Raw genomic sequence first — 54,800 nt, forward strand, 5'->3', positions numbered from 1 at the left:
CCCGCAAACACGTCCTTCAGGTCGCCGGTCCGCGCCCGCTCGAGCTCGAGCCCCGAGACATACATCGAGGTCGCCCGGTCGGCGGCGCCAGACACCGGGTCCCTGGCCTCGAAATAGATCGGATCGAGTTCGTAATATCCCTCGAGTTCCTGTGCACCCGCTTGCCCCGCGCCGAGTGCTGCCGCCGCGGTTCCTGCAAGCAGGAGCCGTCGCATGTTGTGATGCGCCATGGCTCTGTCCCCTGATGTCCGGAATGTCTCCTGTCGCTGGGGCGCTGCCTGGCTGAGGCCGGACCGTAGTCGCGGCATGCATAACATGCAATTGCATGTTTTGGCCGACATGGGCAGCGTGGCATTCCGACGACACCTGCCCGCAAGGCGGGCAAGCGACACCTCGGGCCCGAACAGGCACCACGGCCCTTGCCCCGGCGGGAATTTGCCGAGCGGAGCCCGCAACTTGGCAGGGAGACCCTCGCGACATTTCTTGCCGCTTGCCTTCCCGAAAGTGGCCGATAGCCTAGATGTCACGTTCCGGATGGGTTGCCTCGTAGGGCGACACCACGTTTCCTTACGCAACCCAGGGCAGCAGAACCCGTGATCCCCGCATTTTCCTTCTTCGTTTTCGGCATCGCCTATGCGCTGGCCTCCTTCGTGATCGCGGTGTTGCTGCGCGACGGGGTGGTCCGCGACATGCTGTCCACCATGACCTCCGATCCGGACGTCTCGCTCTGGTACGTGGCGGTGATCGCAGTGCTGGTGTCGCTCTGGGCGATGCGGGCCGAGGCCCGGCGCGGCGTCGGCACGGGCAGGGCGGTCGGCAACGTGCTCATGGTCTATGCGGCGATCTTCGCGCTGCACCTCGGCTTCACGCTGTTCAAGACCACGATGCCCCAGATCGTGCCCTATTACGCAGACCCCTACCTTGCGCGCTTCGACGCCTGGCTGCACGGCCATGTCGACGCCTGGGCGGTGATCAACCGCGCCTTCGGCTCCGAGACCATGCTGCGCCTCGCGCCGCTCTACCACGGGCCGTGGCTGGTCGTGGCCTTCCTGTTCCCGGTGGTGCTGGTGGCCTGCGACGACGACCACGCGCGGGTGCGGCGCTATCTCGTTCTGTATTGCGCCAGCTGGATCGTCATCGGCAACGTGCTGGCGCTTGGCGGCATGTCGGTGGGTCCGGTGTTCTATGACCGCATCTACGGCAGCGACCGCTTCGCCTCGCTGACCTCGATGCTGAGCTTCGCCGGCGTCGGCGACACCACCATGGGCGCGCTGCAGGATTACCTGTGGGAGATGTACTCGGCCGGGCAGCGCAGCTTCGGCGCCGGGATCTCGGCCTTTGCCTCGGTGCACGTGTCGGTGGCAACGGTGGTGGCGCTTTACTGCGGCGAACGTTCGCCGCTTCTGGCCTTCCCGGCGGCGCTGTTCTGCGGGTTGATCCTGCTGCTGTCGATCTGGAGCGGCTACCACTACGCGGTGGACGGCTATTTCTCCATCGGGGTCATGGCGCTCTTGTGGATGTACCTGCGCCGCCGCTCCCGCACGTCCGAGCCCGGCACCGCCAACGCCGTGCTGCTGCAGGTCCGCAAGGACTGAGCCCGCGCCCCGGCACGGCCTCGGCACTTGAAAATCGGTGATGGTGACGCTATATTGCGTGGCAATCACCGATAGGAGCCAGGGCATGCACATCGCAAACTTCGCTGAAGGCGGGCAGTTCGAGCCCCGCAAGATCGCCGCCGCGCTCCGCACCTCGGCGGAGGAGGTCGCGATGACCGTGGGGCTCGGCAAGGACGCCCTGCAGCGCCGCACCCGCATCAGTTCCGACAAGACCCAGCGCCGCCTGCGCGAGCTGGTCGAGGTGCTCAACAAGGTCGAGCCGCGCTTCGGCTCCGAGCTCATGGCCTATGCGTGGTACCGGTCCGAGCCGCTGCCCGGTTTCGACGGGCGCACCGCGATGCAGCTGGTGCAGGAGGGCAAGGCGCAGCAGGTGCTCGAATACATCGACGCGGTTGACGCCGGCATCTTCGCCTGATGCCCCTGACAGACGGGCGCTACGCGGGGCCGCTCTATCGCGCCCTGAACCCGGTCTATGCGCGCGAGCCCCTGTCGGGCCGCGGCGCCGAGCTTTACGGCGGCCGGTTCAACGCCAGGGGCACGCCCGCGCTCTATACCGCGCTGGACCCGGCGACGGCGCTGCGCGAGTCGAGCCAGGCGGGCAGCCTGCAACCCACGGTGCTGGTCTCCTACCGCGCCGACCTCGGGCCGGTCTTCGACAGCCGCGACGCGGGCGCGCTCGAGGCACGGGGCATGTCGGCCGGGGCGCTGGCGGATCCGGGCTGGCGGGCGGCGATGCTCGACGGCAGGCCGGTGCCGACGCAGGAGTTCGCGCGCGCGCTGGTCTCCGACGGGTTCGCAGGCCTGCTGGTGCGCAGCTACGCCAAGGGCGCGACCGGGGCCAACCTCAACATCGTGCTCTGGCGGTGGACGGATGAGGGCAGCGCGCTGGCCGTGATCGACGACGAGGACCGGCTGGGGCGCATGTGAGCGCCTCGGCCGCGCGATGGTCCGGACCTTTCGAACGGCCCGGACAGCGCGCCATGCCCGCAGTCAGTCCCAGCCGCGGGGCCGGGTGCGGTCGAGCTCGGGGGAGATCGGGATGAACTCCTTTTCGTCGCCCGGCGGCAGCCGGAACGGGCCGTTGGCCCAGTCCGCGGCCTTCCAGTCCTCCTTGGCCTGCTCGATCCGGTCCTTCGAGGACGACACGAAGTTCCACCAGATGTAGCGCGGCCCGTTCATCGTGGCCCCGCCAAGCGCCATCAGCCGCGCGCCCTGCGGACCGGCCTTGACCGAGATCCGGTCGCCCGGGCGGAACACCATCATCCGGCCTGCCTCGAAGATGTCGCCGGCGACATCGATCGCACCTTCGGTGACGTAGATCCCGCGGTCCTCCTGATCGTCGGGCAGCGGGAAAGCCGCGCCGGGCTGCAGCACCACGTCAAGGTAGAAGGTCTCGGTCGGCATCGCCACGGGGCTCTGCGCGCCATAGGCCGCGCCGAGGATCAGCCGCGCCTCGCAGCCCGCGTCCGAGATCACTGGCAGCACCTCCTTGCCGTGGTGCTCGAAGGCCGGGTCGGTCTCTTCGAGATGCTCGGGCAGGGCGATCCATGTCTGGACGCCGAACAGGCTGTGGCGGGTGCCACGGGTGTTCTCGCTGGTGCGCTCGGAATGGGTCACGCCCCGGCCCGCGGTCATCCAGTTGACCTCGCCGGGGTAGATCATCTGGTGGCTGCCGATGCTGTCGCGGTGCTCGAATTCGCCCTGATACAGGTAGGTGACGGTGCCGAGCCCGATATGCGGGTGCGGGCGCACGTCGATGCCACCCTCGGTGATGAACTCGGCCGGGCCCATCTGGTCGAAGAAGATGAACGGTCCGACCATCTGCCGTTTCGGCGAGGGCAGGGCGCGGCGGACGTCAAAGCCGCCGATGTCTCGGGCGCGGGGGATGATCAGCGTCTCGAGCGCACCGCAGCCGAAGCTCGGGCATTCGGGGTCCTGGGTGGGGTTCCAGCTCATGTCGGGTCTCCTCTGGGGCGGACGGCATTAGCGCCTCTGTCCTGTGTGTCGTCCTGGCACGGGCGATGCCTCGCCCGCACGACCTGCGCGCCGCCGCGCCGTGTCCGGGGATCCTGCGACCCGGTACGTCACCACTGGATGACGTCGGCGGTGTCGTCGCGGTGGCGCATGGCATAGCCGCGCACGAAGGGGCAGAGCGGCACGATGCGCTGGCCCTTGCCCCGGGCGTCCTCGAGCAGCCGCAGCACCAGCGCCCTGGCGATACCCATGCCGCGCATGCTGTCGGGCACGGCGGTGTGGTCGGCGATGATGAGCGTCGGCGAGACCTTGGAGATGGTCAACTCGCCTTCGCCCGCGACGCCTTCCACCGTGGCGACGTAGCGCGCCTTACTGTCGGTTTCGCTGTAGCGGATGATCGGATCGCTCATTGTGATGACTCCTTCAGGGGGGCCGGTTCAGAGATCCGGGCGGAACCGGCCCGGCACCGGGGCGGCCGCGTCCCGAGCGTTGCGGCGAGGGGAGGCCTCCGGCGCCCGGGAAGGGGGGCGCCGGGGCAGGTCATGCGGTGAGCAGCTCGGCAAGGGCGGAGATCTCGCCCTGCCTCACCTCGTGGCCGCCGTCGTGGACCTCGGTCCGGAGCTCGGCGCCATTGTCGGCAAGCCACGTCAGCAGCCCCTCGGTCAGCGGCCACGGGCAGATCGGATCGCGGCGCCCGGCGGTGACCAGCACGCGCCGCCCGCCAAGATCCGCCGGCGCCGGCTGCCACGGGATCAGCGGGTGCAGCAGCCCGACCCGGTCGAAGAGATCGGACCGCGCCATCACCACCGAGGCGAGGATGTTGGCGCCGTTGGAATAGCCGAAGCCGTAGACCGGCACGCCCGGGTGCGCGGCCTTGTGCCCGGCCACGAAGGCCACCATCCGCGCGGTCCGGCCGGCGAGGTCCTCCATGTCGTAGACCCCTTCGCCGGTGCGCCGGAAGTACCGCGCGGCACCGCCCTCCGAGACGTCGCCGCGGGGCGAGACGATGCCCGCGCCGGGATGGATCTGTCGCACGAGGTCGAAGAACTGGTGCTCGTCGCCGCCGGTGCCATGGAAGGCGAAGACCAGCGGAGCACCGGGCTCGGGGGCCCGGGTGCGGGCGTGGTAGCTCAGGGTCCGGGTCATGGCGCTCAGGCTCCGATGGCGGGCAGAAGGTGTTCGATCCGGTCGCGGAACGGCTCGTAGCGGGTCGGCAGCTTCAGCGCCTGCCCGAGCTTCGCCGTGTCCTCGTCCCGGTCGAAGCCGGGTTCGTTGGTGGCGATCTCGAAGAGCACGCCGCCGGGGGTGCGGAAGTAGATCGCCCAGAAGTAATCACGGTCGATCACCGGCGTCACCTGGTAACCGGTGTCGAGCAGCGCGTCGCGCACCCGAAGCTGGGCGGCGCGGTTCTCGACGGCGAAGGCGATGTGGTGCACCGATCCCGCCCCCTGCGCGGCGGTCCTGCCGCCGGCCACGGTCTCGAGGTCGATGGTGTCGGCGGCGTTGCCGCCCTCGATCCGGTAGCGGGTCACGGCGCCGTCGGTCTCGTCCTTCCGGTAGCCCATGAAGCCCAGCAGCTCGGCGGTGGCAGCGCTGTCGCGCAACCGCATCCGGGCGCCGTGGAAGCCGAGGATGCCCGCGTCCGGGGGCACGTCCGTCCCGGTCCAGGCACTGCGCCCGCGCTCGGCGCTTTCCACCAGCGCAAAGCCGTCGCCGTCGGGACCGTCGAAGCTCAGCCGCGTCTCGCCAAGGAAGCTGTCCTCGCTCAGCCCGGTCACGCCCCTGGCGGCCAGCCGGTCCTTCCAGTAGCCGAGCGCGCCATCCGGCACGGCGAACTCGGTCACGCCGACCTCGCCGGTGCCCCGGCGCCCCTGCGGCATCTGGCCGAAGGGAAAGTAGGTCATCACAGACCCGGGCGTGCCGATCTCGTCACCGTAATAAAGGTGGTAGACCTCGGGGGCGTCGAAGTTGACGGTCTTCTTGACCCGCCGCAGTCCGAGCGTGTCGGTGAAGAAGCGGTTGTTCTCGGCCGCATCCGCCGCCATCGAGGTGACGTGGTGCAGCCCTTTGATGTCCTCGATCATCGTCTCTCTCCATCGCGGGATTGTTCCTGTTGCAACCAAGGTAAGGGCGGGGATCATTTTCAGGAATAGAAGCTTTATGCCATTTACTATTGCGCTCTATGATAACAATTTGGCGGCATGCAGACCGCCATTCAGACCATCAAGCCCATTCGGGTGTTCCTGAGCGTCGTCGAGCAGGGCAGCTTCGCCGGCGCCGCCCGCAGCCTGCGCATGACGCCGGCCTCGATCACCCGGATCATCGCCCAGCTCGAGGAAGACCTCGGCCAGCAGCTGCTCCTGCGCACCACCCGGCAGGTCTCGCTCACCGGGGCGGGGGCGATGGTCGCGGCGCGCTACCGCCCCGTGCTCGAGGAGTTCGACCGCGTCACCGAAGAGATCACCCGCACCACCCGCCCCGACCGCGGCAGGCTGGCGATCAACGCGCCCATGTCCTTTGGCATGCGCTTGATGCCCGGGCTGGTGGCGAGCTTCCGGCTGGCCTATCCCAACATCGCGCTCGACGTGCAGCTCACCGACGTGCTGGTCGACATCCTCGACGAGAGCTGCGACCTCGCCATCCGTATCTCGGACCCGCCGGGCGACAAGTCGACGATCTGGCGCCGGATCTGCCATGTGCCCCGGCAGGTGGTAGCGGCGCCCGCGCTTTTCGACCGCATCCCGCGGCCCGAAACGCCGGAAGAGCTGCCGCCCGCGCAGTGCCTCTCCTACGGCCACGGCGGCGCAGCCGAGAGCTGGACCTTCACCCGCGGCAGCCTGCGCCGGACGGTGCGGGCGGGCACCGACGTGGTGTCGAACAACGGCGAATTCCTCCACGCCATGGCGGTGTCGGGCAACGGCATGGTGAACCTGCCGGATTTCCTCGTGCGCGAGGGGCTGGCCTCGGGCGCGCTCGAGGTGGTGTTGCCGGACTGGCAGATCGCGCCGCTCAACCTCATGCTCTACTACCCGCCCTACGAGAAGCTGCCGCCGCTGGTCGAGACCTTCACCGACTTCTTCGAGGCCTATATCCGCGACGTCGAGAGCTTCGATTTCGGCCCCGATCCGGCGCCTGCCTGAGGCACCGGGCGGCGCAGGTGTTACCGCAGCCGGCGGAAGCGCAGCCGCACGATCACCGCCAGCCCCGCCAGCACCCCGCCACCTGGGCCTCGCGCCCATGGTGACGTCGCGCCGGCTGGACGCGCTCGGGGACGAGCTTGGCGCCCGTCTCCTGCACCGCACCACGCGCGCGCTGTCCCATTGGCGGTCATTTATCGGAAAGTCTGCACGCGGCGCCGCCGAAGGGACGCGATACGGGGGATGCGCGACCTGCGAGAACCGGCTTTGTCATGGAGGAAGTGGGAGCGCGGCGACCCCAGGGAGGAGGAGAGGGGCCGCCGCTGAATTGCAGGGCTCAGGGAGGAGGAGAGAGCCCGGCAAATTCCACTGGCACGTTACCGTGCCTCGTGGACCAATCTAGGCGTCGCTGCATCGCAGAACAAGGGGCCGACAGTCAAAGCCGCGCGGCAATTGATGCATAATCGATGCAGGATGCGGGACTGCCCAAAATTCGTGCGAAACGGCCCCGCCGATACCCATTAATAGAGCCGCCAGAATGTGGCCAAACTACATGAGGATTATCTTGCAAGCACTTATTTAGGAATTAGAATATAGAATATGGTTCCCGATTTCGGCCCGCGTGAGGCCAAGCGCGCGCCACATCGCCGGAGAGACCGGGCTGATGAAGGTGTCGACGATGTTGCCGATCACGAACGCGTGCACCGTGGCCGCCGGATGCACCCCCGCCGGTCCGGTGATCTGAAGCACCACCGGCGACCGGCCCGAAGTGGTCGGCGTGGGTCGAGAGGATCAGCTCGATCGGCAGCACCGCGAGCCCCACGAGCTGCACCGGGACAAGCGGCCGCCACAGTTCGGTCACCTCGAGCCCCGTGACAGCAGCAGCACGACCAGGGCCACCCGGTCGGCCGCGTCGAAGACCAGCGCGCCGCCAGCTCGCCAAGGTCGACGGGCTTGACGACGAAGTCGTCCGCCCCGGTGTCGGGCCCTGGGATGCGTTCGTCGATCTCGCCGCGCGGGGTGAGGACGAGAAGCGGTATGTCGTCGCCGGCAAGGCGGAGCTCGCGCAGGCTCTCGAAGCCAATGTGCCCGGGCAGGTTCACGTCGAGAAGGACGAGGTCGAAGTCCTTGTGGCTCAGCAGGGCGGCGGCGCGGTTGCCGTCGGTCTCGATGTCGACGCTTTGGCCGTCGCGTCCCAGCCGGACCGCGATGGTGGCGGCGAAACCCTCGTGATCTTCGACAAGCAGGATGCGCACGGCGCGACACAACCAAAGCGCGACGGCGGGAACGACAGGTCGAAGGGTAAGGGTGTGGGCGGCCTGGGCGGTGCGGTCGGGAGGGCAGAACAAGCGCAGACCACTGTTCATTTCATGGTTTATATACACGCTATATCTATATGTTTTATAATAACTATACGAGCGAAAGTGTGTTCTCGGGGTTGTACCTGCGATACGTGCGCTCGCTCCCCAGGCCTGTGCCGTTGCGAGAGGGGCGGCCAGCCTTGCTCCGCGCTTCTATCCATTTCCGCAAACCAACCTCATGTGATTTGTTAGGAGCGGCATATAAAGATCCGGTATAAAAGGAAAATATTATAACTCCGCGCGCTGCGTCTCGCTACTGTTGTGCATCGCAGAAACATCCTATGCGTGCATAACAAAGGTAAGGAATCCCGCCATTTCAGGGGTCTCGGGCCCGGTTTCGTGGACTTCGGGCGGGTTTTGCGGTAGTGTTTTGGCTGCGCCCCTTGCCCAGACCAACTTGTCGAGACCAACCGGGGGCGTGCCTTTTGGAGACATTGATATGACCGAGGAATTACGCCCCGGCTTCCAGATCAAGGAAGCCGCTCTGAAAGCCCTTGCCGATAACGAGGCCGTGGCCGAAGCCGTTCTCAACACCCTCGCCAAGCTGGACCTCGGGCCGCCCCGGGATCGCGGGGCCCCGTTCGATGACCGCGGCGTCGATCTCGATAGCCATTTCGACCCTGGATACGATGTGAGCGACCGCTACGACGACGGCCTGTTCTGAACGCTTCCGTCCGGCTGAACCTGAGGGCGGGCACGCTCTCCGCGTAGCCGGGCGGGCGCTACAGCGCTGGTCAGACTTGCCAGTCTGATGGAAAATTTTCTCTGAAGCGTTTGATACAGAAGGTGTATTGTGGTTCGAGCGTCTCGCGAAAGGCGACGCGGGCCGGGGCAGGCAGCTCGGCGTTGAATTCGGTGCGGTTGTACCGGGTCTCAGTGTCGATGGCCTGCGGCCTGACGCCCAGCTCATCGCACAGGCGCCGGAAACCGTCGGGGATGAGCGTCTCGTGGAAGAGATAGCTGATCTCCTCCGGGGCGAAGGCTTCTTCCAGATCCAGGATCGTCTGCCGGTAGTCCGAGCGCGCCAGTGTCACCGGATTTTCCAGCAGCTCGGGCCAGTCGCAGATCGGGTCGGTACCGGGCCGCAGCTGCCGCAGGAAGCGGATGTGCGACCAGAGCCGGTCGACCGGATCGCGCAGGATGAACAGCACCCGCGGCCTCATCCGCTGCGAGGCAATGGCTGCGCGCATATAGCGGAACCCCTCGGCGCCGATGCAGGCGTAGGCGGGAGTGATGTCCGCGAGCACCTTCGTGTCGGCCCGGCAGAGCCCGGCGAAATGCTCGAAATAGGCGTTGGGGTCGTAGATCATACGGGCACGGTCGAGGCTGGCTCGGAAGGCCGGGCGGCGGCGCAGGTTCGCAGGCTTGTCGCCGGGCTGCTCGATGTGGAAGGCGAGCCGCGCCATGGCCATCGCGTCGGCATCCATCAGCGCGTTGGTGGCGAAGCGGGCGTCGAAGAAATGCACTTCCTTCAGCGGCGAGACCGTGACGCCCTTGGTCGCCTGAAGCTGCGCAAAGAGCCACGAGGTCGCGGCCTTCATCGCGCCGATGCAGATGAGGAAGGTGCGGCCGTCGAGGTCGGGAATGCGGCGGAAGCCCGGCCTGTCGCGGTCCGGGTGGTCATGCTCGGTCATCGGCCCCTCCTGCGGGCAGCGTAGCACCGCGCCGGCCCCGCACAAGCGGCACGACCAGCGCGTCGGGGATGCCCGAGGCCAGCGCCCGCCCCATGTCGGGCGGGATGCGCATGTCGTCCTTGGAATGCAGCGCGATGGTGGGCGCGCGCAGCGGTCCGAGCCGGTCGCGCATGTCGATCTCGCCAAAAGGACCCTGAAAGCGCGCGGCATTGCCGGGCGAAGTGGCGAGGCGCTGGAACCCGTCGAACCACTCCAGCTCGTAGGGGCCGGCGTCGGGCAGGAAGGTCTGCGACAAGATGTGTCGGCAGGCAGGGGCGTCAGAGCCGCAGGCTGCGCGCCAGCACGAAGGCGTCTTCCGCCAGCATCTTCACGTGTTCCTTCATCGCCCGGGCGGCGGCATCCGCGTCGCCCTTCAGAAGCGCGCGGGCCAGCACCTCGTGCTCCTGCTCCGCCGCCTGCTTGCGCTCGGGCCGGAAGGTGATGAAGCGCCGGTAGGGCGCCAGCCGCTTGTTCAGAAGCTGGATCTGGTCGCGCAGCGCGCGGTTTTCCGAGGCGATGTGGATGGCGGCGTGGAAGGCATCGTTGCGCTCGATATAGGCCTCGGCATCGCCGCTGCGCCCGGCCACGCGGCAGGCGTCGTGGGTGGCCATGATGCGCTCGCGGTCGGCGTCGCCCATGCGCTCGCAGGCGAGGCGCGCCGCCACCGCCTCCATCTCGCCCACCAGTTCGAAGAGGTCGAAGATCTCGCTCACCGTGGGGCGCGCGACGATGGCGCCGAGCCGGGGTTCGAGCGTGACGAGGCCGCTGGCGCCGAGCAGGCGCAGCGCCTCGCGCACCGGGGTCCGCGAGACCCGGAAGCGTTTGCCGAGCACCTGCTCGTCGAGCCGCTGGCCCGGCGCGAGCTCGCCCTGGACGATCTCGTCCTCGAGCGCGGCGGCGATCTCTTCGGCCCGGGTCGCGGGCCGCGAGGGTTCGGACCGGAGGACGGCGGGCGCCTCCACGGTGATCCCGTGCGACTCTTCTTCGCGGATCTGGTCTGCCAAACTGCCTCCGTCGCGACCTGTGTGACTGTTTCGCGGGCGCAGGGCCCGCAAATCAGATTAATTATTGTGCAACATTTGAAGATTTTCGCCAAATGAAGCAATTTCGTGTATACACGCCGCGTGCAGCGTGTCGACCTGCTCTTCAGTAACCTAAGATCGCCGTGCCGCATAGCGTTTCGCGAAGGCCCGGCCGCAGACAAGGAATTCCCATGGATCTGGAGCTTCGCGACAAGCGCGTTCTCATCACCGGAGCATCGCAGGGCATCGGCGAGGGCATTGCCGAAGTCTTTGCCGAAGAGGGCGCGATCCTGCACCTTACCGCCCGCAGCGCCGACAAGCTGGAGGCCATCGCGGAGCGGCTGCGCAAGGCCCATGGCGCCGAGGTCTCGGTCTACCCGATGGATCTGACCGGGGGCGAGGCGCCGATCGCGCTGGCCGAGCAGGTGGGCGACATCGACATCCTGATCAACAACGCGGGCGTCATCCCGGGCGGCAACCTGTGGTCCACGGACGATGCCGCATGGCGCGAGAACTGGGACCTGAAGGTCTTCGGCTACATCAACATGTGCCGGGTGTTCTACGAGCGGATGAAGACGGCCGGAGGCGGCGTCATCATCAACGACATCGGCAACGCGGGCGAGAACTTCGACCCCGACTACATCGCGGGCACCACCGGTAACGCCAGCCTCATGGCCTTTACCAAGGCGCTCGGGGGCAGGGCGCTTGACGACAACATCCGCGTGGTGGGCGTGAACCCCGGCCCCGTCGACACCAGCCGCATCTACAAGCTGCTCAAGCGCCGCGCCGTCGACTGGTACGGCGACGAGAGCCGCTGGGAGGAGCTGCTCGGCACCTATCCGCTGAAGCGCCCTGCCAAGGTGCGCGAGATCGCCGACCTGATGGCCTTCCTCGCCTCGGAGCGGTCGGGCTACACCACCGGCGCGATCTTCACAGTCGACGGCGGCATCACCTCGCGGGCCTCGATCATCTGATGCCCGACACCGTCGACACCTTCCGCCCCACGCTGGACCCGATCCCTGCACAGGCGTTTCCGCTGCACTACGGCGGGCACTGGCACGGCGGGATATCGGGCGCGCGCCGCGCGGTGCGCCGCCCGGCCACTGGCGTCGAGGCCTGGAGTGTCGCCGAAGCCTCTGCCGCCGATGTCGACGCCGCCTGCGCCGCCGCGGCCCGTGCCTTCCCCGACTGGGCCGCGCTCGACAGTGACGAGCGCGGCCACCTTCTTCGGGCGCTGGCGGGGATCCTGCGGGCCCGCATGGGGCAGCTTGCGGCGCTCGAGGCGGCGGTCACCGGCCGTCCGATCCGCGAGATGCGCGCCCAGATGGGCCGCATCCCCGAGTGGTTCGAATATTTCGCCGGCATCGCGCTGGGGCTCGAGGGCGGATCGAACCGGGTCAAGGGCGGGTTCCTGACCTACACCCGGTACCGGCCCTACGGCGTCTGCGCGCTGCTGACGCCGTGGAACCACCCGATCCTGATCCTCGTCAAGAAGCTGGCCGCGGCGCTTGCCGCCGGCAACACGGTGGTGGTGAAGCCCTCGGAACTCGCCCCGATCACGCCGCTTCTGCTGGCGGAATGGGCGGTCGAGGCGGGCATTCCCAACGGTGTCATCAACGTGGTGACCGGCGGCGCCGAGGCCGGGGCCGCGCTGGTCGCCAACGAACACGTCTCCCACATCGACCTGACCGGAGGCACCGCGACCGGCAAGATCGTCGCCAGGGCCGCGGCCGAACGCATGGTGCCCTGCACGCTGGAGCTGGGCGGCAAGACGCCGGTGGTGGTCTTCGACAGCGCAGAGCTCGACGAGGCGGTGGCGGGGGCGCTCTTCGCGGGCTTCGTGGCGGCGGGGCAGACCTGCGTCTCGGGCAGCCGCTTCCTCGTGCAGCGCGGGGTCTACGACGCCTTCGTCGCGAAGCTCTCCGAACGGGTGGACGCGCTGCGTCAGGGCGACCCGGCGCTGGTCGAGACCGACATCGGCCCGGTGATCTCGGCCGCCTCGCGCGACCGCTGCATGGGCGTCATCGAACGCGCCAGAGAGACCGAGGCGCGGCTGGTGGCGGGGGGCGTCCTGCCCGAGCTGCCCGCACACGTCGCGGGCGGTTTCTTCGTTCCGCCCACGGTCTTTGCCAACGTGTCGCCCGAAAATGCGCTGTTCCGGGACGAGATCTTCGGCCCCGTGGTGTCGGTCACGCCCTTCGACACCGAGGACGAGGCGGTGCAACTCGCCAATGACGGGCCCTACGCGCTTGGGGCCTCGGTCTGGACCCGCGACATCCTGCTGGCGCATCGCGTGGTGGACCGGCTCAAGGCGGGCGTGGTCTGGATCAACGACCACCACAAGAACGACCCGCGCTCGATCTGGGGCGGTTCGGGCGAAAGCGGCTACGGCCACGAGAACGGCTGGGACGCGCTGAAGGGCTACCTGATCAAGGGCTCGGTCACCGTGCGCACCACCGAGGGCTTTGGCGACTGGTTCGCCGGAGGCAACCGTTATGGCTGAGGCGCTCTCTGCCGAGGTCCGGGACCTGTCGCTGGTCTACAGGGGCCGGGGCCGGGACGTGATCGCGCTGTCCGAGGTGAGCCTCGGCATCGCGCAGGGCGAGTTCGTGTCGCTGATCGGCCCCTCGGGCTGCGGCAAGTCCACGCTGCTTCGGGTGCTGGGCGACCTGCTGACGCCGACGCAGGGAACGGTGTCGATCAAGGGCCGGACGCCGCGGGCCGAGCGGCTCGACCGGCGCATCGGCTTCGTCTTCCAGGAGGCGGCACTGCTCGAATGGCGCTCGGTGCTCGACAACATCGCGCTGCCTCTGGAGCTGCGCGGCGCCTCCCGCAGGGACCGCGAGGCGCGGGCCCGCGCGCTCATCGAGCTTGTCGGCCTGACCGGCTTCGAGGCCGCCTGGCCGCGCCAGCTGTCGGGCGGCATGCGCCAGCGCGCCGCCATCGCCCGGGCGCTATCGACGGAGCCCGACCTGCTGCTGCTCGACGAGCCCTTCGGCGCGCTCGACCAGATCACCCGCGACCGTCTCAACATGGAACTCGCGCGCATCCACGAGGTGACCGGCGTCTCGGTGGTGCTGGTGACCCACTCGATCCGCGAGGCGGTGCTGCTGTCGGACCGCATCGTCGTCATGACCCCGCGCCCCGGCCGCATCGAGCGTATCCTCGACGACCCGCTTCCACGCCCGCGCAGCCTCGGGACCCGGCTTCTGCCCGCGTACGAGGACCTCGTCCGCGCCGGCAGCCGCGAGCTCGAGAAGGGCTACGCCAATGTCTGACAGCACGCTTGCCGCCCCGGTCCCCCGGCGCACCGCCCCGCTTTCGCACAGGCTGCTCGACGTCGCCGAGCGCAGCTGGCCCGCGGTGCTGATCCTCGTGGCGCTGATCGCGGGCTGGGAATGGGCCTGCGCCGCGCTTGGCATCAAGCCCTACATCCTGCCCGCGCCCTCGGCCATCCTGACGGCGGCGCTGAACGACGTGCCGGGCCTTGCGCGCAACTCGGGCATCACCGCGTGGGAGGCGACCGCGGGCTTCGTCATCGGCTCGGCGCTCGGCGCGCTGCTGGGCACGGCCTTCGCCTATTCGCGCTTCCTCGCGCGCGGCTTCCTGCCCTTCATCATCGCGGCCAACACCATCCCCGTGGTGGCCATCGCGCCGATCATCATCATCTGGTTCGGCCACGGCATCGGCTCGAAGATCGCGGTTACCGCCTTCCTGTCGTTCTTCCCGCTGGCGCTGAACATGATGAAGGGGCTGCAGAGCTACGACCGCACCGTGGCCGACGTCTTCCACATCGCCGCCGCCTCGCCCTTGCAGACCTTCTTCAAGATGCGGCTGCCCTCGGCGCTGCCCTACGTCTTCGTGGGACTGAAGCTCAACGTCACCTTCTCGGTCATCGGCGCCATCGTGGCCGAGTTCGTGCAGGCGGACCGGGGCCTGGGCTTCGTCATCATGACCACCTACCGCACCATGGCCATGCCAAAACTCTGGGCGGCGATGCTGCTCTCGGCGCTCATGGGCATCCTGTTCTTCCTCGTCGTGGCGATGCTCGAGCGGATCTTCGTCCCCTGGCACGCCTCGATGTCCACCGATCCCTGAAGACCGGGGACAACCCCGGCGCCCCCACCCAACAGAGAGATCCCACGATGAAAAAGACACTGATCTGCGGGCTTGCCCTCGCCACCGCGCCGCTCGCGGCCGAGGCCGACTCCATGCGGCTCGAATGGGTCATGCAGGGCCAGTTCGCCGGCCCCATCATGGCGCTGGAAAACGGCTGGTACGACGAGGCCGGTATCGAGATGGAGCTGCGCCCCGCCGGCCCCGACATCAAGCCCGCCGTCATGGTCGCGACCGGGGTCGACACCTACGGCATCGGCCACCCCAACCAGATCATCGCCGCCCGCGCCAACGGCGTGCCGCTGGTAATGGTCAGCCAGTGGGGCCAGAAGGCCGCCAGCACCTACATCGCCCGCAAGGACGCGGGGATCGGGACGCTCGCGGACATGCCCGGCCACTCGGTCGGGCTGTGGTTCGGCGGCGACGAACATGAGTTCCTCGCCATGCTCAACAACGCGGGCGTGGCGCAATCCGACGTCGACGTGGTGAGCCAGGGCTACGACATCGTCTCGTGGCTCAACGGCGATTACGAGGTGATGCAGGTCACCCGCTACAACGAGCTGCAGCTGGTCTACGACAACGGCTACGCGCCCGAGGATCTCGTGTTCTTCGAGCCCGGCGACTACGACTCCGCGCTGATCTCGGGCGGGCTCTTCACCACCGAGGAGCAGATCGCCGAGCACCCGGAGGCGGTGCAGGCCGCCGTCGACGCCTCGCTGCGCGGCTGGCAGGCGGCCTTCGCCGATCCCGCCGCCGCGGCCGAGGTGATGGTCAAGTACAACTCCGAGCTTGATGCCGCCTTCCAGACCCGCCAGATCGAGGCGATGAAGGACATCGCCTGCGCCGGGCCCACGCTTGAGGGCAAGTTCGGCACCACCGACGCCGCCGACTACGAGACCGCGCAGGCCATCCTGCTGGGCGCCAAGCTGATCGACAGCGAGATCGACCTGACGGCGGCCTTCACCAACCGGTTCGTCGACGCCGCCCCCGCGGAGTTCCGCGACATCGCCTGCGAGTAAGCGACAGACCGGGCCGGACCTTTGCGGCCCGGCCCAATCACGGAGAAGAGCATGAGAGAGATCCGCATCCGCCTTCTGTGGCACAAGCAGGCCCAGTTCGCGGGCTATCTGCTGGCCGAAGAGCTTGGCCTCGGCAACGACGCCGGGGTGCAGATCGTCTGCGAGGGGCTGGATTTCTCGTGCAAGCACGTGAACGCGGTGCTGGAGGGCCGCACCGAGATGTGCGTGGCGAGCCCCGCGCATCTGGTGGAATCCTCTGACCCCGCTGCGCTGCGCTGGCTGCTCGCGATCCAGCAGAAAAGCCCGCTGGTCTATCCCGCCCGCCGCTCGGACGGGATCGCGACGCTCGCCGATCTGGCGGGGAAACGCGCCGGGGTCTGGCCGGGGCACGAGGATCTCGAGCTGCGCTGGATGCTGTCGCGCGCGGGCCTGCCCGAGGATGCGGTGACCCGGGTCGAGATGCCCGACACCGTGGCGCCCTTCCTCACCGGCGAGACCGCGACCGGCCAGATGACCTGCTACCACGAGCTGCACATGGTCGAGCACGCCATCCCGCCCGAGGATCTGGTGATCTTCGACGGCAAGGACACCGGCTGCGGCATCCTCAAGGACGGGCTCATCGCCTCGGCCGCGCTGGTTGAGGAGGAACCGGGTGTGGTGCAGGCGGTGGTGAACGCGGTGCTCGAGGGCTGGACCATGGCCTTTGACGACCCCGCCCGCGCCGTGGCCGCCTGCCTCGCCGTGCGGCCCGACCGGAGCGCGCCCGAGGAAGAGGCGCAGCTTGCCGCCATCCGTGCGCTGTCGCTCACCGGCGCCACGCTGACCGAAGGGCTGGGCTTCCCGGACCCCGCCCACATGGAGAGCGCCGTGACCGCGATGCGCGAGCTGGGCGAGACGGTGCCCGCCACCGAGGGGCTGCGCGATGCGCGCTTCTGGCAGGCGGCGCCCGAGGCGTTCCGTCGCACCGGCTGGGAGGCGTGATGTGACCACGCTGCCGCAGAGCGCAGAGGTCATCGTGGTGGGCGGCGGAATCGTCGGCCTCTCGGTGGCGCTTGCGCTGGCAGAGGCGGGGGCGAAGCCGCTGCTGCTCGAGGCGAAGAGCTTCGGCGGCGCGGTCACCGGCGGCAGCCTCGCCGCCATCGGCACGCACATGCACGGGCTCGCGGAATATGGCGTGATGGCCCACGCCTGCGATCTCTGGCGCGCCTTCGCGGAGCGCACCGGCAACCCGTTCGAGCACACTGCGCAGGGGCAGGTGGGCTTCATCCTCGACGCCGAAGGCATGGAGAGCGGCGAGGGCTGGGTGGCCGAGGAACGCGCGCTCGGCGCGCCCTGCCGGATGCTGACCCCCGCCGGGCTTGCCGAGGTCGAGCCCCGGCTCACCGGTCCCGTGCTGGGCGCGACCTTCGCGCCCGACACCGCGACGGTGAACCCCTTCCTCGCTGCCCGCACCGTTCTGGCCGAGGCCCGCGCCGCCGGTGCCGTGGCGCTGGACCATGCCCCCGTCGCCGGGCTGCTGGTCGAGGCCGGGCGCATCGCCGGGGTGTGCATGGCGGACGGCGCCGAGATCCGCGCGGGGCAAGTGGTGCTGGCCTCGGGGCCGTGGTCGCAGGAGATCAGTGTGAGCGCGGGCGTTTGCCTGCCGCTGGTGCCGCGTCAGGCGCAATGCCTCGCCGCGCTGCGCCAGCCCCCGGGCACCATCCGCCGCATCGTCAGCGCCGTGGAAAGCCGCGGCGGGGTGGCGAGCGGCTACACGCAGATCCAGCAGGCGGGGTCGGGGCAGATCCTCTTCAACACCGTCGTCGATTTCATCGAGACCCCGCCCGAGGCCAAGGACACGGTCCGCGAGGTGCCGAGCGGTTTCGTTCTCACCTCGATCGACACACTCGCCACGCTGTTCCCGTCGCTCGCCGAGATCCCGCTGCTGCGCTCGTGGGTGCGGTTCGAGGCGGTCTCGCCCGACGCCCGCTTCCTTGCCGGTGCGGTGGGCCCCGAGGGGCTCTGGGTCTGCGCCGGCGACAACGGCTCGGGCTATTGCCGGTCGCTGATGCTGGGCCGGTTCCTCGCAGGCGAGATCATCGGCGCCGCGCTGCTGCCCGGTGCGTTGCAGGCCGACGCCCGCGCGCTCTATGCGCCGCAGCGCTTCACGCAGGTGGCCGCATGAGCGAAGTCGAGATCCTGCTCGACGGCGCACCCGTCACCTGCGCCGAGGGGCTGCCCCTGACCGAGGTGCTGATGGCCCGCGCGCCGTTCTGGCGGCAGAGCCCCAGGCAGGGCGCCCCGAGGGGCATGTTCTGCGGCATGGGGCTCTGTTTCGAATGTGTGGTCGTGGTCGATGGCGCATGGTCCCGCGCCTGCCTCGAGCGCACCCGTGCGGGCATGTCTGTCCGCACGGACCAACCGGAGGACCGGCCATGAGCGCCGCGCACCTCTCCTGCGACGTGGCGGTGGTGGGCGCGGGCCCCGCCGGGCTTGCCGCCGCGCGCGCCGCGGCCGAAGCCGGGGCGCGGGTGGTCTGCCTCGACGCCTTCGCGACGCCCGGCGGGCAATACGCGATGCAGCCGACGCAGGCGGAGAGCCCCTTTGCGGCGACCGCTCCGGTGGCGCTGGGGCGCGCGGCGGCGCGGGCCGCGGGAGAGGCGGGCGCGCAGATCCTCTGCGGCGCAGAGGTGTTCTGGGGCGCCTGCGTTCCGGGGGGCTTTTGCCTGTCGGTGAATCACGCGGGCCGGGCGCTCGCCGTCGAAGCCAAGGCGCTGGTGGTGGCCGCAGGCGCCATGGAACGTCCGCTGCCCTTCCCGGGCTGGACGCTGCCCGGCGTCATCGGCGCGGGCGCGGCGCAGCGGCTCCTGAAGACCGGCACCGGTGCGCTGCCGCTTCCGGGCAAGACCGTGCTGGCGGGGAGCGGGCCGTTCCTGCTGGCCGTGGCGCAGAGCTTTGCCAAGGCGGGGCAGCGGCTTGATCATTTCGTCGAGATGCAGCGCCCGTTGCCTGCAGATGTCGCCAAGGTCTTCGCCCGACACCCGGGCAAGCTGGCCGAGGCGGCGCGGCTGGGCCTCGATCTGCGCCGCAGCGGGGCGGCGCGGCACGTGGGCCACATGGTCACGCGCGCGCTGGGGACCGACCGGCTCGAGGCGGTGGAGATCGCGCCGCTGTCTGCCTCGGGCCAACCCGTCATGGGCCGCGCGCGGGAGATCGACGGCGTGGGCACGCTCGCCATCGGCTACGGCTTCCAGCCGGTCATCGACCTTACCACCGCGCTTGACGCCGCGCATGACTTCCACGCGGCGCTCGGCGGCTGGCACTGCCGCGCCGATGCGGATGGCCGGACCACGGTGGCGGGCCTCTGGGCCGCGGGCGAGACGCTGGGCATCGGCGGCGCCGTCCCGGCGCAGCTCTCGGGGCGGATCGCGGGGGCCGGTGCCGCCCGGACGCTCGGTTTTTCCGCTCCGGACGTCACCGGCGCCACGCAGGCGCTCGGCAACGCCCGCGCCTTTGCTTCAGCTCTCGCGCAGCTCTACCCGCCGCCGCAGGGCCTGCCCGTCGCCCTGCCGGAGGACGAGCTTATCTGCCGCTGCGAGGACGTCACTGCCGGAGACATCGCGACCGCCATCGCCGAGGGCGCGCACGAGAGCTTTGCCGTGAAGACCTGGACCCGCGCCGGCATGGGCCCCTGCCAGGGCCGGATCTGTGGCGCGGGCATCGCCGCCGCGCTTGCGCAGGCGGGCGTGCCGGCGGACAAGGCATCCTACAACCGCGCCCACCTGCCGCTGCGCCCGGTGCCGCTGCCGCTCGTGCGTGCCGCCATGCAGGCCCAGACCGAGATGGAGACCCGCCCATGAATTCTACCGTCGACACCCCGCTCTACAGCACCGGCCGTCACGTCGCCCTGCGCCTGAAACCGGGCGAGGAGGTGCTGGGCACGCTGCAGCAATTCGTCGTCGACCACGGCATCGCGGCCTGCGCCATCGTCTCGTCGGTGGGCTCGCTCACCCACGCGGCGATCCGCTACGCCAACCAGAACGACACCACCCGGCTCGAGGGCCATTTCGAGATCTGCTCGCTGATCGGCACGCTGGAATGCGCCGCCCCGGGCGAGGCGCTGAACGGGGCCGAGGCCTCGGCCTCCGGGGGCGCGCATGTGCACCTGTCGATCTCGGACGGCGCGGGGCGGATGATCGGCGGCCACATGATGCGCGGCTGCCGGGTCTACACCACGCTCGAGATCGTGCTGCTGGTGCTCGACGGGCTGAGCTTCACGCGCGAGCCCTGCGACGCCTCGGGCTATGCCGAGCTCGTCATCCGCAACGCAGCGGAAGACACCGGAAAATCAAACGGATAAGACCAAAAGCAACCGAAATAACAGGGACTAAGGACAGATGAAACTCGATACCAAGTCGCTCGTTCTGATGGCCGTGGCCATCGTCATCAACGTGGTGGTCGGCCAGATCGCCGTGTGGATCAAGCTGCCGCTCTACGTCGACGCGGTGGGCACCATACTGGTGGGCATCCTCGCGGGTCCCTTCGCGGGCGCGCTGACCGGCGTGCTCACCAACCTGATCTGGGGCCTGATCTCGGACCCGGTGGCCGCGGCCTTCTTCCCGGTGTCGCTGGTGATCGGCGCGCTGGCGGGGATCCTCGCACGCATGGGCTGGTTCAAGTCCGTCGGCATGACCATTGCCGCCAGCGCCGTGATCGGCGTGATCTCGACCATCGTGGCAGTGCCGATCATCGTTTACATGTTCGGCGGCGTGACCGGCGCGGGCACCGACTTTGCCACCGCCTACCTGCTCGCCGTGGGACAGGAGCTGGTGCAGTCGGTCGCCATCGCGAACCTCGTGCAGAACCTCGCGGACAAGATCCTCACCTGTCTGATCGCATGGCTGATCGTGAAGCGGCTGCCGATGCGCTTCACCTCGGGCTTTGCCTTCTACGGCTACTCCAAGGCCTGAACCATGGCCGTCGCGCGACCCAACGGGACGGACCACGCCCTGCTCTACGTCCCGGGCCGGAGCTTTCTGCACCGGCTCAACCCCCTGACCAAGCTCACGCTCGTGCTGTGGTGCGCGGTGGCGGCCTTTGCGCTGCCGCCACAGGGCACGATCCCGCTGGCGCTGCTGGCCATCGCGGTCGGCATCTTCGCAGGGGCGGGCAAGGTCTTTGCGCGACGGCTGATCTTCACGCTGACGCCGCTGTCACTGGCGCTCTTCGTGGTCCACGGGATGCTCGTGGACCACGAAGGCGCGCGCGCGGCGTTCCTCGGGCTCGACCTAAGCCACGACGGGCTCGCCTACATGGTACGCATCCTCGGGCGGATCGCGGCGCTGCTCTCGGGCTCGCTGCTGTTCGTCTGCACGACCCATCCGGCGCGCCTGCTCAAGGCGCTGGATTCCCACAACTTCCCGCCCGGCATGGCCTATGTCATTTAAGCCCGCTGCTGCTGCTCGAGCCCTTCACCCAGCGCGCGCGGGCGATCCGCGAGGCGCAGATGGCGCGCGGGCTCGACCTTCAGGGCAGCTTCCTGACGCGCGCCAGGGCCTTTCCCGCGCTCCTCATGCCGCTGGTGACGCTGGCGCTCGCGGACATCGACCACCGGGCGCAGGTGCTGGACGGGCGCGGCTTCCGCGCCATGCCGCACCGCACCGTGCTGGATGCCCCCGCGGACAGCGGCGCGCAACGGGCGGCGCGCTGGATCATCCTTCTTTCCATCCCCGTGCTCATCGCCGGAGGCATCCTGTGGCACTGATCGACGTCGACCACCTGAGTTTCGCCTATGACGCCACACCGGTGCTGCAGGACGTGTCCATGTCGGTGGAGGCGGGCGAGAAACTCGCGATCCTCGGCGGCAACGGCTCGGGCAAGAGCACCTTGGCACAGTGGATTGCGGGCTGGCTGCCGCGCGGCACCTTCGCGGCCTCCGAGGGCGGCGTGGCCGTCGAGGGCCGGCCGTGGGCCGAGCTTGACGCCGCCACCCGCGCGGGCACCGTACAGTTCGTCGGGCAGGTCCCGATGCAGCAGCTCTCGGGCTTTGCCTTCACGGTCCTTGACGAGATCGCCTTCGGCCCCGGCAACCTGCAGCTTCCCGAGCCCGAGATCCGCGCCCGGGTCGACGCGGCGGTCGGGATCTGCAACCTCGGCCACCTGCTCGAGCGTGATCCGTTCTCGCTGTCCGGCGGCGAGCAGCAACGGCTCTCGATCGCCGCGGCGCTGGCGATGCAGCCGCGCGCGCTGGTGCTGGACGAGCCCACCGGCAATTTCGACCCGGAATCCCGCGACGCGCTGCTCGCGCAGATGGAGAAGCTGCCCGCCGAGCTGGCGATCGTCTGGTGCGACGTGACGCTGGGCGCGGCCATGGCCGTGGCCTCGCGCTTCGTGCTGCTCGACGAGGGCCGGATCGCCTATGACGGCGATGCCTCCGGGCTTCTGGCGCATCCGCGCACCGCGCAGATCTTCGGCCTGCCCGCAGTGGCCGAGGCGGCGCTGCTGTGGCGTGCGGCAGGGGTCTGGCCCGAGGGCGTGCCGATCAGCGCCGACCCCGCCCGCGTCGCCGCCGTGCTGCGCCCGATGCTGGAGGTGGTGGCATGAGCCCGATCCTGACCCTCGACGGGGTGCGCTTCGGCTACGACCCGGACAAGCCCGTGCTGCGGGACATCTCGTTCTCGGTGAGCCCGGGCGAGGTCGTGGCCGTGGTGGGCCGCAACGGGGCGGGCAAGTCGACGCTGCTGCGACTGCTGAACGGGCTGCTGCGCCCCGATGCCGGCACGGTGGGCATCGCGGGCAGGGACGCGGGCAAGCTCAAGGTGAGCGAGATCGCCGCCCATATCGGCACGGTCTTCCAGGCCCCCGAACAGCAGATATTCAACGCCACGGTCAGGAACGAGATTGCCTTCGGGCCCGCGCAGCAGGGGCTCACGCCCGAGGAACAGGCGCTACGTCTTGACGAGGCGGTCGCGCGCACCGGGCTTGGCGAGGTGCTGGAAACCCATCCGCTCGACCTCGACGCCGCGATGCGGCGGTTCGTGGCGGTGGCCTCGGTGATCGCCTGCCGCCCCGATCTCATGCTCTTCGACGAGGCGCAGCGCGGGCTCGATGCGACGCGGCGGCTGCTGTTGGGCGGGATCATCGCCGAGGAAAAGGCGGCGGGCCGCGCCATCGTGCTGGTCTGCCACGACATGGAGTTCGTCGCGGCCCATGCGGACCGGGTTCTGGGGCTCGCCGAGGGGCGGCTGGCGGTGGATGCGACGGTGCAGGAGTTCTTCGCCGATGCCGCCGCCACGCGTGCCGTCTCGGTCGAGCAGCCGGGCATCGTGGAACTGGCGCAGGCGCTTGGCCAGCCGGTGGCGCTGAGCGCGCCCGAGCTGGTCGCGGCGCTGGAGCCAAGACTGAAAGGAGGGGCCTGAATGCGGCTCATCATCGACACCGACACGGCGGGCGACGACGCCTTCTCGATCCTGCTGGCGCTGAAGGCGCCGCATGTTACGCTTGAGGGCATCACCATCTGCAACGGCAACGTGCCCTTCGACCAGCAGGTCGAGAACGCGCTTTACACGCTCGAGGTGGCAGGCGCCGGGGGCACCGTGCCCGTGTGGAAGGGCTGCCCGCTGCCGATGCTGCGCAAGCCTGTCGATGCCACGGAATTCTTCGGCGCCGACGGCATGAGCGACGCGGGCTTCCCGCAGGCGCAGCAGCGCCCTGAGGACGGCCACGCGGTCGATTTCCTCATCGACACGATCATGTCGAACCCCGGCGAGATCGAGATCCTCGCGCAGGCGCCGCTGACCAACATCGCCACGGCCTACGTGAAAGAGCCGCGGATCGCGCAAAACCTCAAACATCTCTGGGTGATGGGCGGGCTCGACAATTCCATCGGCAACACCACGCCCGCTTCCGAGTTCAACTTCTACGTCGATCCCGAGGCCGCCAAGATCGTGGTCAACGCGGGCTTTCGGCTGACGCTCTCGACCTGGACGCTGACGATGAGCTCGGGCCTCCTGCCCGACGACAAGCTGCGGGTGATCGAGGCCATGGACACGCCGCTCTCTCGCTTCTTCATGACCATCAGCCAAGCGCCCTTCAAGCGCACCGAGATGCGCTACGGGCGGCCGCTCTCGACCCACCCGGACAGCCTGACCTGCGCCTGCGCCATCGACCACGCCATCATGCTGGAAACCGCAGATTGCCTTGTCGATGTCGAGACGCAGGGCGAGCTGACCCGGGCCTATTCCTCGATCTGCACGCCGCTGACCCCGGACGAGGCGGAAATCGACTTTCTCTGGCCTTCGGCCCCGGCGAACGCCCGGGTGATCCGCAAGGCCGACACCAACCGCTTTGCCGAGATGCTTATCGCGGCGCTGGCGGACTGACAGGACGACCGAGATGACCAAGGATTCAGGCGCCGAGATCCGGAACCGCTATTTCGACACGCTCTTTGCCGACGAAAAGCTGATCTGGATGGGGCAGAACACCAACCATATCCCCGCCCACCCGGCGGTGACGCAGGCGATGACCGCCTCGATCGCCAAGGGCGAGTACAACGCCTATGCTCCGCCGCTGGGCTTCGAGTCGCTGCGGGCGGCCATCGTCGAGGATCTCGGCGTGCCGGGCCGGGCGCTGGTGACCGAGGGCGGCGTCAACGCGCTTGCCACGCTGGTGCGCACCAAGGTCCGCGCGGGCGACACCTTCGTGACCTCGGATCCGACGTGGAAATGGCCGGGCCTCTTCGCGACGCAGCAGGGTGCCGAAGTCATCGAGCTGCCGATCTTCGGCCCCGGGACCGGCTACAAGCTGACGCCCGAGGTGCTGGCGGCGTCGGTCGACGACCGGTGCGCGCTGATCTACCTCGTGGATCCCAACAACCCGCTCGGCACCACCTACGATGCCGACGAGCTGGCGCAGTTCATCGAGATCGCCAAGTCGGTGGGCGCGCTGCTGGTGCATGACTGCACCTACCGCGACTTCGCCCCCGACCACGTGCCCGCCATGCGCATCGACCCGGTGAACGCGGTCTGCTCGGTGAGCTTCTCCAAGTGGCTGGGGCTCGCGGGGATGCGGGTCGGCGCGCTGGTGGGTGCGCCCGAGCTCATCGACGAATGTGCCGCCTACTCGAGCTCGATCCTCGGTGCGGGGGTCGTGGCGCAGCGGGGCGCCGAGGCGGGGCTGCGCGTGAAGCCCGAGTGGATGCAGACCGTGCGCGCCATCAACACCGCCAACCAGCAGATGATCCGCGAGGCGGTGGCGGCCACCGAGGGCCTCGAGCTGCTGGTCTGGCCGAGCTTCGCCAACTTCCTCTGCATCGGCACCGAAGCCGCGGGCGTCACGCCCGAGCAGCTGGTCGAGGCCTACCGGCAGGAGGGCGTGATGATCCGGCAGGGCAAGTACCACACCGCGCGGTTCGGCGGAGGCTTCATCAAGGTCTCGACCACCGTGCCCGAGGACTGGGCCCGCCGTTTCTGCACGCTGCTGCCCGCGATGATGACGAAGGCGCGCGGCCTCACCGACGTGCCCGCGCTGTTCTGAAGCTGTTCGAGAGGAAGACCCATATGCACATCACCACCAGGGACGGCGTGAAGCTCTATGTCGAGGAAGCCGGGCAGGGCACGCCCATCCTCTTCATCCACGAATTCGGCGGCAACTACGACGCGTGGGAGCCGCAGATGCGCCGCTTCTCCCGCCGCCATCGCTGCATCACCTACGCGGCGCGGGGTTACAAGCCTTCGGACATTCCCACCGATCTCGAGCAGTATTCCCAGCGCATCGCCGTCGAGGACGCGCTGGCGGTGCTCGACGCACTGGGGATCGAGAAGGCGCATATCGTGGGCCTCTCGATGGGCGGTTTCGCCACCGCGCATTTCGGCCTGATCGCCCCCGAGCGCGCCCTGTCGCTGACCATCGCGGGCGCGGGCTATGGCGCCGAGAAGCAGTACGAGGAGTATTTCCGCGGTGTCTCGCTCTCGGTTGCCGAGAATTTCGAGACCAGAGGCGCCAAGGAGTTTTCCAAGATCTACGGCCTCGGCGCCAGCCGGGTGCAGTTTCAGAACAAGGACCCGCGCGGCTGGGCCGAGTTCTCGGAGCGGCTGTCGAACCACGACGATCTCGGCGCGGCGCTGACCATGCGCGGCGTGCAGGCGCGGCGGCCGTCGCTCTACGATCTCGAGGCCGAATTCGCGCGGATGGAGGTGCCGACGCTGGTGATGACCGGCGACGAGGACGACCACTGCATCCAGACCTCGGTCTATCTCAAGAAGACCATCCCCGCCTGCGGGCTGGCGATCTTCCCCAAGACCGGCCACACGCTGAACCTTGAGGAGCCCGAGCTCTTCAACCAGCTGCTGGCCGAGTTCCTCGCACAGGTCGAGGCCGGGGCCTGGACGAAGCGCGACCCGCGCGCCGACCCCGGCCAGGTGATGCGCACCACATGAGCGTGGAGATCGACGGCGACCGGCTCTGGTCGCGGCTCATGGAGATGGCCCGGATCGGCGGCTTCGGGGAGGGCGGCGTCAACCGGCAGGCGCTCTCGGACGAGGAGCACGCGGCCTGGGCGCAGATGATCGCATGGGGCGCCGAGATCGGGCTGGAACCCTCGACCGACGCGGCCGCCAACCTGTTCCTGACGCTTCCCGGGCAGGACCGCAGCCTGCCGCCGCTGATGGCGGGCTCGCATCTCGACAGCCAGCCCACCGGCGGGCGCTTTGACGGCGTCTTCGGCGTGCTGGCCGCGCTCGAGGCGGTGACCGCGATGGTCCGCGCCGGGCACCGGCCCGCCCGCGACGTCATCGTGGTGGCTTGGATGAACGAGGAAGGCTCGCGCTTCGCGCCCGGCATGATGGGCTCCGAGGTCTTCGCGGGCGTGCGCGGCATCGGCGCAGTGCGCGCGGCGCAGGACGCGGACGGCATCCGCTGCGGCGACGAGATCGACCGCATCCACGCCGCCTTCCCCGCGGTGCCCGAGCGCCCGCCCTTCGTGCCGCTTGCCTATGTCGAGCCGCACATCGAGCAGGGCCCGGTGCTCGAAGCGGTGGGCGTGCCCATCGGCGTGGTCAGCGGCATCCAGGGCAAGATCACCACCGAGGTCACGCTGACCGGGCAGGCGGGCCATGCCGGCACCGAGCCGATGACGGCGCGGCGCGACGCGGTGATGGCCTTTGCGCGTGTCGCCTCGGCCCTGCAGGCAAGCGTCGGCCTCGCGGACCCGGATATCCGCTTCACCATCGGCCGGGTCGAGGTGACGCCCAACGCGCCCTCGGTGATCGCCAGCGAGGTCCGCTTCCGCACCGACCTGCGCCACCCGCTGAACGACGTGCTCGACGGGGCCTCGGAGGTGCTGCGCCAGATCGTCGAGCGCGAGGCGGCGCCCTGCGAGGGCCACGTGCGCGAGCTGGTGAACGCGCCCTCCAACCGCTTCGACCCGGTGCTTCAGGCGCGCATCGCCGAGGCCGCCGTGGCGGGCGGGCACGGCTATCGCCGCATGGCCTCGGCAGCGGGGCACGACGCCCGCCATGTCGCGCGGCTCTGCCCGTCTGCGATGATCTTCATTCCCTGCAAGGGCGGCATCAGCCACGACCCCTCGGAAAGCGCCACCCGCGAGCATGTCATCGCCGGCGCCGAGGTGCTGCTGGGCGTGCTGCTGGCGTCGGAAGGCGGGATGTGACGGTTTCCGGGGAGGCGTGAGCGGTTGGTCGGGTGTCCGGGTGTGGGTCTGGGGCCGTGCTTGCGGCGCGGAGGCTCCCGCCCAGGCTCGCGGGCTTTTTCTGACGGGCGCGGGCAAGGGCTGTCGCGGTGGCGGGGTGCCCCACGCTCTATTGCTCCGGCGACAGGGGCTGGGGCTGGGGCTGGGGCTGGGAACCCAAAGCCCGCTCCCTGCCACGGACCAGCGCCAAATTCCTCCGACCTGCCGCAGTTCACATCCGCCCCCGCGGCCTCAGCGCATTTCAGCGCAGCGCTGCCCGCACCCCTTGCGGGACAGCGGTCTCCTCCCTAGCTTTGACCCAGCACTGACAGGAGAGACGTTCGACATGGACCAGACCCTCGCCGCCTTCACTCAGACGGTTTCGCTGCGAGAGTTTTCCCATGCCTGCATCCATTTCCCTGTCCTCCCTGTCGTGGTCCCCGGCTGACGGCAGCCCCCTCCTTTCCGATCTCGACCTGACCTTCGGGCCCGAGCGCACCGGCCTCGTTGGTCGCAACGGCACCGGCAAAAGCACGCTGCTGCGCCTGATCGCGGGTGCGCTGCGCCCGACCTCCGGCCAGGTCCGGATCACCGGCTCCGTCGCGATGATGCGGCAGGAGGCGATGGTCCTCCCAGACGAAACCATCGCCGACCTCATGGGCGCGCGCCACGCGCTGGCGCTCCTCGACCGGGCCGAGCTTGGCCGCGCTTCCGCCGAGGAGCTGGCCCACGCCGACTGGACCCTGCCCACCCGGATCGAGGCCGCGCTGGCGCGCTGCGACCTGCCGGTGCCGCCGCAGACCCCGCTCGCGACGCTGTCGGGCGGGCAGCGCAGCCGGGCGGCGCTGGCGGCGCTGCTGCTCGACGGGCCTGACATCCTGCTGCTGGACGAGCCCACCAACAACCTCGACCGCGCCGGGCGCCGGGCGGTGATCGAGCTGCTGCGCGGCTGGACCGGCGGCGCGATCGTCGCGAGCCACGACCGCGAGCTGCTCGAGGAGATGGACGCGATCGTCGAGCTCACCACGCTCGGTGCGGCGCGCTATGGCGGCAATTACAGTGCCTTTCGCGCGCGCAAGGCGCTGGAGCTCGACGCCGCGGCGCATGATCTCGCCCATGCCGAGAAGGCCCGCAGCGAGGCCGCGCAGCGCGCCCGGCAGGCCGCCGAGCGCAAGGCCCGCAAGGACGGCGCCGGGCACCGGTCGCGGGCGAAGGGCGGCCAGCCCAAGATCCTGCTCGACGCCGCCAAGGCCCGGGCCGAGGCCTCGGGCGGGGCGGGCGTCAGGCTGCGCGAGACCCGGCGCGAGGCCGCCGAGGAGGCGCTGAGCCGCGCCCGCGACAAGGTCGAGCAGCTGACCCCGGTGCATATGGAGATCGCGCCGACGGGGCTGCCCGCGGGCCGTACCGTGGTGAGCCTGCAGCGGGTGAGCGGCGGCCACGATCCGGAGGCGCCGGTGATCCGGGACCTGAGCCTCACGCTCACCGGCCCGGAACGCGTGGTGATCGCGGGGCCCAACGGCAGCGGCAAGACCACGCTGCTGCGGCTGATCACCGGCGCGCTCAGGCCCGGAAGCGGAGAGGTTCAGGTCGCCGTGCCATGGGCCTTTCTCGACCAGTATGTCGGGCTGCTGGGCACGGAGGACACGCTGCTCGAGAGCTTCCGCAAGCTGAACCCCGATGCCACGCCGCAGCTGGCCCATGCCGCGCTGGCGCGCTTCGGCTTCCGCGCGGCGGATGCACTGCGCCGCGCCGGAGAGCTGAGCGGCGGCGAGCGCCTGCGCGCGGGGCTCGCCTGCGTGCTGGGCGGCACGCCTCCGCCGCAGCTGCTGATCCTCGACGAGCCGACCAACCACCTCGACCTCGACGGCATCGAGGCGCTGGAAGCGGCGCTGGCGGGCTACGACGGGGCGGTGCTCGTGGTCAGTCACGACCGGGCGTTCCTGTCGTCGCTCGGCCCGACGCGGATTGTGCGGCTGGCGGGGTGAGGACCTCAGGGTCGCGAGCCGGTCCGGTCGATTGACATCGCTTGGCGTCAGGCCCGAGGGCGACGGGCCCGCCCCAAATGATCGTGCCCACGGCCTGTGCCAGAGCGTCAGCCCCCGGCGCCTGCAACCGGCGTGGCAGGCCGGGGCTGCATCAGATCGTCGGGGCGCAACGCCTTTCGGCGCGTCAGGCGGGGCGGCCCTGCATCAGGCGCAGGGGTTCATAGACCATGACCGTCTCGCCGCGCTGGTTGCGCACGGTGTTACGGGTCTTCACGAGGCCGCGGTCGCCCTTGCTCTCCTGCCGGACCTCGAGCACCTCGATCTCGACCGTGATCGTGTCGCCCTCGACCACCGGGCCCTTGATGCTCATGGTGGTGCCGAGGAAGGCCAGCCCGGTCTCCTGCGCGGTGGCGTTGAGCGTGAGCCCCTCGGCCAGCGCGAAGACCAGCGCGCCGGGCGAGGGGTTGCCCTTGATGGCGGCCTCGGCGCGGCGGTACTCGGCGTTGGTGAAGAGCACCTCGATCATCCCGGCAAGATTGACGAAGGCCGAGATGTCCGACGCCGTCACGGTGCGGCCATAGGTCCGGTAGCGGTCGCCGACCGTGAGGTCCTGCCAGTAGAAGCCTCGTCCGAGAAGCACAGGTTCGTTGTTCATGCCGGGATCCCCGCTCTTTGAAGTATCAGTCGTGACCGCTTGAGGTGCGGCATGTCGATCATCGCGCCGTCGGGGGCGGCGACGCCCGCCGCCGGATCGGCCGGATCGGCCGCGACGGTGCGGCGTGCGGTGCTGACCTCCTCGTCGAAGGGCTGGAAGCCGCGGTTGCTCACCGGCATCTGCGCCGGATGGATCGCGAGCTTGCCGGTGAAGCCGTCGCGCACCGCCGCGCGGGACTCGGCCGCGAGCCCGTCGAGATCGCGGATCTCCCTGACCGCGTCAACCGGCTGCACCTCCGCCGCCACCGCGCCGAAGAGCGTGGGGTTGCGGGCCATGGTCTGCACCGGGAAGCGGACGTTGTCGGCCTCGGTCACGGTGCGGGTGATGGCGCGTCGGATGACCTCGCCCTCGCGGAACTCTTCGAGCCGGCATCCGGCCATGTCAGACGTCCTCCGTCTGCTGGCGCGTCCCGCGCCCGAGGACACCGCGGTCCTCGAGCTCGCGGATCGCGTCGGCGCCGTAGCCCAGCTCGGTCAGCAGCGCCGGGCCGTCCTCGCCCAGCTCGGGCGCGCGGCGGTCGGGCCCGGAGGGCGAGGTGCGGAAGCGCACCGGCTGCGGCACCGAGCGCACCCGGCTCTCGAGATCGTCGGTCGGCTCGAAGAAGCCCACCGCCTGCAGGTGCGGGTCGTTCAGCAGGTCGTCGAGCCCGCTGACCCGCGAATGCGGCACGTCGAGCCGCTCGAAGGTGGCGATCCAGTCCCCGGTCGAGCGCTTCGGCATCTCCTGCCCGAGCACCTCGTACATCTCGCCCACGTGGCGCGAGCGGTCGGTGGCGTCGCCGAACCACGGCTGCGCAACCACGTCGGCGCGACCGAGTTCCTCGAACGTCTTGCGCCAGTGGCGCTCGGTATAGGGCAGCACGGCGATCCAGCCGTCGCTGGTCGGGAAGGGCCGGCGGTGACGGTTCAGCAGCCGCTGGTAACCCGCGGGCGCCGCCTCGTCGAAGCTGGCGGCGGCCATGTGCTCGGTCATCACGAACGAGGTCATGACCTCGAACATCGGCACTTCGATCTCGCAGCCCGTGCCGGTCCGCTCGCGCCCGACGAGGGCGGCCGAGATGGCGTTGGCGGCGTAGAGCGCCGCGATCTTGTCGGCGATCACGCCGGGCACGTAGGACGGATCGTTGCCGGTGTAGGTCGGCAGCCTGGCGATGCCCGAGGCGGCCTGGATCACGTCGTCATAGGCGGGCCGCGCCGCATAGGGGCCATCGCTGCCGAAGCCGATGGCCGAGCAGTAAACCAGCTTGGGGTTGCGCGCCCGGAGCGCCGCGGGGCCGAAGCCCAGACGCTCGACCGCCTGAAGGCGCATGTTGTGCAGGAAGACATCGGCGCCGTCTACGAGCTTCAGCAGGATGGCGCGGCCTTCCTCGGTCTTCAGATCCAGCGCGATGCTCTTCTTGTTCCGGTTGTTGTTGGCGAACATCGAGCTTGCGCCCGCCTTCGAGCGCGGATCGACGTAGCGCGCCAGATCCCCGTTCGGTGCCTCGACCTTGACGACCTCTGCACCAAAATCGCCCAGCATCTGCCCGGCCATGGGCCCGAGCACGATCGTCGTCAGCTCGACGACCCGGACACCCTTCAAAAGATCAAGCACGCGCCTCTCCTTTCGTTGCGGGGCGGCCGGACAGGCGGCCGCCCCAGGTCTCGGTTCAGATGCCGCTCTCGCGGAGCGCCTGGACCTCGGCGCGGAAGTCGGAGAGGATCTCGCTCCCCTTCTTGCCGCGCTTGTCGAGGGCGGCGGCCCAGTCATCGGCGACGCTGGCGAAATCCGCGGTGAGCGTCGCGGTCTCTTCGTCATTCAGCGTGATGACGGTGGCGCCCTCCTCGGCCAGCTTGGCGGTCAGCTCGACCTCGGCCGCGTCGAAGGCCTTGCAGGCGCTCGCGGTCACTTCGTGGCCGATGCGGGTCATGGCTTCCTGGATGTCGGCGGGCAGGCTGTCCCACTTGCGCTGCGAGATCGCGTAGGTGATCCCCACCGAGCCGAAGTTGGCGTTGGCGGTCGCCGAGCCCACGATCTGGTCGAGCCCGTAGGAGAAGGTCGAGGTGAAGGGCAGCAGCGCGCCGTCCACGGTGCCCTTGGTCATCGCGTCGAAGATCTCGGGCGGGGTCATCCGCACCGGGGTCGCGCCCGCGGATTGCAGCGACAGCTCCATCGCGCCGGGATTCGAGCGCATTTTCATGCCCTTGAACCCCTCGAGCGAGGTCACGTCCGCGCGCTTCGAGAAGATCGCCTGATAGGGCGAGAGCGCCACGTTGTAGAGCACGCGCACGCCGTTGGGCTGGAACTCGAGCTGGTCGAGCTTGCCGCCCGGCTGGATCAACTTCTCGAAGGCCAGCGAGCCCTCGCAGGACGACGAGATCTCGCCGGGCAGCTCGACCACGCCGCCGAGCGGCATCTTCTCGGAGACGTAGGACGGCACGATGTAGCCGATGTCGGCGATGCCGGCCTGGGTGATCGACAGGATGTCCTTGGCCTTGGCGAGCTGTTGGGCCGGGTAATGCTCGATGGCGATGCGGTCGCCGAGCTCTTCCTTGAGGCGCGCGGTGAACACGTCGGTGGTGTTCCTGGTGATGATGTGATCGGCCGGCAGGCTGTCGGCGATCTTGATCGTCACTTCCTGAGCGGCGACGGGTGCCGCGGCGACTGCGGCGCAGACCGCCAGGATGCTGATGGTGGGTTTCATGGTCGTTCTCCTCCGATGGACCAAAGACTTGTCAGGGGGTGCGGGTGCTCAGCACTCGACGCGGGCGCCTTCGCCGTAGGGCGGGCCGTAGCAGATCAGGACGCGCACCGGCGTGTCGCCGATGGCGGTGAAGGTGTGGGGCATGTCGGCGGGGAAGAAGACGCTCTCCTCCGGCCCGATCTCCTGAGTGAGGCCGCCGACCTCGACCCGGGCGCGGCCCTCGAGCATCCAGCAGAACTGGTCGATGCCGGGGTGGAAGTGGGCGCTGGCGCCCTCGCCGGGCTCGATGCGGCCGATCAGCACTTCCATCTGGGTGGCGCCGGTCTCGGGCGACACCAGCCGGCGGTTCACCGTCCCGCTGTGGCCGCGCGGCTGGTAGGCTGCGGCCCTGGTCTCAGTCATGAAGTACATCTTGGGGTCGATGTCGGTCTTTGCGGTCGACATGGTGGCTCCTCCCTTGGACGATTGCGTCTGGATTACTGCGTCGTGCCGGGCAGCCACAGCACCAGCTGCGGGAACGCGACGAGCAACGCGAGAACGATGATGTGCGAGACGACATGCGGTGCGACGCCCCGGAAGATCTCGGAGAGCGGCCGCTCGGCGTAGCGAGAGACCACGAAGATGTTCATGCCCAGCGGCGGGGTGATCATGCCGACCTCGGCCGCGACCACGACCAGCACGCCGAACCACACCGGGTCGAAGCCGAGGCTGGTGATCGCGGGCACCATCACCGGAACGGTGAGGATGAGGATCGCCATCTGGTCCATGAAGCAGCCCATGATCAGGTAGAAGACGATGATCCCCGCCATCACCACGTAGGGCGACACGTCGAGCCCGGTGATCCAGTTGACGAAGCCCGGGGTGATCTGGCCCAGCGTCAGCACGTAGCCGAAGATGTGCGCGCCGATGATGATCATGAAGATCATGCAGGTGGCGCGGACCGCCCGCGCCAGCGCGCCCCAGGTCGTCTTCCAGCTGAGCGTGCGGAACGCCGCGGCGATGACGAAGGCTCCGAAGGCGCCGAGACCGGCCGCTTCGGTGGGCGTCGCGATGCCCAAGTAGATCGAGCCCGTGACACAGAGCAGCAGCAGCAGCATCGGCCCGATGTCCCGCAGGGCGCGGATCTTGTCGCGCATCGGCCAGGGCCGTGCCGCCGGCGCGATGGACGGGTCGCGGGCCATCAGCACGTAGATCGTCACGATGATCGCCAGCGTCACGATGATCCCGGGGATGACCCCTCCGATCAGCAGAGAGGCGATGTTGACCTCGACGATGATGCCGTAGAGCACCAGCGCGATCGACGGCGGGATGAGCATGGCGAGCGTGCCCGAGACGGCCACGACACCGGACGCGAACTTCACCTCGTAACCCGCTCTTCGCATTGCAGGAATGGAGGTAGACGACAGCGCAGCCGCGGCCGCGGTGGACGAGCCCGAGATGGCCCCGAACCCGGCGCCCGCGAGCGCCGTGGCGACGGCGAGCCCGCCCGGCAGGCGGCCCACCCAGATGGTGATCGCCTTGAACATCCGGTCGGCGATGCCGCTGACGATGACGAACTCGGCCATCAGGATGAAGAGCGGCACGGCGATCAGCTCGAAGCCGTTGGTGGTCGACAGCGGCGTGGTCGAGAGCACCGAGAGCGCGCTCTCGAACCCGACGATGGTCATCAGCCCGACAAGGCCGGTGAAGGCCAGCGCGAAGCCCACGGGAACGCCGAGCAGAAGCAGGACAAGCAGTCCGATCACGACAAGAAGCGACGTCATTGCGCGGCCTCCCCGGACGCACGGCCAAAGGCGTTGTTGAGGGAAATCACGATGCGCGCGGCACAGACCAGCACCATCGCGGCGGAGCCGATGGGCACGAGCGCGTAGCTCGCCCATGCCGGCCACGGCACGATGCTCGCGATCACCTCGTCGTTGGCAAAGCTCTTGGCGGCGCGCTCCCAGGCGACCCAGGTCAGCAGGCCGAAGACCCAGAGCCCGATGGCGCTCGACACCACGTCGGTGAGTTCGCGCAGGCGGTGCGGCAGGTTGAGCGTCAGCAGGTCGACCGAGAGGTGCTCGGCGCGCCAGTAGGTCGGGCCGAAGCCGAAGAAGAAGACCGCGGGCGTGAGGTAAAGCACGACGAGGTCATGGGCAAAGAAGATCGGCGTCCCGGCGCCGTAGCGCAGCGCCACGTCGGCGACGATGAGCAGGGTCATGAAGGCCAGCGCAAAGACCGCGACCGCGGTGAAGGCGTGGTCGACGACCGCCATGTATTTCCGGATCATCGGCCGTCTCCGCTTTCGTGGATCTGGCTCTTGATGGCCGCGACGACCCGCGCGAGCGCCGCGCCGATCTCGTCGTAGCGGCCCTGCATTCGGTAGTTCGGCCCCGCCACGGACAGCCCGTATTTCTGGTCGGCGATGTCGAGCAGCACGCCCGCGCCTGAAACCTCGGGGGTGAATTCGGTGGCGTTCAGGAACCAGCCGCGCTCGCGCCCGGCGACGATGTTGTCGAAGAGCGCGTCGGGATCGGTGATCGAGGTCTCCGCGGCCTCGGAATAGTCGAGCCCCGCCAGCTCGCGCCGCAGCGCCGCGTCGTCGAGCGACGAGAGGATCGCCTTGCCCGAGGAGATCGCGTAGATCGGCCGGGTCTCGCCCGCCCTCGCCGAGTAGCGCACGCCTTTGCGGGACTCGAGCGCCTCGAGATAGATTGCGTGATCGCCCTCGCGGGCGGCGAGCAGGATGGTCTCTCCGGTCTCTTGGCGCAACGCTTCCATGTGCTCGCGCACGAGGCCGAGCACCGGGTCTCCGTCGAGGATCGACAGGGTCAGGTCGTGCATGCGGCGCGTGGGGTAGAACCCGCCCCGTTTCCGGACCTCGAACAGGAACCCGCGCTCGCGCAGGGTCGAGACGAGGTTGCTGGTGCTCGAGAGCGGCAGCTCCAGCGTCTCCGACAGTTGGGTGAGCGTGGCCGGCCTCTGAGACGCGGCAAAATACTCAAAAAACCGCAGGACGTTATCCGCCTGACGTACGGCCATAGATTTCCTCCCTCCATCGCGGACCCTCTCCCTGGAGCCGCGAATCTTCTTCACATGTGTGAAGCTATCTTCTTATACAGGAAGTATTGGGGCAGTGGTTGAGCGTCAAGGAAAAAGCCTGAAGGAGCGTTCTGGCGAGGTCGAACGTCAGGACGCGTATCTATTAATATAGTATATTCAGTACCTTGATTACCATTCCTCAGGCATATCATCAGATGGAAAGGCGCCTCCCGGTGCCCGCCGAGCCCTCCCGCGGAAGGACAACGACAGGCACCCCGACGAGGCCGGGTCATGTGAAACGACGATGCGGGAAGAAGAGCCTGCGGGCGGTTTCGCGGGGCACTTGTGCCGTGAGCCGCCGGTCAGCGCGGCGCATTACGGCCGCGCCATGATCCGGGGCCGAAGGGGCCCCGGACCGCGCCAGGTCACTGGCGCCGGATCAGCGCGTCCAGAAGCACGATGCCCTGACCCTCGGGCCGCACCAGGAGCGGGTTGATCTCGGCCTCCGCGACCCGGTCCGACGTAGCCAGCGCGGAGATTGCGGCAACGCCCTGCGCCAGCGCCTCGAGATCGCCGCGGAGCGCGCCGCGGAACCCGTCGAGCAGCATGAAGCCCTTGACCTCGCGGATCATCTCGCGCGCGGTCTCCACGTCGAGCGGCGCGGGCCGCACCGAGGTGTCGCGGTAGATCTCGGTCATCACGCCGCCCATGCCCAGCGTCAGCATCGGCCCCGCGAGCGGGTCGCGGGTGAGCCCTACCAGCGCCTCGCCGAGCCCCGTCGCCATCTCCTGCAGCAGGATGGCCTCGAGACGGTAGCCGGGGGCGTGGGCCTCGGCCGAGGCGCGCATCGCGGCAATCGCCTCTTCCAGCGCCGCGCGGTCCGCCAGCCCAAGGCGGATGGCGCCGGCCTCGGTTTTGTGGGGCAGGTCCGAGGACACCGGCTTGGCCACGAGCGGGAACCTCAGGTCGAGCGTCTCGGGCAGCGCGTCCTCGGGCGGCAGCACGATCTGGCGCGGGCGCGGGGTGCCGAGGCTCTCGAAGACGGCGCCGGCGCGGTCCTCGTTGAGAGTGTTTTCCGGGCCTTGATCCAGCAGCGTGGCGGTTACGGCTTGCAGCGTCACGTCGGGCGGCGCGGTTACTTTCACCGGGCGCATGAGCATGGCGATGGTCTCGGCGCAGGCCTCGACGTTCCGGAAGGCCGGAACGCCGCCCGCCGCCAGCAGGTCGAGGCTCTCTGGCGCATGCGGCAGGGGAAACGCCAGGACCGGCGCCGCGTCGCGGGGCGCCTCGGCCACCGCGTCGATGATCGGCGTGACCGCGAGCTCGGGGTTGAACTGCGCCGAGGAGCCGATGGTGACGAGCAGGGCGCCGGTCTCGGGGTCCGCGATCAGCCGCGAGACGACCTCCTTCATGGTGTCGTATTTCGTACCTGCGAGGGTCACGTCCACGAGCTTGCCATGGCCCAGCGGGATGTTCTGCGCGGTCAGGGCCTCGCGGGTGGGCGCGCTGCAGCCGGCGATCTCGACGCCGCGGGCGCTGATCTGGTCGACCAGCATGGCGCCGCCGCCGCCGGTGGTGGTCAGCACCGTCAGCCTGCGGGGCCGGTGCGCGGGCAGCCGCATCTTCGACAGCAGGCGCGGCGCGTCCATCAGCGTGTCGAGGCTCTCGGCCTGCCGGATGCCGATGCTCTCGAGCGAGAACCCGAGCCCGCCGAGCACCTGCACCGCCTCGTTCGCCGCGAGGAAACCTGCCTCGTTGCAGGCGAGCTTGGCAAGCGCGGTCTCGTGCGGGTCGGGCAGCCCGTCCATGCCATTCACCGCGGCGCGCATCAGCAGCAGCTGGGCGCTTTCGAGCCGCAGCTCCATCTCGGCGAACTTCCACTGCAGGCCCTGGAATTCGCAGAGCGCCCGGCCAAACTGCTTGAGGGTCAACGCATGCTCGCGCGCGAGGTTGAAGGCGTGGCGGCCGACGGCCACCGCGCGGGCCGAGTTGCCAAGCCGCTCGACGTTGAAGCCCGAGATCTGTTTCTTGAACCCGCCCGGTCCGAGCAGCACGTTCTCCTTGGGCACCTGGACATTGTCGAAATAGAGTTGCGACCATCCCCTTCTTGCTCAGCGCCGAGCTGATTGCGCCCGCCAGCAACAGCGCCATCACCCCCATCGAGATCAGCTTGCCGAGCAGGTCGGTGATGGGCCGCAGGATCCGCGGCACGATCATCGCCAGCGAGTCCGCGACGATATGGTCGTGATGCGCCTGCACCCGGCCGAGCGGCAGGAAGGTCACCGCCACCATGTAGTAGTAGGAGACGGTTTCGATGGTCCCGGTCAGGCCTCGGCCGAGCACCAGCCGGCTCACGATCTCGGCGGAGACATGCAGCGCCATCAGCGCCGCCGCCGCCATGGCGATCCACGCCACCGCCTCCGCGATGAAGCCAACGAGCCTGCTGAGCCGCATACCGTTCCCCCTCCCGTGCGCCGTGTCGCCATGCTGCGACGCGCCCGCCATGGTTTCTCCCGAACCGATGGCGGCAACGCTTGCTTCCGGAGTAGACGCGCCGGGGCTGGCAGCGCCAACTGCCCTCTGATCTTGCAGGGATAACCTTTGATCAGGCTCGGCGTGTTGTCCTGCGGGGCCAGGCTCGCCCCGACCGGTGGGAGTGGCGGGCATGGAGGAGGCAGGTTTGACGACGCTGGTGTTCATCCCGGGGATGCTCTCGGACGAGAGGATCTGGAGGCCCGTCGCCGACCGGCTGCCCGGGGACCGGCGGATCGTGGATCTGGACGGCCTCGACAGCATCCCGGCCATGGCAGAACGCGCTCTGGCCGCCAGCGCGGGCCCGCTGGTGCTGCTCGGTCATTCCATGGGCGCGCGCGTTGCACAGGTGGCGGCCCTGCAGGCGCCGGAACGCGTCGGCGGCCTCGTCCTTGCCAATTGCGGCGCCTTGCCGGCGGAACCCGAAGAGCGCCGACGCCGCCTCGCCGACCTTGTCCTTGCACGGAAGGACATGCGCAGCTTCGCCGCGCACTGGGTGCCACCGCTGGTCGCAGACGGCGGTTGTGCGGAGATCGTCGGGATGGTCGCCGCCATACCCGCCGAGCGCCTCGACCGCGAGGTGCGCGCAATGCTCTCCCGCCCCGACACCTTCGCACGGCTGCACCGCATCGTCTGCCCGACGCTTCTGCTGGCGGGCGAGGCCGACACGGCGACGCCTCTCGTGGCAGTGCAGAAGATGGCCAGGGAGATGCCGTCGGCCGGGCTTCGATCTCTGCGCGGCGGGGGGCACTTCCTGCCCTTGGAACGGGCCGAGACCGTGGCGGAGCTCATCGGGGTCTGGCTCGAGACCCTGGACGCACCCCACACTTTAACAGATTGATATCTAGTGGCTTTCACCGCGACCCCTTGGCGGCAGCCCCTGACGCCAGCGTGCCCGCGCGGTGCGGATGAACAGGCTTTCCCCGTGGGCGAAACCCGGCCGATACCCAAGGAAAGCGCTCGCCCCGCCGCGCACCCGAACAGAGCCCTTTCCACCGTCCCGCGCGGCGAACCAGCTTGGCCGCAATTCAGCAGGCGACCCAGCCGCCGCCTGCTCAGTCGCTGTCGACCGGGATGACGGTGGTGTGCTTGACCCGGCGCAGCACAAAGAGGGTGGAGGCACTGGAGACGCAGTCGAGCTCATGCACCCGCCCCATCAGCACCTGTTCGAGATCGGCGATGTCGCGGACCACGAGGTGCAGCAGGTAGTCCCAGTCGCCCGAGATCGAGTAGACCTCGACGATGGCGGGCTCCGCCTCCATGGCCTTCTGGAACAGCGCCCGGGCCCGCGCGTCCTGCGATTTCATCCGCACCTGGCAGAAGGCATCCATGCCGCGGCCAACCTTGGCGGGGTCGACGAGACGCACGGGCGGGCTCAGGACTCCGGCCTCTTCCATGGCCCGGATGCGGCGCCAGCAGGTGGCGGTCGAGCTGTTGGCGCGCTCGGCCAGCTCGCCCACGCTGATCGAGGCATCCCGTTGCAGTGCAGACGCGATCTTCGCTTCCAACGGACCAATCTTGAAATCCTGTTTCACCTTTCTCCTCCAGCTGATCTCCGGAAGCCAACTATCCAGAAAATCTGCAGGGAATGGGAATCAAAATTCACCGCGCGGAGGTATCCTATCAGAATGATGAATTGTCTACATTCCTGTAGGTAGCTCTGGGGGGAGATCATGACGGACCAGACACCCATTCTCCGGGATTACGAACTGCTCGACCGCTATACGCGCACGCAAGGCCGGGTCTTTCTGACCGGCACGCAGGCGATCGTCCGCATCGCGCTGGACCAGGCGCGCCGCGACCGCAGGGCAGGGCTCAACACCCGCGGCTTCATCTCCGGCTACCGCGGCTCGCCGGTGGGCGGCATCGATCTCGAAGTGACGAAGAACCGCAAGCTGGTGACCGAGGCCGGCGTCGATTTCGTGCCCGCCGTGAACGAGGAACTGGGCGCCACGCAGATCATCGGCACCCAGCAGGTCGAGACCGACCCGGACCGCACCGTCGATGGGGTCTTCGGGCTCTGGTACGGCAAGGGGCCGGGTGTCGACCGGGCGGGGGATGCGCTCAAGCACGGCAACGCCTACGGCTCGTCCCCGCACGGCGGCGTGCTGGTGGTGGCCGGTGACGACCACGGCTGCGTGTCCTCGTCGATGTCGCACCAGTCGGACGTGGCGTTCATGAGCTTCTTCATGCCGACCATCAACCCGGCCAATGTCGCGGAATTCCTGACCTTCGCCGAGTGGGGCTATGCGTTGTCGCGGTTCTCGGGCATGTGGGTGGGCTTCAAGGCGATCTCCGAGACCGTCGAGTCCGGCATGTCCTTCGAGCTTCCCGAGGACCGCGCGTTCGTCCTCCCCGAATTCGAGGCCCCGGAGGGCGGGCTGCACTACCGCTGGCCCGATCTGCCCGGGCCGCAGATCGAGGCACGGCTCGAGCACAAGAAAGCCGCGGTGCTGGCCTTTGCCTGCGCCAACCCCATCGACCGGACCGAGTGGGGCTACCGGAACGCCCGCTTCGGCATCGTGACCACCGGCAAGTCGCATCTCGACGTGCTCGAGGCGCTGCGTCTTCTGGGCATCGACAAGGCCCGTGCCTCCGAGATCGGCATCGATCTCTACAAGGTCGGCATGGTCTGGCCGCTCGAACATGAGGGCGCGCTCGCCTTTGCGCAGGGCAAGCAGGAGCTGCTCGTCGTCGAGGAGAAGCGCGGCATCATCGAAAGCCAGCTCAAGGAATATTTCTACGACTACCCGGGCCGCAAGCCCGAGCGCATGGTCGGCAAGCGCGACGAGAACGGCGACCGGCTGATCCCCTGGACGCAGGAGCTTGGCGCTGTGATGCTGGCCCGGCACATCGCCGACCGGCTCGAGCGCAACTTCCCCGAACTCGACCTCGTGGCACGGGCCGCAAACGTGGTGCCTGCGTCAGCGCCGATCAACGTGCCCGGCGCGACGCGGACGCCCTACTTCTGCTCGGGCTGCCCCCACAACACCTCGACCAAGGTGCCCGAGGGCAGCCAGGCGCTTGCCGGGATCGGCTGCCACTTCATGGCAAGCTGGATGAACCGCAACACCACCTCGCTGATCCAGATGGGCGGCGAGGGCGTGAACTGGGTGTCGCGCTCGAAGTACAACGGCAAAAGGCACGTGTTCCAGAACCTCGGCGACGGCACCTATTACCACTCGGGCTCGCTCGCGCTGCGTCAGGCGATCGCCGCGGGCACCAACATCACCTACAAGATCCTGTTCAACGATGCGGTGGCGATGACCGGCGGGCAGGACGTGGACGGCCCCATCTCGGTGCCCGCGATTGCGCAGTCGGTGGCGGCCGAGGGCGCGAAGAAGGTGGTGATCGTCTCGGACAAGCCCGAGGCCTTCCGGAAATCGGACCTCCCGGCCGGCGTCGAGATCGAGCACCGCCGCGAGCTCGACCGGGTGCAGCGCGAGCTGCGCGAGATCCCCGGCACCACGGTGCTCATCTACCAGCAGACCTGCGCCACCGAGAAGCGCCGCCTGCGCAAGCGCGGCAAGATGGAGGACCCGAAGAAGTTCGCGGTCATCAACCCGCTGGTCTGCGAGGGGTGCGGCGATTGCTCGGTCGAATCCAATTGCCTCAGCGTCGAGCCGCTGGAGACGGAATTCGGCCGCAAGCGCAAGATCAACCTCAACACCTGCAACAAGGACTTCACCTGCGTGAATGGCTTCTGCCCGAGCTTCGTGACCGTCGAGGGCGCGACGCTGAAGAAGGGCGCGACCGGGGCCGACGCGGCGCAGCTCGGGGCGCTGGCCGCGAAGCTGCCCGAGCCGGTGGTGCCGGACCTCTCGACGCCGTGGGACATCCTCGTGACCGGCGTCGGGGGCACCGGCGTGGTCACCGTGGGCCAGCTCATCGTCATGGCCGCGAACCTCGAGCAGAAGGGCGCCTCGGTGCTGGACTTCATGGGCTTCGCGCAGAAGTTTGGCCCGGTGCTCAGCTACATTCGCATGGCCCGCACCGAAGCCGAGGTGAACCAGGTGAAGATCGAGCCGAGCTCGGCACATGCGCTGATCGGCTGCGACCTGGTGGTCAGCTCCTCGCCCAAGGCCTCGATGACCTACCGCAAGGGCGAGACCCGCGCGGTCATCAACACCGCCGTGATGCCGACCGGCGATCTGGTGCAGAACCGGGATGCGGATCTCAATTCCGGCGCGCGGCTCGAGGCGATCCGCGGCACCGTCGATGCGGCGAGCCTGCAGACGCTGGACGCCAACGCGCTCTCCGAGGCGCTGCTGGGGGACAGTGTCTTTGCCAACGTGATGATCCTCGGTGCCGCCTGGCAGGCGGGGCTGGTGCCGCTGGGGCTCGAGAGCCTGATGCGGGCCATCGAGCTCAACGGCGTGAAGCCCGAACTCAACAAGGCGGCCTTCACCTGGGGCCGGGTCGTCGTCGTCGTCGTCGACTGCGCCGCGGTCGAGCGGATCGCCGCGATGCCGGTGACGCAGGTGCAGACCCTCGACGAGCAGATCGCCCGCCGCGCCGCCTTCCTGACCGATTACCAGAACACGGGCTGGGCCAAGCGCTACACCGACGCGGTCGACAAGATCCGCGCGGCCGAGACGGCGGCCACTGGTGCTCCGGGCGCGCTGACCGATGCGGCCATGAAGGGGCTCTTCAAGGTCATGTCCTACAAGGACGAATACGAGGTCGCACGGCTGCACACCCAGACCGGCTTCTACGAGAGCCTCGGCGCCCGCTTCGACGGCGCGTTCACGGTCAAGCACCACATGGCGCCGCCGTTCTTCCCGGCCAGGCTCGATGCGCGCGGCCGCCCCTGCAAGCGCGAATTCGGCGGCTGGATGCAGGGCGGGCTGAAGACGCTGGCGAAGCTGAAATCGCTGCGCGGCACCCCACTCGACCCGTTCGGCCACACCGCCGAGCGCCGGATGGAGCGCGGGATGATCACCGACTACCGGGCCCTGCTCGACCGGCTCGCCGCGGGCCTGACCGCCGAGAACCGCGACGAGGCGGCCCGGATCGCCGGAATGGTGATGGACGTGCGGGGCTACGGTCCGGTGAAAGAACAGGCCGCCGCTAAGGTGCGCGCCGAGACGGAGGCCGCGCTGCAGGCCTCCGCCTTCTAGGCCGGGTGCGGGTTCCTTTGCCCGCACCGGCGGGGCGCCCCTCGCGAGGTGGGCGCCGTCATCGCGACCTGCCGGTCAGTCCCTGATGGCGTCTGCCGGCCGGTCGAGGCAGGCGTGCAGCGTCGCGAACATGTCCTCGCCGAGATGGTCCCGCAGCCGGGCGCGCCGGGCTTCGAAGCGCGGCATGATCCGGGCGAGGATCGTTCAGCGTCGAGCATGGCACCGGCCGCTCCAAGGCCGTGACGCTGACCAAGCGCAAGCAGTCGTCGCAATTCGCGCTGATGCAGACGGTCAAGGCGGCAATGGATCCGCAGAACACGCTCGGGACCGGCGTTTTCCTCGTGGAGAGGTGATGCCGGCCCAAGCGCGGCTGCGGCGGGGCTCCGACAAGGCACACATCTCTCTGAGTACATGTATTTCGTGTGACATATCGCGAGACGTCGCGTAGACTGACCCTGCCCGACAACGGGCAGGGTTGGCTTTGAGGGCGCGCGATGAACGAGGCGGCAGGACAGTTTTCGACGGGCGTGGAAGCGGCATTGGCCGAAGCCCCGCGCGCGCCTGCCTTCATCGTGACGCTCTACGGCGACGTGGTCGAACCACGCGGCGGGATGCTCTGGATGGGCAGCCTGATCGAGTGCTGCGCTGTTCATGGCCTCAACGAGAGCCTCGTGCGCACGGCAGTGTCGCGGCTGGTCGGGGCAGGGCGCCTCGAAGGGGTGCGGATCGGTCGCAAGAGCTACTACCGCCTGTCGGATGCAGCGCGGGGCGAGTTCCGCGAGGCCGCGCGCCTGTTGTTTTCACCACCTGCGGCGCCCGAGGACTGGCTGCTCTGCCTCTCCGAGACCCTGCGCGAGACGGAGCCTCCCGCCCCCTGGGCGCGCCTCTCACCGAACGTGGCCATGGCGCCGAACAACGACGACGTGGCGCCGCTGGACGGCGTTCTGATGCGGGCGAAGCACCTCGAGGGGCACGGCGACCTGCATGCCCTCGCGCATGAGACATGGCGCCTCGACGAGGTCGCGCTTGCCTATGAGCGCTTTCTCGAACGGCATTCCGGGCTGCTGGACCGGCTCGAAGGTGATGCGCCGCTCAGCCCCTCGGTTGCGCTCGCGCTGCGGCTGCGGCTGGTGCACGACTACCGCCACGCGGCGCTCAGCGATCCGCGGCTGCCGCGCGCCGCCTGTCCGCAGGACTGGCCGGCGGAGCGTGCCCGGCAGCTTTTCGTCAGTGCCTATGTCGGCCTCTCCGCCCCGGCCGAGGCCTTCGTGGGCACGCAATTTCTCAGTCCTGACGGGGCTTTGGCGGCCCGTAACGAGGAAACCGAACGGCGGCTGTTCCAGCTCAAGCGCGAGGCGGCGACATAGGAGAAGAGGGGGGAGGCCCGCGATACATCACACCAGTTTTCATTTTCCATGTTAACACGTGCTGTTTCTCGTGCTAGTTCATTGACCGAACGATCGGTCATTACCGGTCGGCATTGATTCTCGAGGGAGGAGGATACGGATGTCCGAGGCATTTATCTGCGACGCGGTACGCACCCCCGTGGGCCGTTACGGCGGGGCGCTGTCCGGCGTCCGCGCAGACGACCTCGCCGCGGTGCCGCTTGCGGCGCTGATGGCGCGGAACCCGTCGGTCGACTGGGCGGGCGTGGACGACATCATCCTCGGATGCGCCAACCAGGCCGGTGAGGACAACCGCAATGTCGCGCGCATGGCCGGGCTGCTGGCGGGCCTGCCGATCGAGGTGCCCGGCACCACGGTCAACCGGCTCTGCGGCTCGGGTATGGATGCCATCGGCCTCGCCGCGCGCACCATCCGCGCCGGCGACGGCGACCTGCTGCTGGCAGGCGGCGTCGAGAGCATGAGCCGCGCGCCCTTCGTGGTGGCCAAGGCGACCTCGGCCTTCTCGCGCAATGCCGAGATGTACGACACCACCATCGGCTGGCGCTTCACGAACCCCAAGCTCGACAAGGCATTTGGGACCCATTCGATGCCCGAGACCGCCGACAACGTGGCCGAAGACTACGGCGTCAGCCGTGCCGACCAGGATGCCTTCGCCGTGCGCTCTCAGGACCGCTGGGAAGCGGCCCACAAGGCCGGCGTCTTCGCCGAGGAGATCGTTCCGGTGACGATCCCGCAGCGCAAGGGCGACCCGCTGGTGGTGGACACCGACGAGCACCCGCGCCCCGGCACGACGGTCGACAAGCTGGCCAAGCTACGTGGCGTGAATGGCCCGGACCTCAGCGTCACCGCCGGCAATGCCTCGGGCGTGAATGACGGCGCGGCGGGGGTCATCGTCGCCTCCGAGGCGGCGGCGGCCAAGAATGGCCTGACGCCGCAGGCGCGCATCGTCGCCATGGCGGCGGCGGGTGTCGCGCCCCGCGTGATGGGCATCGGCCCGGTTCCCGCGACCCGCAAGGTGCTTGCCCGCGCCGGTCTGACGCTCGACCAGATGGACGTGATCGAGCTCAACGAGGCCTTCGCGGCGCAGGGCCTCGCGGTGCTGCGCGAGCTGGGCCTGCCCGATGACGCCCCGCATGTGAACGCCAATGGCGGCGCCATCGCCATGGGCCACCCGCTTGGCATGTCCGGGGCGCGGCTCGCCCTGACCGCGACCCGGCAACTGCACCGCACCGGCGGCCGCTACGCCCTCTGCACCATGTGCGTGGGTGTGGGGCAGGGGATCGCGATGATCCTCGAACGTATCTGACCCCCCTAGGAGGAGGCACGACCATGTATGCACAGATGGTGAAATCGGAAGGCATGAAGTCGCTCGAGGAGATGAGCCCCGAGGAGCGCGCCTTTCAGGAGCGGGTCGACCGCGGCGACAAGATCGAACCCAAGGAATGGATGCCCGAGGGCTACCGCAAGACGCTGATCCGCCAGATCGGCCAGCATGCGCACTCTGAAATCGTCGGCCAGCTGCCCGAGGGCAACTGGATCACCCGCGCACCCACGCTCGAGCGCAAGGCGATCCTGCTGGCCAAGGTGCAGGATGAGGCCGGGCACGGGCTCTACCTCTATTCGGCCGCAGAGACGCTGGGCGTCAGCCGCGACGAGCTGATGGAAAAGCTGCACTCGGGCGCGATGAAATACAGCTCGATCTTCAACTATCCGACGCTGACCTGGGCCGACATGGGCGCGGTGGGCTGGCTGGTCGACGGCGCCGCGATCATGAACCAGGTGCCGCTGCAGCGGACCTCCTACGGCCCCTACAGCCGCGCGATGATCCGGATCTGCAAGGAAGAGAGCTTCCACCAGCGGCAGGGCTACGCGATCATGATGAAGATGGCGCAGGGCACGCCCGAGCAGAAGGAAATGGCGCAGGATGCGCTGAACCGCTTCTGGTACCCCTCGCTGATGATGTTTGGACCGTCCGACAAGGACTCGGTGCACTCCGCCCAGTCGATGGCGTGGAAGATCAAGATGAACACCAACGACGAACTGCGCCAGAAATTCGTCGACGAGACGGTGCCGCAGGCCGAGTACCTCGGCCTCACCGTGCCCGACGAGACGCTCACATGGAACGAGGCCCGCGGCCATTACGATTTCGCCGAGCCCGACTGGTCCGAGTTCTTCGAGGTGATTAAGGGCAACGGCCCCTGCAACGAAGAGCGCCTCGGCGCGCGGCGCGAGGCCTGGGACAAGGGCGCGTGGTTCCGCGACGGGCTGACTGCCTATGCCGAGAAGGCCGCCGCACGACGCGCGGCGTCGAACGTGGCCGCCGAGTAAGCGCGCCGATTGAGGAGGATGTGACATGACCAAGAAAGAATGGCCGCTCTGGGAGATCTTCATCCGGGGCCAGCACGGGCTGAACCACCGCCACGTCGGCAGCCTGCACGCCCCCGATGCCGAGATGGCGATCCGGAACGCCCGCGACGTCTACACCCGCCGCAAGGAAGGCGTGTCGATCTGGGTGGTGCCTTCGGCGGCGATCACCGCCTCGGCGCCGTCCGAGAAGGGCCCGCTCTTCGATCCGGCCGAGAGCAAGGTCTACCGCCACCCGACCTTCTTCGACATCCCCGACGAAGTGGGGCACATGTGATGCCCTCGCTTCCCGATGCCGCAACGCCGGATGTGGTCGCGCTCGCCGAGCGTGCCGCCGCCGCACAGGGGCACGATCCGCACATCTCGGACGTGGCGCTGAAACCCGCCTTCTTCGACTGGCTCTGCCGGATGGGGGACAATTCGCTGGTCCTCGGGCACCGCATCTCGGAATGGTGCGGCCATGGCCCGGTGCTGGAAGAGGACATCGCGCTGGCCAACACCGCGCTCGACCTGATCGGCCACACCCAGATGTGGCTCGGCCTTGCCGCCGAGGTCGAGGGGGCAGGGCGCGACGCCGACAAGCTGGCCTTCCTGCGCGATGCGATGAAGTTCCGCAACCTCAAGCTGCTCGAGCTGCCGAACGGCGACATGGCGGTCACGCTCATGCGCGAGTTCCTCTTCGATGCCTTCCACTTCGAGCTGCTGACCGCGCTGACCGGATCGTCGAGCCCGCGGGTCGCCGAGATCGCCGCCAAGGCGCTCAAGGAGGTGTCCTACCACCTCGAGCGGTCTTCGGACCTCGTGGTCCGGCTGGGCGACGGCACCGAGGAAAGCCACGCCCGGATGCAGGCGGCGCTGAACAAGCTCTGGCCTTACACCGGCGAGATGTTCACCGCCGATGCGGTGGATGACGCCGTGGCCGAGGCCGGCATCGCGCCCTCGCTCGCGGACCTTCTGCCGCTCTGGCAGCGCACCGTGGCCGAGGTGCTGGACGAGGCGACGCTGGGGCAGCCCGAACAGCGCTTCGACGCGCAATCCGGCGGCAAGCAGGGGCGGCACACCGAACACCTCGGCTACATCCTCGCCGAGATGCAGTTCCTGCAGCGCGCCTACCCGGGCGCAAGCTGGTAAGGCCGATGACCGCGGTTCTGCCATCCACCGAGCAGGTCTGGGACTGGCTGGGCGAGGTGCCCGACCCCGAGATCCCGGTGGTCTCGGTCACCGAGCTCGGCATCGTCCGCGAAGTCCGCTGGGAGGGCGAGACGCTGGTGGTGGCGGTGACGCCGACCTATTCCGGCTGCCCGGCCACCTCGGTCATCGACCTGATGATCGAGACCCAGCTGCGCGAGAAGGGCATCACCGACCTGCGGCTGGAACGCCGCCTGTCGCCGCCCTGGACCACCGACTGGGTGACCGACGCGGCGCGCGACAAGCTGCGCGCCTACGGCATCGCCCCGCCGGTCGACGGCACCGCCTCGGACGGCCTGATGGCGGGCCGCGCGGCGCGTCTGTCGGGCCGGTCGAACCTGGTGATCGCCTGCCCGCGCTGCGGATCGTCCCACACCGAGCGGGTCAGCCAGTTCGGCTCGACCCCCTGCAAGGCCAGCTATCGCTGCCGAGACTGCCTCGAGCCCTTCGACTACTTCAAGTGCCACTGAGCCATTCCGGTGCCCCGGGCGGGGCATCGCCTGCGCATTTCCCTGTCCAGACAGGAGGAGGTCTGACATGCCCCGTTTCCATCCCCTCGAAGTGACCGACGTCCGCCGCGAGACCCGCGACGCGGTGGTCGTCACGCTCAAGCCGCGCGACGAGGACGCAGAGAATTTCGGCTTCACGCAAGGCCAGTACCTGACCTTCCGCCGCGCGTTCGACGGCGAGGAACTGCGCCGGTCCTATTCGATCTGCGCGGGCGTCGACGAGGGCTGCCTCAAGGTGGGCATCAAGCGCGTCGACGGCGGCGCCTTCTCGACCTGGGCCAACGAAGAGCTCAAGGCCGGCGACACGCTCGACGCGATGGTGCCGCAGGGGCGGTTCTTCACGGTGCTCGATGCGTCCAGCGCCAAGAACTACCTCGGTTTCGCGGGCGGGTCGGGCATCACCCCGGTGCTGTCGATCATCAAGACCGTGCTGGCGCATGAGCCCAACGCCACCTTCACGCTGGTCTACGCCAACCGCCAGGTCGGCTCGATCATGTTCCGAGAGGAACTCGAGGACCTGAAGAACACCTACCTCGGCCGTTTCTCGGTGATCCACATCCTCGAGAGCGAGGGGCAGGAGATCGACCTCTTCACCGGGCGCATCGACGCCGAGAAGATGGAGATGCTGTTCCGCCTCTGGATCGACGCCGAGGGCGTGGACACCGCCTTCATCTGCGGCCCCGAACCGATGATGCTGACCATCGCGGAGAGCCTGCGGCAGGCGGGGCTTGCGGACGACCAGATCAAGTTCGAGCTCTTCGCCTCGTCGCAGCCGGGCCGGGCCAAGACGCGCGCCGTCTCGCAGCAGGCCACCACCGCGGGCAACACCTGCGAGGTCTCGGTCACGCTCGACGGCGCGACGCGGACCTTCCAGATGCCGAAGGATGGCACCGCCGTGCTGGACGCCGCCATCGGGAACAACATGGACGCGCCTTACTCGTGCAAGGCGGGCGTCTGCTCGACCTGCCGCGCCAAGGTGCTCGAGGGCGAGGTCGAGATGGAGATCAACCACGCGCTCGAGGACTACGAGGTGCGCGCCGGCTACGTGCTGTCGTGCCAGTGCATTCCGCTCTCCGACAAGGTGGTGCTCAGCTATGACGAATGACACCGACACCATGCCCATCGCCGAGTATCTCGCGCAGGGCGGCAAGCTGACCTCTCCCGAGAACGTGCCGCCGCGCTACCGCGGCGAGCTCTTGCGGCTGATGTCCTCCTTCGTGGACAGCGAGCTTGCGGGCTCGGCGGGCTTTGCCGGCGCGATCAACTGGGCGCCGGGCATCAAGGCGCGCATCGCCGCCAGCCGGATCACGCTGGAGAAGGCCGACCATGCCGAGCGTGTGCTCGACCTCATGGAGGGCTTCGGGACCGACAAGGCGCTCTATGAACGCGCCCATGACTGGGCCGCGCGCGAGGACCGGGACAGCACCCTCGAGGCGAAGCGCCACGGCGGCGACATGCGGCTCTCGGTCTTCCACTACCCGCTGGCCGGCTGGACCGACGCGGTGGTGATGAACGTGCTCATGGGGCTTGCGACGCAGCACGCGGTGGGGGAGCTGGCGCGCAGTTCGTACCAGCCGCTGGCCGAGGTGCTGCGCGACATCCTCCCGCGCGAGAAGCGCCACATGGAGCTGGGCCTCGAGGGGCTCGAGCGGATCGGCGCGACGGACGAGGCAAAGGCCTCGGTCGCCTACTGGATGCCGCGCGTGGCCGAGACCTTCGGCCCGGCGGTCTCGGAGCGCTTCGAGAAGCAACGGGCGATGGGCCTGCGCCACACCGACAACGAGACGCTGCGCAGCGCGTGGCGCGCCGAGGCGGAGAGCGTGCTTTCCCCCCTCGGGCTCTGCTGAACAGGAAGGACGAGCAAATGCTGGATACGGGACGCACGGCCCGCCGCCTCGAGAGCTACGTGCAGGGCGCCTGGCGCGCCGGGCAGGGCGAGGGCAAGCCGCTCGCCAACGCCGCCACCGGGGAGGTGCACGCCTACATCGGATCGGACGGGCTCGATTTCGCCGGGGCGCTGGACTGGGGCCGCGAGGTCGGCGGCAGGGCGCTGCGCGGCCACACCATCCACGAGCGCGCGCTGATGCTGAAGTCCATCGGCATGAAGCTGATGGAGATGAAGGACGAGTTCTACGCCGAGAGCCTCGCCACCGGCGCCACCGCCCGGGACGCCTGGCCGGACATCGACGGCGGCATCGGGACGATGCTCACCTTCGCGTCGAAGGCCCGGCGCGAGCTGCCCAACGCCAGGGTGGTCCCCGAGGGTGCGGTCGAGGGGCTGTCGCGCGACGGCAGCTTTGTCGGACAGCACATCCTCGTGCCGATGCGGGGCGTGGCGATCCACATCAACGCCTTCAACTTCCCGGTCTGGGGGATGCTGGAAAAGATCGCGCCCGCGCTGATCGCCGGCATGCCCTGCCTCGTGAAGCCCGCTTCGGCCACCGCCTACCTGAGCGAGCTGGTGGTGCGGCGCATCCTCGAGATGGGCATCCTGCCGGACGGTGCGCTGCAGATCGTCTGCGGCGGCGTCGGGGATCTGCTGGACCACGTGACCGGGCAGGACATCGTCACCTTCACCGGCTCGGCCTCGACCGGGCGCAAGCTGAAGGCGCATCCGGCGATCATCGAGAACTCGGTGCGCTTCACCATGGAGGCCGACAGCCTCAACGCCGCGATCCTGGGCCCCGACGCGGTGCCGGGCACGCCTGAGTTCGATCTCTTCGTCAAGGAAGTGCACCGCGAGATGACCGCCAAGGCGGGGCAGAAATGCACCGCGATCCGCCGAGTAATCGTGCCTAAAGGGCAGGAACAGGCGGTGATCGAAGCGCTGTCCGACCGGCTTGGCAAGACACCGCTGGGGCTGCCGGACGACGCCGACGCACGCATGAGCGCGCTGGCCTCGCTGGGCGACCGGGACGGCGTGCGCGAGAAGATCGCCGAGATCGCCCGCGAGGCAGAGATCGTCTTCGGCGATCCGGCAAGGGTTGAGCTGGTCTCGGGCGATGCCGAGACGGGCGCCTTCCTCAACCCGGTGCTGCTGCACTGTGCCGATCCGATGACCGCCACTGCCCCGCATGACATCGAGGCCTTCGGTCCGGTGGCGACGGTGATGGCATATGACGGCCTCGACGAGGCGGTCACGCTCGCGATGAAGGGCAAGGGCTCGCTGGTGTCGTCGGTCTTCACCAACGATCCCGCCGTCGCGGCCGAGCTGGTGATCGGCGTCGCGCCCTTCCACGGGCGGGTGATGCTGGGCAACCGCGACAGCGCCAAGACCTCGACAGGCCACGGCGCGCCGCTGGCACCGCTGGTGCACGGCGGGCCGGGCCGCGCGGGCGGTGGCGAGGAAATGGGCGGCATGCGCGGGGTGAAGCACTTCATGATGCGCACCGCCGTCCAGGGCACGCCGCGGCTGCTCTCGGCGGTTACCGGCGAGTGGGTCGCGGGCGCACCGGCCGCGCAGGGCACGCACCCGTTCCGCAAGTCTCTGGCCGAGCTCGCCATCGGCGACCAGCTGGTCACCGAGCGCCGGGTCATCACCGAGGAAGACGTCGAGCACTTCGCCCATTTCACCGGCGACACCTTCTATGCCCACATGGACAGCGACGCGGCCAAGGCCAACCCGTTCTTCGACGACCGCGTGGCGCATGGCTACCTCATCGCTTCCTTTGCGGCGGGGCTCTTCGTGCAGCCCGATCCGGGCCCGGTGCTGGCCAACTACGGCGTCGACAACCTGCGCTTCCTGACGCCCGTCTACTTCGGCGACAGCCTGCAGGTTCAGCTGACCTGCAAGCAGATCAACCCACGCGAGGGCACGGTCTACGGCGAGGTGCGCTGGGATTGCCGCGTCACCAACCAGAACGACGAGGTGGTGGCCGAGTACGACGTGCTGACCATGGTGGCCAAGAGCTGGCCGCTGCCGAAGGAGGCCTGAGCATGGCGATCTGGTCCTGGGACGGCGTGGTGCCGGTGGTGGCCCCCTCGGCCTTCGTCCACCCCGAGGCGGTGCTGATCGGGGACGTGATCGTGGGGGCCGGCTGCTATGTCGGCCCCGGCGCGGTGCTGCGCGGCGATTTCGGGCGGATCACGCTGGAGCCGGGCTCGAACGTGCAGGAGACCTGCGTCGCCCATGCCTTTCCCGGCAAGGACGTGGTGGTCGAGGAGCGCGGCCACGTCGGGCACGGCGCGGTGCTCCACGGCTGCCACATCGGGCGCAACGCGCTGATCGGCATGAATGCCGTGGTGATGGACGAGGCGCGCATCGGCGAGAACAGCATCGTCGGCGCCATGGCCTTCGTGCGGGCGGGGATGGAGATCCCGGCCAATGTCATGGCGGTGGGCTCGCCCGCCAAGGTCCTGCGCGAACTGAGCGAACAGGAGATCGACTGGAAATCGCGCGGCACGGATGTCTACCGGCAGCTCGCGGTGGACGCCAGGACCAAGCTTGCGCCGGCACAGCCGCTGGCGGAGGTGGAGGACGGGCGCCGCCGTGTGACGGCGCCCGAGTACGACCCGCTGGTGGTCGAGCGCGCGGCGCTCAGCGGACGGCCTTGACCCCTTCGAGGATCAGGGTCGTCGCCACGCGGGCATAGTCCTCGCGGCTGATCTTGCCGCCGTCGCGGAACCACATGTAGACCCAGTTCATCATGCCGAAGAGCGACATGGTGACCGGCATCAGCAGCGGCCTTTCCGGCGTGTCGAGCTGCGGGTGGATCTCGTTCAGCACCCCGGAGAAGTGCTTGACGATGCGCCGCTCGATCTTGGTGATCGCGGCCTTCTGCTCGTCCGACAGTGCCGGGCCCGCGTTGAGCTGGACCTTGTGCTGGTCGTCGGCGCCGCGGTAGGCGTCGAGCACCGTCATCACCAGTGCCTCGAGCCGCTCGCGCGGGGGCAGGGCGGGATCGTCCGCCTCTTCGATGGCGGCGTCGAGCTCGTCGAGATGGGTCTCGATGATCGCGAAGATCAGCGCGTCCTTCGACGGGTAGTAATGGTACAGCAGCGACTTGGAGACCCCGGCCTCGGAGGCGATCTGGGACATGGAGGCCTTCTCCATGCCCTGCGTCGCAAAGACGTTGGCGGCGGTCAGAAGCAGCTGGTGCTGCTTCTCCTCGAAGTCGCTGGCGCGCGTTCTGGCCATATGCGCGAATGCTCCTCTTGGTCCGGCGGACGGAATGGCGGCGGGCCAGTCCTTATCCGCCGGACGGGGTTTTTGCCAGCCTGCCTGCGGGCTACTTGGGGCGGTTGTCGACGACGCGCTTGGCTTTGCCTTCGGAACGGGCAACGCCTTCCGGATCGTGGACCTCGATCCTGGTCGAGACACCGACCACCGACTTGATGTGATGCGACAGCTCCTTCGCCGAGGCGGCGCGGGCGTCCGCATCGCAGCGGGCGGGGGTGCATTCCACGTGAACGGTCATCACGTCCATCCGGTCCTTGCGGCCGAGCTCGATCTGGAAATGCGGCGCGAGGCCCTCGCATTTCAGAATCTGCTCCTCGATCTGGGTCGGGAAGACGTTGACGCCGCGCAGGATGATCATGTCGTCGCTGCGGCCGGTGATCTTCTCGATCCGGCGCATCGAGCGCGCGGTGCCGGGCAGGATGCGGGTGAGGTCGCGGGTGCGGTAGCGCACCATCGGCAGGCCTTCCTTGGTGAGCGTGGTGAACACCAGTTCGCCCATCTCGCCGTCCGGCAGCACA

58 protein-coding genes and 2 pseudogenes (2 of these 60 only partly in view) are annotated in these 54,800 nt (G+C 68.9%); 38 read left to right on the forward strand and 22 right to left on the reverse strand.

Translation table 11 applies throughout. The annotated features are described in order from the left end of the window. Nucleotides 1-230, reverse strand: partial view of a TonB-dependent receptor plug domain-containing protein gene (locus BLQ77_RS13900; protein WP_089960133.1) — the 5' portion only. The gene continues 1,711 nt to the left of window position 1, outside the view; the window shows 230 of its 1,941 coding nt (coding positions 1-230); the start codon lies at nucleotides 228-230; its stop codon lies beyond the left edge, outside the window. Between the two features lie 363 nt (nucleotides 231-593). Here BLQ77_RS13900 and BLQ77_RS13905 point away from each other — a divergent pair, with 363 nt between their 5' ends. The 3 genes from BLQ77_RS13905 (at nucleotide 594) to BLQ77_RS13915 (ending at nucleotide 2,543) form a co-directional block, all read left to right on the forward strand. Beyond that, the gene (locus BLQ77_RS13905; RefSeq protein ID WP_089960136.1) at nucleotides 594-1,595 is read left to right on the forward strand and encodes a phosphatase PAP2 family protein; all 1,002 of its coding nucleotides are present in this window, start codon (nucleotides 594-596) and stop codon (nucleotides 1,593-1,595) included. A gap of 85 nt (nucleotides 1,596-1,680) precedes the next feature. Next, nucleotides 1,681-2,031, forward strand: a complete 351-nt coding sequence (locus tag BLQ77_RS13910; protein ID WP_008887721.1) for an MbcA/ParS/Xre antitoxin family protein — start codon at nucleotides 1,681-1,683, stop codon at nucleotides 2,029-2,031. After that, nucleotides 2,031-2,543 (forward strand): RES family NAD+ phosphorylase, encoded by a 513-nt coding sequence (locus tag BLQ77_RS13915; protein ID WP_089960139.1) that lies wholly within the window; start codon nucleotides 2,031-2,033, stop codon nucleotides 2,541-2,543. Before BLQ77_RS13910 ends, BLQ77_RS13915 begins: the two co-directional genes overlap by 1 nt. Nucleotides 2,544-2,606: 63 nt before the next feature. On the opposite strand, the gene BLQ77_RS13920 is transcribed toward BLQ77_RS13915, so the two are convergent. The 4 genes from BLQ77_RS13920 to BLQ77_RS13935 all read right to left on the reverse strand — a co-directional run bounded on the left by BLQ77_RS13920 (nucleotide 2,607) and on the right by BLQ77_RS13935 (nucleotide 5,674). After that, nucleotides 2,607-3,572, reverse strand: a complete 966-nt coding sequence (locus BLQ77_RS13920; RefSeq protein ID WP_089960141.1) for a pirin family protein — start codon at nucleotides 3,570-3,572, stop codon at nucleotides 2,607-2,609. A 128-nt stretch (nucleotides 3,573-3,700) separates the two neighbouring features. Beyond that, the gene (locus BLQ77_RS13925; RefSeq protein ID WP_089960144.1) at nucleotides 3,701-4,000 is read right to left on the reverse strand and encodes a GNAT family N-acetyltransferase; all 300 of its coding nucleotides are present in this window, start codon (nucleotides 3,998-4,000) and stop codon (nucleotides 3,701-3,703) included. A gap of 130 nt (nucleotides 4,001-4,130) precedes the next feature. Then, the gene (locus BLQ77_RS13930) at nucleotides 4,131-4,736 is read right to left on the reverse strand and encodes an alpha/beta hydrolase (RefSeq protein WP_089960148.1); all 606 of its coding nucleotides are present in this window, start codon (nucleotides 4,734-4,736) and stop codon (nucleotides 4,131-4,133) included. Between the two features lie 5 nt (nucleotides 4,737-4,741). After that, complete coding sequence (locus BLQ77_RS13935) at nucleotides 4,742-5,674, reverse strand: VOC family protein (RefSeq protein WP_089960152.1); 933 nt, start codon at nucleotides 5,672-5,674, stop codon at nucleotides 4,742-4,744. Nucleotides 5,675-5,791: 117 nt separating this feature from the next. On the opposite strand from BLQ77_RS13935, the gene BLQ77_RS13940 reads away from it, so the two are divergent. Beyond that, the gene (locus tag BLQ77_RS13940; RefSeq protein ID WP_089960154.1) at nucleotides 5,792-6,730 is read left to right on the forward strand and encodes a LysR family transcriptional regulator; all 939 of its coding nucleotides are present in this window, start codon (nucleotides 5,792-5,794) and stop codon (nucleotides 6,728-6,730) included. Nucleotides 6,731-7,416: 686 nt separating this feature from the next. Here the strand turns inward: BLQ77_RS13940 and BLQ77_RS29045 are convergent. Next, entirely contained in the window at nucleotides 7,417-8,094 is a 678-nt protein-coding gene (locus BLQ77_RS29045) for a response regulator transcription factor (RefSeq protein ID WP_207545843.1), read from the reverse strand. A 433-nt stretch (nucleotides 8,095-8,527) separates the two neighbouring features. On the opposite strand from BLQ77_RS29045, the gene BLQ77_RS13955 reads away from it, so the two are divergent. Further along, a complete protein-coding gene (locus BLQ77_RS13955; RefSeq protein ID WP_089960161.1) occupies nucleotides 8,528-8,752 on the forward strand; it encodes a hypothetical protein in 225 nt (74 codons plus the stop codon). Nucleotides 8,753-8,822: 70 nt separating this feature from the next. Here the strand turns inward: BLQ77_RS13955 and BLQ77_RS13960 are convergent, their stop codons facing one another. The 3 genes from BLQ77_RS13960 to BLQ77_RS13970 are packed head-to-tail and all read right to left on the reverse strand — an operon-like array spanning nucleotide 8,823 to nucleotide 10,765. After that, nucleotides 8,823-9,722, reverse strand: a complete 900-nt coding sequence (locus BLQ77_RS13960) for a hypothetical protein (protein WP_089960166.1) — start codon at nucleotides 9,720-9,722, stop codon at nucleotides 8,823-8,825. After that, the gene (locus BLQ77_RS13965) at nucleotides 9,709-10,017 is read right to left on the reverse strand and encodes an alpha/beta fold hydrolase (protein ID WP_089960170.1); all 309 of its coding nucleotides are present in this window, start codon (nucleotides 10,015-10,017) and stop codon (nucleotides 9,709-9,711) included. The genes BLQ77_RS13960 and BLQ77_RS13965 overlap by 14 nt, the downstream gene beginning before the upstream one ends. A gap of 22 nt (nucleotides 10,018-10,039) precedes the next feature. Continuing rightward, on the reverse strand, nucleotides 10,040-10,765 hold the full coding sequence (locus BLQ77_RS13970; protein ID WP_165617103.1) for a GntR family transcriptional regulator: 726 nt from the start codon (nucleotides 10,763-10,765) through the stop codon (nucleotides 10,040-10,042). Nucleotides 10,766-10,974: 209 nt separating this feature from the next. Here BLQ77_RS13970 and BLQ77_RS13975 point away from each other — a divergent pair, with 209 nt between their 5' ends. From BLQ77_RS13975 to BLQ77_RS14065, 20 genes are all read left to right on the forward strand, one after another. Continuing rightward, on the forward strand, nucleotides 10,975-11,757 hold the full coding sequence (locus BLQ77_RS13975; protein WP_008887710.1) for an SDR family oxidoreductase: 783 nt from the start codon (nucleotides 10,975-10,977) through the stop codon (nucleotides 11,755-11,757). After that, nucleotides 11,757-13,286 carry an aldehyde dehydrogenase family protein gene (locus BLQ77_RS13980; RefSeq protein ID WP_089960178.1) on the forward strand — a complete coding sequence of 510 codons (1,530 nt, stop codon included), beginning with the start codon at nucleotides 11,757-11,759 and terminating at the stop codon, nucleotides 13,284-13,286. The genes BLQ77_RS13975 and BLQ77_RS13980 overlap by 1 nt, the downstream gene beginning before the upstream one ends. Further along, nucleotides 13,279-14,061, forward strand: a complete 783-nt coding sequence (locus BLQ77_RS13985; RefSeq protein ID WP_089960181.1) for an ABC transporter ATP-binding protein — start codon at nucleotides 13,279-13,281, stop codon at nucleotides 14,059-14,061. Before BLQ77_RS13980 ends, BLQ77_RS13985 begins: the two co-directional genes overlap by 8 nt. Next, nucleotides 14,054-14,881: an ABC transporter permease gene (locus BLQ77_RS13990; RefSeq protein WP_089960184.1), complete on the forward strand. Its 828-nt coding sequence runs from the start codon at nucleotides 14,054-14,056 to the stop codon at nucleotides 14,879-14,881. Before BLQ77_RS13985 ends, BLQ77_RS13990 begins: the two co-directional genes overlap by 8 nt. Nucleotides 14,882-14,928: 47 nt before the next feature. After that, on the forward strand, nucleotides 14,929-15,918 hold the full coding sequence (locus BLQ77_RS13995; RefSeq protein WP_008887740.1) for an ABC transporter substrate-binding protein: 990 nt from the start codon (nucleotides 14,929-14,931) through the stop codon (nucleotides 15,916-15,918). 51 nt (nucleotides 15,919-15,969) lie between these two features. Continuing rightward, nucleotides 15,970-16,899 carry an ABC transporter substrate-binding protein gene (locus BLQ77_RS14000; protein WP_089960187.1) on the forward strand — a complete coding sequence of 310 codons (930 nt, stop codon included), beginning with the start codon at nucleotides 15,970-15,972 and terminating at the stop codon, nucleotides 16,897-16,899. 1 nt (nucleotide 16,900) lies between these two features. Then, nucleotides 16,901-18,082: an NAD(P)/FAD-dependent oxidoreductase gene (locus tag BLQ77_RS14005; RefSeq protein ID WP_165617104.1), complete on the forward strand. Its 1,182-nt coding sequence runs from the start codon at nucleotides 16,901-16,903 to the stop codon at nucleotides 18,080-18,082. Continuing rightward, nucleotides 18,079-18,336, forward strand: coding sequence for a 2Fe-2S iron-sulfur cluster-binding protein (locus BLQ77_RS14010; protein WP_089960194.1), 258 nt, complete (start codon nucleotides 18,079-18,081; stop codon nucleotides 18,334-18,336). Before BLQ77_RS14005 ends, BLQ77_RS14010 begins: the two co-directional genes overlap by 4 nt. Beyond that, nucleotides 18,333-19,757, forward strand: a complete 1,425-nt coding sequence (locus BLQ77_RS14015) for a (2Fe-2S)-binding protein (protein ID WP_165617105.1) — start codon at nucleotides 18,333-18,335, stop codon at nucleotides 19,755-19,757. Before BLQ77_RS14010 ends, BLQ77_RS14015 begins: the two co-directional genes overlap by 4 nt. Beyond that, nucleotides 19,754-20,257, forward strand: coding sequence for a PPC domain-containing DNA-binding protein (locus BLQ77_RS14020; RefSeq protein ID WP_089960199.1), 504 nt, complete (start codon nucleotides 19,754-19,756; stop codon nucleotides 20,255-20,257). The genes BLQ77_RS14015 and BLQ77_RS14020 overlap by 4 nt, the downstream gene beginning before the upstream one ends. Nucleotides 20,258-20,294: 37 nt before the next feature. Continuing rightward, nucleotides 20,295-20,867 (forward strand): ECF transporter S component, encoded by a 573-nt coding sequence (locus BLQ77_RS14025; RefSeq protein ID WP_089960201.1) that lies wholly within the window; start codon nucleotides 20,295-20,297, stop codon nucleotides 20,865-20,867. Between the two features lie 3 nt (nucleotides 20,868-20,870). Then, entirely contained in the window at nucleotides 20,871-21,344 is a 474-nt protein-coding gene (locus BLQ77_RS14030) for an energy-coupling factor transporter transmembrane component T family protein (protein ID WP_089960203.1), read from the forward strand. 59 nt (nucleotides 21,345-21,403) lie between these two features. Continuing rightward, entirely contained in the window at nucleotides 21,404-21,661 is a 258-nt protein-coding gene (locus tag BLQ77_RS28765) for an energy-coupling factor transporter transmembrane component T family protein (RefSeq protein ID WP_165617106.1), read from the forward strand. Continuing rightward, nucleotides 21,652-22,500 (forward strand): energy-coupling factor ABC transporter ATP-binding protein, encoded by an 849-nt coding sequence (locus tag BLQ77_RS14035; RefSeq protein WP_165617107.1) that lies wholly within the window; start codon nucleotides 21,652-21,654, stop codon nucleotides 22,498-22,500. The genes BLQ77_RS28765 and BLQ77_RS14035 overlap by 10 nt, the downstream gene beginning before the upstream one ends. Continuing rightward, on the forward strand, nucleotides 22,497-23,315 hold the full coding sequence (locus tag BLQ77_RS14040) for an energy-coupling factor ABC transporter ATP-binding protein (protein WP_089960208.1): 819 nt from the start codon (nucleotides 22,497-22,499) through the stop codon (nucleotides 23,313-23,315). Before BLQ77_RS14035 ends, BLQ77_RS14040 begins: the two co-directional genes overlap by 4 nt. Then, complete coding sequence (locus BLQ77_RS14045) at nucleotides 23,316-24,278, forward strand: nucleoside hydrolase (protein ID WP_089960213.1); 963 nt, start codon at nucleotides 23,316-23,318, stop codon at nucleotides 24,276-24,278. 13 nt (nucleotides 24,279-24,291) lie between these two features. After that, nucleotides 24,292-25,431, forward strand: a complete 1,140-nt coding sequence (locus BLQ77_RS14050; protein ID WP_089960216.1) for a pyridoxal phosphate-dependent aminotransferase — start codon at nucleotides 24,292-24,294, stop codon at nucleotides 25,429-25,431. Nucleotides 25,432-25,454: 23 nt separating this feature from the next. Further along, nucleotides 25,455-26,333, forward strand: coding sequence for an alpha/beta fold hydrolase (locus BLQ77_RS14055; RefSeq protein ID WP_008887699.1), 879 nt, complete (start codon nucleotides 25,455-25,457; stop codon nucleotides 26,331-26,333). Further along, nucleotides 26,330-27,562 (forward strand): Zn-dependent hydrolase, encoded by a 1,233-nt coding sequence (locus tag BLQ77_RS14060; RefSeq protein ID WP_089960218.1) that lies wholly within the window; start codon nucleotides 26,330-26,332, stop codon nucleotides 27,560-27,562. Before BLQ77_RS14055 ends, BLQ77_RS14060 begins: the two co-directional genes overlap by 4 nt. A gap of 419 nt (nucleotides 27,563-27,981) precedes the next feature. Then, nucleotides 27,982-29,565: an ABC-F family ATP-binding cassette domain-containing protein gene (locus BLQ77_RS14065; RefSeq protein ID WP_089960220.1), complete on the forward strand. Its 1,584-nt coding sequence runs from the start codon at nucleotides 27,982-27,984 to the stop codon at nucleotides 29,563-29,565. 184 nt (nucleotides 29,566-29,749) lie between these two features. On the opposite strand, the gene BLQ77_RS14070 is transcribed toward BLQ77_RS14065, so the two are convergent. From BLQ77_RS14070 to BLQ77_RS29865, 10 genes and pseudogenes are all read right to left on the reverse strand, one after another. Then, nucleotides 29,750-30,220 carry a MaoC family dehydratase gene (locus BLQ77_RS14070; protein WP_089960223.1) on the reverse strand — a complete coding sequence of 157 codons (471 nt, stop codon included), beginning with the start codon at nucleotides 30,218-30,220 and terminating at the stop codon, nucleotides 29,750-29,752. Beyond that, on the reverse strand, nucleotides 30,217-30,660 hold the full coding sequence (locus BLQ77_RS14075; protein ID WP_089960225.1) for a hypothetical protein: 444 nt from the start codon (nucleotides 30,658-30,660) through the stop codon (nucleotides 30,217-30,219). The genes BLQ77_RS14070 and BLQ77_RS14075 overlap by 4 nt, the downstream gene beginning before the upstream one ends. Before the next feature lies 1 nt (nucleotide 30,661). After that, complete coding sequence (locus BLQ77_RS14080; RefSeq protein WP_165617108.1) at nucleotides 30,662-31,873, reverse strand: CaiB/BaiF CoA transferase family protein; 1,212 nt, start codon at nucleotides 31,871-31,873, stop codon at nucleotides 30,662-30,664. A 55-nt stretch (nucleotides 31,874-31,928) separates the two neighbouring features. Beyond that, nucleotides 31,929-32,963, reverse strand: coding sequence for a TRAP transporter substrate-binding protein (locus BLQ77_RS14085; RefSeq protein WP_089960231.1), 1,035 nt, complete (start codon nucleotides 32,961-32,963; stop codon nucleotides 31,929-31,931). A gap of 48 nt (nucleotides 32,964-33,011) precedes the next feature. Next, nucleotides 33,012-33,407 (reverse strand): cupin domain-containing protein, encoded by a 396-nt coding sequence (locus BLQ77_RS14090; protein ID WP_089960235.1) that lies wholly within the window; start codon nucleotides 33,405-33,407, stop codon nucleotides 33,012-33,014. 32 nt (nucleotides 33,408-33,439) lie between these two features. Continuing rightward, a complete protein-coding gene (locus tag BLQ77_RS14095) occupies nucleotides 33,440-34,726 on the reverse strand; it encodes a TRAP transporter large permease (RefSeq protein WP_008887624.1) in 1,287 nt (428 codons plus the stop codon). Further along, nucleotides 34,723-35,232 carry a TRAP transporter small permease gene (locus BLQ77_RS14100; RefSeq protein WP_089960239.1) on the reverse strand — a complete coding sequence of 170 codons (510 nt, stop codon included), beginning with the start codon at nucleotides 35,230-35,232 and terminating at the stop codon, nucleotides 34,723-34,725. The genes BLQ77_RS14095 and BLQ77_RS14100 overlap by 4 nt, the downstream gene beginning before the upstream one ends. Then, nucleotides 35,229-35,984 (reverse strand): IclR family transcriptional regulator, encoded by a 756-nt coding sequence (locus BLQ77_RS14105; RefSeq protein WP_089960244.1) that lies wholly within the window; start codon nucleotides 35,982-35,984, stop codon nucleotides 35,229-35,231. Before BLQ77_RS14105 ends, BLQ77_RS14100 begins: the two co-directional genes overlap by 4 nt. A 425-nt stretch (nucleotides 35,985-36,409) precedes the next feature. Next, a complete protein-coding gene (locus BLQ77_RS14110; protein ID WP_089960247.1) occupies nucleotides 36,410-38,053 on the reverse strand; it encodes an acetate--CoA ligase family protein in 1,644 nt (547 codons plus the stop codon). A gap of 67 nt (nucleotides 38,054-38,120) precedes the next feature. Further along, nucleotides 38,121-38,780 (reverse strand): annotated as a pseudogene (locus BLQ77_RS29865) (TRAP transporter small permease); the annotation flags it as partial. Here BLQ77_RS29865 and BLQ77_RS29370 point away from each other — a divergent pair. After that, a complete protein-coding gene (locus tag BLQ77_RS29370; protein ID WP_165617109.1) occupies nucleotides 38,665-39,357 on the forward strand; it encodes an alpha/beta fold hydrolase in 693 nt (230 codons plus the stop codon). The pseudogene BLQ77_RS29865 and the gene BLQ77_RS29370 overlap by 116 nt on opposite strands. A 214-nt stretch (nucleotides 39,358-39,571) precedes the next feature. On the opposite strand, the gene BLQ77_RS14125 is transcribed toward BLQ77_RS29370, so the two are convergent. Beyond that, entirely contained in the window at nucleotides 39,572-40,051 is a 480-nt protein-coding gene (locus BLQ77_RS14125) for an Lrp/AsnC family transcriptional regulator (RefSeq protein WP_008887708.1), read from the reverse strand. 138 nt (nucleotides 40,052-40,189) lie between these two features. Between BLQ77_RS14125 and BLQ77_RS14130 the strand changes: the two genes are divergently transcribed. The 12 genes and pseudogenes from BLQ77_RS14130 to BLQ77_RS14185 all read left to right on the forward strand — a co-directional run bounded on the left by BLQ77_RS14130 (nucleotide 40,190) and on the right by BLQ77_RS14185 (nucleotide 53,657). Next, a complete protein-coding gene (locus BLQ77_RS14130) occupies nucleotides 40,190-43,636 on the forward strand; it encodes an indolepyruvate ferredoxin oxidoreductase family protein (protein WP_089960254.1) in 3,447 nt (1,148 codons plus the stop codon). 206 nt (nucleotides 43,637-43,842) lie between these two features. Next, a pseudogene (locus BLQ77_RS14135) lies at nucleotides 43,843-43,989 on the forward strand (FAD-linked oxidase C-terminal domain-containing protein); the annotation flags it as partial. A gap of 186 nt (nucleotides 43,990-44,175) precedes the next feature. Next, the gene (locus BLQ77_RS14140; RefSeq protein WP_242661726.1) at nucleotides 44,176-45,003 is read left to right on the forward strand and encodes a PaaX family transcriptional regulator; all 828 of its coding nucleotides are present in this window, start codon (nucleotides 44,176-44,178) and stop codon (nucleotides 45,001-45,003) included. A 139-nt stretch (nucleotides 45,004-45,142) separates the two neighbouring features. Further along, entirely contained in the window at nucleotides 45,143-46,348 is a 1,206-nt protein-coding gene (gene pcaF, locus BLQ77_RS14145) for a 3-oxoadipyl-CoA thiolase (protein WP_089960261.1), read from the forward strand. Nucleotides 46,349-46,371: 23 nt separating this feature from the next. Further along, nucleotides 46,372-47,370, forward strand: a complete 999-nt coding sequence (paaA, locus tag BLQ77_RS14150; RefSeq protein WP_089960265.1) for a 1,2-phenylacetyl-CoA epoxidase subunit PaaA — start codon at nucleotides 46,372-46,374, stop codon at nucleotides 47,368-47,370. A gap of 25 nt (nucleotides 47,371-47,395) precedes the next feature. Beyond that, entirely contained in the window at nucleotides 47,396-47,683 is a 288-nt protein-coding gene (paaB, locus tag BLQ77_RS14155) for a 1,2-phenylacetyl-CoA epoxidase subunit PaaB (protein ID WP_008887762.1), read from the forward strand. Beyond that, a complete protein-coding gene (paaC, locus tag BLQ77_RS14160) occupies nucleotides 47,683-48,537 on the forward strand; it encodes a 1,2-phenylacetyl-CoA epoxidase subunit PaaC (protein WP_089960269.1) in 855 nt (284 codons plus the stop codon). The genes paaB and paaC overlap by 1 nt, the downstream gene beginning before the upstream one ends. Before the next feature lie 5 nt (nucleotides 48,538-48,542). Continuing rightward, nucleotides 48,543-49,064: a 1,2-phenylacetyl-CoA epoxidase subunit PaaD gene (paaD, locus tag BLQ77_RS14165; RefSeq protein ID WP_089960272.1), complete on the forward strand. Its 522-nt coding sequence runs from the start codon at nucleotides 48,543-48,545 to the stop codon at nucleotides 49,062-49,064. A 67-nt stretch (nucleotides 49,065-49,131) separates the two neighbouring features. Next, nucleotides 49,132-50,208 carry a 1,2-phenylacetyl-CoA epoxidase subunit PaaE gene (gene paaE / locus BLQ77_RS14170; protein ID WP_008887606.1) on the forward strand — a complete coding sequence of 359 codons (1,077 nt, stop codon included), beginning with the start codon at nucleotides 49,132-49,134 and terminating at the stop codon, nucleotides 50,206-50,208. Next, nucleotides 50,198-50,950, forward strand: coding sequence for a Phenylacetic acid catabolic protein (locus BLQ77_RS14175; protein ID WP_089960276.1), 753 nt, complete (start codon nucleotides 50,198-50,200; stop codon nucleotides 50,948-50,950). Before paaE ends, BLQ77_RS14175 begins: the two co-directional genes overlap by 11 nt. A gap of 17 nt (nucleotides 50,951-50,967) precedes the next feature. Next, complete coding sequence (gene paaZ / locus BLQ77_RS14180; protein ID WP_089960279.1) at nucleotides 50,968-53,037, forward strand: phenylacetic acid degradation bifunctional protein PaaZ; 2,070 nt, start codon at nucleotides 50,968-50,970, stop codon at nucleotides 53,035-53,037. Nucleotides 53,038-53,039: 2 nt separating this feature from the next. Continuing rightward, entirely contained in the window at nucleotides 53,040-53,657 is a 618-nt protein-coding gene (locus BLQ77_RS14185) for a transferase hexapeptide repeat family protein (protein WP_089960281.1), read from the forward strand. On the opposite strand, the gene BLQ77_RS14190 is transcribed toward BLQ77_RS14185, so the two are convergent. After that, complete coding sequence (locus BLQ77_RS14190) at nucleotides 53,641-54,240, reverse strand: TetR/AcrR family transcriptional regulator (RefSeq protein ID WP_008887690.1); 600 nt, start codon at nucleotides 54,238-54,240, stop codon at nucleotides 53,641-53,643. The genes BLQ77_RS14185 and BLQ77_RS14190 overlap by 17 nt on opposite strands. Before the next feature lie 91 nt (nucleotides 54,241-54,331). Continuing rightward, nucleotides 54,332-54,800 carry the 3' end of a phenylacetate--CoA ligase PaaK gene (gene paaK / locus BLQ77_RS14195; protein WP_008887773.1) on the reverse strand. 839 nt of this gene lie beyond the right edge of the window, so the window shows 469 of its 1,308 coding nt (coding positions 840-1,308); the start codon falls outside the window, past its right edge — the gene reads right to left on this strand; it ends in the stop codon at nucleotides 54,332-54,334.

Source organism: Salipiger thiooxidans, from assembly GCF_900102075.1.
GTDB lineage: Bacteria > Pseudomonadota > Alphaproteobacteria > Rhodobacterales > Rhodobacteraceae > Salipiger > Salipiger thiooxidans.

Coding starts and splice junctions, on each gene's coding strand:
- paaZ (WP_089960279.1), top strand. CDS start 50,968: ATGCTGGATACGGGACGCACGGCCCGCCGCCTCGAGAGCTACGTGCAG.
- BLQ77_RS13980 (WP_089960178.1), top strand. CDS start 11,757: ATGCCCGACACCGTCGACACCTTCCGCCCCACGCTGGACCCGATCCCT.
- BLQ77_RS13960 (WP_089960166.1), bottom strand. CDS start 9,722: ATGACCGAGCATGACCACCCGGACCGCGACAGGCCGGGCTTCCGCCGC.
- BLQ77_RS13930 (WP_089960148.1), bottom strand. CDS start 4,736: ATGACCCGGACCCTGAGCTACCACGCCCGCACCCGGGCCCCCGAGCCC.
- BLQ77_RS14105 (WP_089960244.1), bottom strand. CDS start 35,984: ATGGCCGTACGTCAGGCGGATAACGTCCTGCGGTTTTTTGAGTATTTT.
- BLQ77_RS14025 (WP_089960201.1), top strand. CDS start 20,295: ATGAAACTCGATACCAAGTCGCTCGTTCTGATGGCCGTGGCCATCGTC.
- BLQ77_RS13940 (WP_089960154.1), top strand. CDS start 5,792: ATGCAGACCGCCATTCAGACCATCAAGCCCATTCGGGTGTTCCTGAGC.
- BLQ77_RS14060 (WP_089960218.1), top strand. CDS start 26,330: ATGAGCGTGGAGATCGACGGCGACCGGCTCTGGTCGCGGCTCATGGAG.
- BLQ77_RS14045 (WP_089960213.1), top strand. CDS start 23,316: ATGCGGCTCATCATCGACACCGACACGGCGGGCGACGACGCCTTCTCG.
- BLQ77_RS28765 (WP_165617106.1), top strand. CDS start 21,404: ATGGCGCGCGGGCTCGACCTTCAGGGCAGCTTCCTGACGCGCGCCAGG.
- BLQ77_RS13995 (WP_008887740.1), top strand. CDS start 14,929: ATGAAAAAGACACTGATCTGCGGGCTTGCCCTCGCCACCGCGCCGCTC.
- BLQ77_RS14085 (WP_089960231.1), bottom strand. CDS start 32,963: ATGAAACCCACCATCAGCATCCTGGCGGTCTGCGCCGCAGTCGCCGCG.
- paaD (WP_089960272.1), top strand. CDS start 48,543: ATGACCGCGGTTCTGCCATCCACCGAGCAGGTCTGGGACTGGCTGGGC.
- BLQ77_RS14175 (WP_089960276.1), top strand. CDS start 50,198: ATGACGAATGACACCGACACCATGCCCATCGCCGAGTATCTCGCGCAG.
- BLQ77_RS13985 (WP_089960181.1), top strand. CDS start 13,279: ATGGCTGAGGCGCTCTCTGCCGAGGTCCGGGACCTGTCGCTGGTCTAC.
- BLQ77_RS14020 (WP_089960199.1), top strand. CDS start 19,754: ATGAATTCTACCGTCGACACCCCGCTCTACAGCACCGGCCGTCACGTC.
- BLQ77_RS14070 (WP_089960223.1), bottom strand. CDS start 30,220: ATGAACAACGAACCTGTGCTTCTCGGACGAGGCTTCTACTGGCAGGAC.
- BLQ77_RS14015 (WP_165617105.1), top strand. CDS start 18,333: ATGAGCGCCGCGCACCTCTCCTGCGACGTGGCGGTGGTGGGCGCGGGC.
- BLQ77_RS13925 (WP_089960144.1), bottom strand. CDS start 4,000: ATGAGCGATCCGATCATCCGCTACAGCGAAACCGACAGTAAGGCGCGC.
- BLQ77_RS14055 (WP_008887699.1), top strand. CDS start 25,455: ATGCACATCACCACCAGGGACGGCGTGAAGCTCTATGTCGAGGAAGCC.
- BLQ77_RS13910 (WP_008887721.1), top strand. CDS start 1,681: ATGCACATCGCAAACTTCGCTGAAGGCGGGCAGTTCGAGCCCCGCAAG.
- BLQ77_RS14000 (WP_089960187.1), top strand. CDS start 15,970: ATGAGAGAGATCCGCATCCGCCTTCTGTGGCACAAGCAGGCCCAGTTC.
- BLQ77_RS13955 (WP_089960161.1), top strand. CDS start 8,528: ATGACCGAGGAATTACGCCCCGGCTTCCAGATCAAGGAAGCCGCTCTG.
- BLQ77_RS14065 (WP_089960220.1), top strand. CDS start 27,982: ATGCCTGCATCCATTTCCCTGTCCTCCCTGTCGTGGTCCCCGGCTGAC.
- BLQ77_RS14075 (WP_089960225.1), bottom strand. CDS start 30,660: ATGGCCGGATGCCGGCTCGAAGAGTTCCGCGAGGGCGAGGTCATCCGA.
- paaA (WP_089960265.1), top strand. CDS start 46,372: ATGTATGCACAGATGGTGAAATCGGAAGGCATGAAGTCGCTCGAGGAG.
- BLQ77_RS14010 (WP_089960194.1), top strand. CDS start 18,079: ATGAGCGAAGTCGAGATCCTGCTCGACGGCGCACCCGTCACCTGCGCC.
- paaE (WP_008887606.1), top strand. CDS start 49,132: ATGCCCCGTTTCCATCCCCTCGAAGTGACCGACGTCCGCCGCGAGACC.
- BLQ77_RS14095 (WP_008887624.1), bottom strand. CDS start 34,726: ATGACGTCGCTTCTTGTCGTGATCGGACTGCTTGTCCTGCTTCTGCTC.
- BLQ77_RS13935 (WP_089960152.1), bottom strand. CDS start 5,674: ATGATCGAGGACATCAAAGGGCTGCACCACGTCACCTCGATGGCGGCG.
- BLQ77_RS14030 (WP_089960203.1), top strand. CDS start 20,871: ATGGCCGTCGCGCGACCCAACGGGACGGACCACGCCCTGCTCTACGTC.
- BLQ77_RS14050 (WP_089960216.1), top strand. CDS start 24,292: ATGACCAAGGATTCAGGCGCCGAGATCCGGAACCGCTATTTCGACACG.
- BLQ77_RS13920 (WP_089960141.1), bottom strand. CDS start 3,572: ATGAGCTGGAACCCCACCCAGGACCCCGAATGCCCGAGCTTCGGCTGC.
- BLQ77_RS13975 (WP_008887710.1), top strand. CDS start 10,975: ATGGATCTGGAGCTTCGCGACAAGCGCGTTCTCATCACCGGAGCATCG.
- BLQ77_RS29045 (WP_207545843.1), bottom strand. CDS start 8,094: ATGAACAGTGGTCTGCGCTTGTTCTGCCCTCCCGACCGCACCGCCCAG.
- BLQ77_RS14040 (WP_089960208.1), top strand. CDS start 22,497: ATGAGCCCGATCCTGACCCTCGACGGGGTGCGCTTCGGCTACGACCCG.
- BLQ77_RS14100 (WP_089960239.1), bottom strand. CDS start 35,232: ATGATCCGGAAATACATGGCGGTCGTCGACCACGCCTTCACCGCGGTC.
- BLQ77_RS14185 (WP_089960281.1), top strand. CDS start 53,040: ATGGCGATCTGGTCCTGGGACGGCGTGGTGCCGGTGGTGGCCCCCTCG.
- paaC (WP_089960269.1), top strand. CDS start 47,683: ATGCCCTCGCTTCCCGATGCCGCAACGCCGGATGTGGTCGCGCTCGCC.
- paaB (WP_008887762.1), top strand. CDS start 47,396: ATGACCAAGAAAGAATGGCCGCTCTGGGAGATCTTCATCCGGGGCCAG.
- pcaF (WP_089960261.1), top strand. CDS start 45,143: ATGTCCGAGGCATTTATCTGCGACGCGGTACGCACCCCCGTGGGCCGT.
- BLQ77_RS14190 (WP_008887690.1), bottom strand. CDS start 54,240: ATGGCCAGAACGCGCGCCAGCGACTTCGAGGAGAAGCAGCACCAGCTG.
- BLQ77_RS14130 (WP_089960254.1), top strand. CDS start 40,190: ATGACGGACCAGACACCCATTCTCCGGGATTACGAACTGCTCGACCGC.
- BLQ77_RS13990 (WP_089960184.1), top strand. CDS start 14,054: ATGTCTGACAGCACGCTTGCCGCCCCGGTCCCCCGGCGCACCGCCCCG.
- BLQ77_RS13915 (WP_089960139.1), top strand. CDS start 2,031: ATGCCCCTGACAGACGGGCGCTACGCGGGGCCGCTCTATCGCGCCCTG.
- BLQ77_RS14090 (WP_089960235.1), bottom strand. CDS start 33,407: ATGTCGACCGCAAAGACCGACATCGACCCCAAGATGTACTTCATGACT.